This window comes from Acinetobacter sp. YH12128 (assembly GCF_013418655.1).
Classification (GTDB): domain Bacteria; phylum Pseudomonadota; class Gammaproteobacteria; order Pseudomonadales; family Moraxellaceae; genus Acinetobacter; species Acinetobacter amyesii.
On sequence record NZ_VPBO01000006.1, the window covers coordinates 57,672 to 114,690 of the forward strand.

Below are 57,019 nucleotides of genomic sequence, written 5' to 3' on the forward strand. Positions count from 1 at the left end.
TTTTCATTTAAAAAACTCTTAATTTTTATAAAATTTTTTTTAATTTCTAAGGAAATATTAAAGGGGTTGTTATATATAGATTTTTGACATTGTAATTGGCTGCCTTGCTTATGGATTGATATCTTTTTTTGATCATCAACAGTTATACAGAAATTCGCAGCATAAGTTTTATCCATATCTAAAATTACAGAGTATGGCCCAGATTTTCTGATATTTTTTAAGGAAAATGAGAGGCAATTTTCTTCGTATATAGGAGGATGTACGAGATTTTTAATAATAGTCTCTGAAACAGATCCAGCATTAGAATCAGGAATACCTAGAGATATAAGTGTTATATGATCATCACGTAATTTAGAACTAGGGTTGTTTGTATAAATACACAAGGAATTTTGCTTTTTAATTAAATAAAGTGGTTCATGTAATTGATCGGCAAAAATATTTGTTGAAAAAAGTAAAATTAGTAAGCTTAAAATTTTCATGTTTTATCTACCAATTGAGATTACGGTAAATGCTTTTTATCGTACGGATTTAATAGGAAGTTTAGAAAATTTTTTTTACATATCCTAGTGATTTTTATTAATAAATACCTCTCCCAAACCCTCTCCTTTGAGGAGAGGGAATCCCATTCTTTTTAAAGATGAGGAGCATTGCTCCGCAAGGGGAGATTGTTACTTCAACATCGGCTTCAAGAACTTCGCTGTATGCGACACTTTATTCTTAGCCACTTGCTCTGGCGTACCTTCGGCAATAATCATACCGCCGCCAGCACCACCTTCAGGGCCTAAGTCTACAATCCAATCGGCGGTTTTAATCACATCCAAGTTATGCTCAATCACCACGATGGTATTGCCCTTATTACGTAGCTCATGCAGGATGTCGAGTAATTTGGCAATATCATGGAAATGCAGACCTGTCGTCGGTTCATCAAGCACGTACAAGGTTTTGCCTGTATCACGTTTCGCCAACTCACGTGCCAATTTCACACGCTGCGCTTCACCACCTGAAAGTGTGGTTGCAGACTGACCCAAACGGATATAACCCAAGCCCACTTGGTTCAAGGTTTCCAAACGACGGTGAATCACAGGAATGGCGTCGAAGAAATGCATCGCATCTTCAACCGTCATTTCTAAGACATCTGAAATATTACGACCTTTATAACCAACTTCTAACGTTTCACGGTTATAGCGCTTGCCATGGCAGGCATCACAAGGCACATACATATCAGGTAAGAAGTGCATTGCGACCTTAATCATACCGTCGCCTTCGCAGGCTTCACAGCGACCGCCTTTCACGTTAAACGAGAAACGACCTGCAGCATAGCCACGTGCTTTGGCTTCAGGGGTTTGCGCAAACAGTTCACGAATAGGGGTAAACAAACCGGTGTAAGTTGCAGGGTTTGAACGTGGAGTACGACCAATTGGGCTTTGGTCAATATCGACGACTTTATCAAGGAACTGTAAGCCATCAATCGAGTCAAATTTTTCCGCAGTCAGTGTGGTTGCACCGTTCAATTGGGTTGCTGCAAGCGGCAATAATGTCCGGTTAATCAGTGTCGATTTACCTGAACCCGACACCCCCGTTACACAGGTCATTACCCCTAAAGGAATGGTCAGATCAACATTTTTTAAGTTATGACCCGCAGCGCCCATTAACTTGATTTGTTCTTCAGGTTTGGGTGGCTGTACACGTTGTTTTGGAACTTCGATTTTTAACTTGCCTGATAAATACTGACCTGTCAGTGAGTCAGGGTTTGCCAAAATTTCATCATAAGTTCCTTCGGCAATGACATGACCGCCATGCACACCTGCACCTGGACCAATATCAATAATATGGTCAGCCGCTCGAATGGCATCTTCATCATGCTCAACGACGAGCACGGTATTACCAAGGTCACGTAGGCGAACTAAGGTTTCAAGCAAGCGGTCATTATCACGCTGATGTAGACCAATTGAGGGTTCATCGAGGACATACATCACGCCCATGAGGCCCGCGCCAATTTGTGAAGCCAAACGGATACGCTGTGCTTCACCACCCGAAAGTGTTTCTGCCGAGCGCGATAAGCTTAAATAGTTCAAACCTACAGAGACTAGGAAGTGCAAACGTTCACGGATTTCTTTGAAAATCTTGTCGGCAATTTCGCCTTTGGCACCGCTTAAGTTGAGATCTTGATAATAGCTTTCAGCATCGCCAATTGACATTTTGGTGATCTGGGCGATGGTCTTATCTAAAATTTTCACATTACGTGAGATTTCATTCAGACGAGAACCATCACAGGCATCACAAGCGGCATTCGACAAATACTGTGCTAAATCCTCACGCACATAGTTCGACTCCGTTTCACGGTAGCGACGCTCTAGGTGAGGTAGAATCCCTTCAAAGGCTTGCACACGTTTGTGCGAACGACCACGCTCATCAATATAGCTGAGGTCAACTTTTTCCTTGCCTGTACCATAAAGGAATTTCTTTTTGGTGTCGGCATCGAGTTCATTCCACGGCGTATCTAGTGAATAACCAAAATGATCTGCCACTTTTTGGATCATGCTATAGTAATACGGACGTTGACGGTCCCAACCGCGAATCGCCCCTTGGCTAATCGAAACTTCATTATTGGGAATCAATTTGTCAGCACTAAAATGGCTGCGTGTGCCTAAACCATCACAAACAGGGCAGGCACCGTATGGATTATTGAAGGAAAATAGACGCGGTTCCAGTTCACCGACAGCACGTTCACATTCAGGGCAGGAGTGTTTGGCTGAAAATACGCGGTCTTCTTGTTCGCCTTTCATCCACGACAAAATGGCAATGTCGCCGCCCATGCGTAAAGCCGTTTCAAAACTTTCTGCAATCCGGTTACCAAGATCATCACGTACTTTAAAACGGTCGACCACTACTTCAATGGTGTGCTTTTTCTTTTTATCTAATTCGGGTGGTGTGTCGATATCAATGACTTCACCATCGACACGGGCACGGACAAAACCCTGACCTTGTAATTGTTCAAATAAGTTGGTGTATTCACCCTTACGGTCACGGACCACAGGGGCAAGCAACATAAGCGCCGTGCCTTCTTCTAGACCTTTGACGGTATCGACCATTTCAGACACAGTCTGAGCCACCATTGGGAGGTCATGTTCAGGACAATACGGCGTGCCGACACGGGCATAGAGTAGACGTAAATAGTCGTAAATTTCGGTGATTGTTCCCACTGTTGAGCGTGGGTTGTGGCTCGTTGATTTTTGTTCGATGGCAATCGCAGGACTCAAGCCTTCAATCGAGTCAACTTCGGGCTTTTCCATTTGCGAAAGGAATTGACGTGCATAGGCAGATAAGGACTCAACATAGCGACGTTGACCTTCAGCATACAAGGTATCAAAAGCCAAAGAGGACTTCCCTGAACCAGAAAGACCCGTAATGACCACAAACTTGTCGCGTGGAATATCGAGTGACACATTTTTTAAGTTATGGGTACGTGCGCCTCGAATACGGATATGGCTTTGGCTCATGCAAGGGGTCCTAAAATATTCATCGAAAAACCTATATATGATAGCGCATGAAAAATGTTCAAGTGTAATTTAAACCTAGATTTATGCGTGACTTTGTGAGAAAAATGGCCGAATCAAAATATAGCTGTCTGTGCCGATGCCCTAAAACATCTGCAAATCAGCAATCTAGGACTTTTAACATGAAATGGCAACTTCATCTCAATCCAACATTAGGTGTGATGGGTTTATTGATGTGTAGTGTGTTTTTGAGTGCATGTACCCCGAACCACACACCGAAAGCGCAAAAATATGACAGCTTAGAACAAGCAACTTTGGCGCTGAATACCGAAAGTGAAAAAATTGATCTGTATCTTGCGAAATTAGGTCAAGCCAAAACAGAAGCTGAAAAAAAGCAGCTGGCCTGCGAAAAAATTCCTCAACAGTTTGATTTGGTTTTGGCAATTGTTGAAAACAATCAACATTTGATGAGTGCTGAAGATTTAAAAGTTCAAGCGCAGTTTAAGCAAATGGCTGAGCAACAAAAAGCGCGCTTTACATCTAGCCTATGGTGTAAAGGTGCATAAAGATAAAAGCGCTATGACTTTTTTGAGTTCATCGTTTAAATCTCCTGTGTCATGTGCATAACAATCCATTGGAAAATCTCAGGACTATCGCAGAAAAGGCGTAAAATGCAGTTTTCTCGAAACTATAGAATGCCATGTTGTCCTTATTTCTCAAAAGCTTAATGGGTGCCTTTGTTGTGGTATTAATTGCTTTGCTGTCTAAAAGTAAGGCGTTTTATATTGCAGGTTTGGTTCCATTGTTTCCGACTTTTGCGTTGATTGCTCATGTCATTGTGGCAAATGATCAGGGTGCAGCCGCATTACAAAAAACTGCACTGTTTGGACTCTGGTCTCTTATCCCCTATTTCATTTATTTATTGATGGTGTACCTGCTCGCAACACGTGTGAGTTTAACGGCATGTTTGAGTGTAGCAACGTTGAGTTGGGTGCTTGCTGCGGCTGTTTTGATTTATGCATGGCAGAGTTTTCAGTAAGCATCAAAAGCCTATATCGATGCTGATTTAGATCAATTTTTTATGGGTTCTAGATCATTTATAAAACTATAGATTTGGCTAAAATTATGATGAATTTCCAATCGTTAAATGTGTGATTTGGAATGTAAGTATTTGAATAATTAATTATAATTCTGACAGAACAGCAAATAATCATGATAAGAGCAAATAATGTTAAAACAATTTTGGGTGATCATCTGCCTCATGTTTTCAAGCCAAATCCTGTGGGCTGAAGACAGTCAAATCCTCGCGTTTGAACAGTTTATTGACCCTGCAGCCGAGCAGCGTTATAGCGTGAGCGTGCCTGCGGTCGGGCAAAATGAACAGCTATGGTCTGTGGTATATATGGTGCTACAAACCAACCAAGTTCCTGACAATACTGTTCTGGACTTTAAAGTCGTTCCCCAAGGCTTATTATTGAAAAATAATCCTGCACAAAAAATACAAGAGTATGCTTTTGATGGTGTACAGTTGGCACAGAAAAAAGACTATGTACTGTCCCAATTCTCAGATTTGAGTGAACAACTGGAAGATCAAACTGGCAAGAAAGTGCTGGATGCATCACTCTTTGATACCAGTCGTGCCCATGTATATGCCCGCGTAGAAGATTGGGTGCCTGACTATAATGCACAAGCTACTCAACTGAATATTGAACTGGGAAAACTCAATGAAATGCAAGTCAAAGGGCTTTATTTCATTTTAGGCAAAGGTGAAAAGCCCAAAGATTTATTGGCTATTGCTCAACTAGATCCGATGGTCAAATCACAATTTCATTCAGAAGAGATGCAGGAACGCAAAGCAGCACGCAGTGAGTTGCGTGAAGCACGTTTTGCGATTTTTTTGGTGATTATCGCGATGGGGATTTTTCTCGGATGGTATCGTTTTAAACGCTAATGCCTGAAATGATCGTGCATGGTCATTCTAAAAACCGAATCTAACCATATTAAAAAAGGATCTAAAAGCAATTTTAGATCCTTAATTTTTTATACAGTTTAAATCAAAGGTTTATTCTACAGGCCATGTCCGCTGTTGATACGCGCTGTCCCAGAACATCCATTCTAATTTTGCGCCGTTCGTATAAGCCGCATGCATTTTTTCACGTGTATCTGCATCGCAGCGAGCCGCCACTCGATCAATAGTTTGAATCACGTTTTGCACAGCAGTATTGAAGTCTTCACCTGAGTAGGTATCGATCCATGCTTGGTAAGGGTTATTCGGTACAGATTGGCTGACAATGGCTTTGCCGACTTCCGCATAGATCCAAAAGCAAGGCAGGAGTGAGGCAAGGACCACAGGGTAACTTTCTGACCATGCTGTTGCCGTTAGAAACGAAGTGTAATGATGACAGGCAAGGGTCAGTGGAGTATTTTCAAACTGTTCTTTGCTAATGTTGAAACCTTGCATAAAGTCATTGTGCAGACTACGTTCCACCACGATGGCAATTTTTGCCGCTTCAGAAAACTGAATCACATCGTCGGCATCAAACGCCTTGGCTGCACACACTGCAAGCGCACGACCATAGGCCAATAAATAATGGGCATCCTGAATGACATAGTGGCAAAAGGCATCGCGGCTTAAGCTGCCCTGAGCCAATTCCTGATTAAACGGTAGATGGAGAATCTGCTGATATAACGCGGTATTACGTTGCCAAACTTCTTCAGAAAAACGCATTGAACATTCCTGTCGTTAAAAATGAAAGACGGGTCTACACCATGATGCGATGTAATTGAGAGCCTTCATCTTAGAGTGTTTATTCAAAATGTAACGAATAATTTTTGGTTTCAATTCTGAAAAGCGGCATAATTGCGCCATAAACTTAGCTTCAAACTGGGTATTCCCTCATTTTGAAATCTTATTGAATGAATAGGTCGATCTATCATGATGAAACATTTTGGTTTCTCAATCGTCTTTACGATCGTGTGTCTTGCTATTTCTGCATATTGGGGTCTGAATCATGGCCCAAATGCGGGCGTGCAAGCCATGCTGACAGCACTGACCATTACTGCCATTTTAGCTGTGATGGAAGTGTCTTTGTCTTTTGACAATGCCGTCGTCAATGCATCTGTACTCCGTGGTTGGGATCATTTTTGGAAAATGATTTTCTTAACCGTCGGGATCGTGATTGCTGTCTTTGGTATGCGTTTGATTTTCCCAATTGTGATCGTGGCTGTAACTGCAGACATGGGTGCAATGGAAGTGGTTCAAATGGCGTTGAATGATCCAATTCAGTATTCAGCTAAATTGATGGCACATCATGCAGAAATTGCGGCCTTTGGTGGTGCTTTCTTATTATTGGTGTTCCTGAACTTCTTCTTAGATGAAGGGAAAGATACCCATTGGTTCCGTTGGTTAGAGCGCCGTTTGGCCAATCTTGCAAACGTTCCTGCGATGTCCGTGTTTATTGCCCTAATTGCGTTATTGGTAATGGCAGCAAACGTGGCCGAAGTCTCTCGTCTAGCGGTAGTGATGGCGGGTATCTGGGGGATCGTGGTGTATATCGGTGTCCAAGTACTGAGTCATTTATTGGGTGGTGAACCTGAAGTTGATGAAAACGGTAATGCGGTTGGACATGACGCAAATGGCGTACCGACGGGCGTGATCAAAGCAGGTTTTGGTGGTTTCCTTTACCTTGAAGTACTCGATGCCTCATTCAGTTTTGATGGTGTGATTGGTGCATTTGCGATTACCTCTGATGTCGTAATCATTATGCTCGGTCTTGCTATTGGTGCTATGTTCGTGCGTTCAATGACCATTTACTTAGTGGATAAAGGCACCTTAGATGCTTATATCTTCCTTGAACATGGTGCGCATTATGCGATTGGTGCTTTGGCCTTCATTATGTTGGCGAGTGGCACAGGTCTTCATGTCCCTGAAGTGGTAACGGGTCTAATTGGTGTGGCATTTATTGTTTGGGCTGTGATTGCCTCAATTCAATATAAAAAGCGTCAAGAAAATTTAGGCTAATTTAAATTTGCCTAAAATCTCCCAAAAAGCGCAGCGTCAGCTGCGCTTTTTATTTGTCCAATCATCAGGATATTTAAAATCAATAAAAATCCTGCTTCGCTTTAAGCTGAATGTCCTATAATCCCATTCCAAGATTAATGAATTTTTAACCAGCTATGATGAATGCTCTTGAACGACGCTCAACTTTTGCTTTGAGTAGTATTTTCGCCTTACGTATGCTGGGGCTGTTCATGATTATTCCTGTTTTCTCTGTGGCAGGTCAGCAATATGCAGGGGCAACACCGGCACTCATTGGTTTAGCGGTGGGTGTCTATGGGTTGACCCAAGCGATTTTACAGATTCCGTTTAGTTTGATTGCAGACCGTTATAGCCGTAAACCGTTGGTGGTGATCGGGCTGCTGTTGTTTGCTTTAGGCGGTGCAATTGCGGCGATGTCCGATAGCATCTACGGCGTAATTATCGGGCGTGCGATTGCCGGTGGTGGTGCTGTATCTGCCGTAGTGATGGCTTTGTTAGCCGATGTCACACGTGAAGAACAGCGTACTAAAGCCATGGCCATGATGGGGATGAGTATCGGTTTGTCCTTTGTGGTCGCGTTCAGCCTTGGGCCTTGGCTCACAGGTTTAGTCGGCATCTCGGGTTTATTTTGGGTGACCACCATCATGGGACTTGCCGCGATTGCGATGTTGCTATTGGTACCGAAAGTAACGCGTCATCATAAAAATTTTCAACAAGGTTATCTGACGCAGTTAAAGCAAGTACTGAAAATGCCTGATCTAAATCGTTTACATGTTTCAGTCTTTTCATTGCATTTACTGCTCACCGCGATGTTTATTTATGTACCGTCTCAGTTGATTGACTTTGCCAATATTCCATTACATTCACATGGTTTGGTGTATTTGCCGCTTTTGGTCGTGAGCCTGTTTTTTGCCTTTCCAAGTATTATTTTGGCGGAAAAATATCGCAAAATGCGCGGCATTTTCTTGACCGCCATTGGTGGCATTATTTTAGGATTGGGCATCTTAATTTTTGGTTTCGAATCAAAATATATTCTGCTTACTGGCTTAGGATTATTCTTTATCGCATTTAATGTGATGGAGGCATTATTACCGTCATGGTTATCGAAAGCAGCTCCAATTCAATCCAAAGCGACTGCCATGGGGGTGAACGCCAGCAGTCAGTTTCTGGGGGCATTTTTTGGTGGTATGATTGGCGGGCAACTTCTGTTGCTAAATGATACGGCAATGGGATGGGGCATCCTGACAGGGCTAGCCATTTTATGGTTGATCATTAGTTTTGGGTTGGCTCAGCCGCGTTATTTATCGTCTATGGTTTTCAGTTTGCCTGAAGATAAAGAAACGGATGAATGGACTTCTCAGCTTTTAGCAATTCGTGGTATTGAAGAAGTTGTGGTGATGTCTGACCAGCAAGTGGCTTATGTAAAAGTGGATAAGCAGCAGATGGATGAATCTGCGCGACAACATTTAACGCACTTGTTAGGGAAAGAGGTAGCCATTTAAGCATAACTCTTATAAAGTAAATAATAGAAACAAATAGGAAGAATACGTCTGATGCGTGGTGTAAATAAGGTCATTTTAGTTGGTACTTTGGGTCGTGACCCTGAAACAAAAACTTTCCCAAATGGTGGTTCTCTCACTCAGTTTTCAATTGCAACGAGTGATTCATGGACAGATAAAAATACAGGTGAACGTAAAGAGCAAACAGAATGGCACCGTATTGTGTTACATAACCGCTTAGGTGAAATTGCACAGCAATATTTGCGCAAAGGTTCTAAAGTTTATATTGAAGGTTCATTACGTACTCGTCAGTGGACAGATCAAGGCGGTCAAGAGCGTTACACGACTGAAATTCGTGGTGAACAAATGCAAATGCTTGACAATAATCGCCAACAAGGCGAACAAGGTCAAGGCGGTGATTTTGGTCAGCCTCGTTTTAATAATCAACAAGGTGGTTATAACAATAACCAAAACCAAGGTGGCTACGGTAATAGCTCAAACCAAGGCGGTTATGGCAATAACCAACCGGCTCAAGGCAATAGCTATGGCAATAACAACCCAGGTGGTTTTGCGCCAAAACAACAGCCTGCACCGACACCGGCTCCTGCAGCAGCAGATTTAGATGACGACTTACCGTTCTAATGAACCTTAAACACAGCGTTTAAAACGGTAGATCATCATCAAAAAAAGCCCTCAATCTTGAGGGTTTTTTTTCGCAGGTCTCATCTTGAAAGATCAGTTTCATTTTGAAATTGAGTCGATGACTTATTTTTTTGCAGAAACCCACATGGTAATCACGGCTTTAAAAACTGCTTCATTACGTGTGTTGTTCACCACGACATTCACCAAATAATCACTCCCTGCATTCCACGTAAAATTAACATCGACAGGCGTGGCAATGGCTGTTAAATCTGTATCGGCTTTTTTCAAATATTCCACAGTCATGCCTTTGGGAATCCAACGATGGCTGCTCGGAACGGTCACATCGGTCATGGTTCCGCCAGCCAATTCAGCCATATTACACATGGCAATCGCGTGGACAGTGCCAATATGATTCAGCACGCTGCGCTGTTTTTTTATATGTAGTTCACAGTATTGGGGCTTTAATTCATCAAAAACAGGCGAAATACTGCTGAAATACGGTGCTTTCAAACACAGCAATTTTGAAAAAGTCCATTTCCCTGCGGGTTTGTTTTGGAAGGTCTTCCATAATTTTAATGCTTGGCTCATGCTTAATTATCCGTCATTATTCAGAATATAATTCTAATACAGAATATTGTTCTGTTAATGGCGTAAATGACGTCACAGCTATTAAAAAAAGCCAACATTGTTTTAAAATGACCCGATCAAAGGGAAGGTATCGATGTCGTCAAATCAAGCATTATTGCAACGAATTTACAGTGGTCGCCGAGCGGAACTTAAACGGCAGATCTTAGGAGAAGCCCTTGCATGTTTTTTAGAGCAAGGGATTGAAACGACGACGATTGAACATGTGAGAGACCGTGCAGAGACCAGTGTTGGCGCGATTTACCATCATTTTAAAAATAAAGATGGTTTAGTGGCGGCATTGTATTTTGCGGCGTTGCAAGATCAATTTGTGAAAAGGGCAGATGCATTGACACAGGCCCAATCGCTGCAGGAAGGCATTCAAGCCATTTTGTGCTCGTATATAGACTGGGTCGAAGCCTATCCAGATTTTGCAGGATTCTTGTATGCGGCAGGGTTTAGTATGCGTAAGGAAACGCTACAAGCCGAGTTAAAAAAACATAATTTGCAATGCAATAGCGCACTACTGGATTGGTTGACCGCACAACCCGATTGGCATTTGATTGAGCATTTACCCAAAGAATTAATGATGTCATTGGTCTTAGGGGCAACGGAAAATTATTGTCGGGCATGGTTATCACATAAAGTCAAAACGCCACCATCACACTATAAACAACAGTTTACACAGGCTGCTTGGCAGACCCTCTTTATGGATATAAAGGCTTGCACCCATTGAACTTGATTGGTTTGCACGATGGAAAGGCAAAGATTGATTTAAATAACAAATCTAAAAATCCGATAGTTTTTATAAAAAAGTTCGGTTTTACCTATGGTTTGATATTTCGTATTCTAGCTTCAACAGATAAGCAATCCCTGAAATGAGTTAGAGGAATATCAAATGAGTTTAATTAATACTGAAGTAAAACCATTTAACGCTACCGCTTACCAAGACGGTCAATTTATTGAAGTTTCAGAAAAAGACTTCTATGGTAAATGGTCTGTGGTGTTTTTCTATCCTGCTGACTTTACTTTTGTATGTCCAACAGAATTAGGCGATCTTGCTGATCACTATGCTGAATTCAAAAAAATGGGCGTAGAAATTTATTCAGTATCTACTGATACACACTTCACGCATAAAGCTTGGCACGATTCTTCTGAAGAAATTAAGAAAATCGAATACCCAATGGTTGGCGATCCAACTTGGACACTTGCGAAAAACTTTGATGTTTTAATTGAAGCGGATGGTCTTGCTGACCGTGGTACTTTCGTAATTGACCCTGAAGGTAAAATCCAAATCGTTGAAATCAACGCAGGTGGTATTGGTCGTGATGCTTCTGAATTGATGCGTAAAGTAAAAGCTGCTCAATATGTACATGCACACCCAGGTGAAGTATGTCCTGCAAAATGGAAAGAAGGTGAAGCGACGCTTGCACCATCGATCGACCTAGTGGGTAAAATCTAATTTGTTGATCCAACCGTAGATTTAAAAAAGCCAGAACTCAGTTCTGGCTTTTTTGTGGTCTAGAACATTAAACTAAATAGCCATCAAGCTCCGGAGCATAGTCACGAATTCCAGCGACTAAATAGTCAATTAATCTTTCCATGACTAGGCGCTGACCTTTTCGCGAAGCATATACCAATTGTACCGTACCGACATTTGAGCACCATTCGGGGAAGAGGTGAATTAAACGACCTGCCTCAATATCTGCTTGTACCGTTAAATACGGTAAGTCTGCGATGCCTAAACCATCGAGTACCGCATAATAAGCACCGGCTAAGTCATTGCTTTTAATCCGAGGTTGTAAGGCAATTTCAATCTGCTCTTGCTGTCCCGTATGATGCAAATGCCATTGATAGCGGTTTTTCTGTGTACCCAAAACGATACTCGGAAATTCTGTCAATTCGAAAATATGCTTTAACTCGCGTCCTTGTAAAAGTTCAGGACTAATCACTAAGCAATGCACGGTTTTAATCACGTCACGTACAATAATGCTCGAGTCTTCATTTTTACTAAAATTGGTACGAATCGCTAAATCAATGTCGTCATGCAAGACATCTACACGGCGGCTAGACAGCTCAAGTTCGACCTGAACTTTGGGATGATCTTTTAAAAATTGATTTAACAAGGGGCGAATTTGATGTTCCATCATGACCGGTGGACAACTAATTTTAACCAAGCCTTCAAGTTCACTTTTTTGCTTCAGGAGCACCTGATGCGCACATTCAACTTGTTCGATTACTTTTATGCATTCTTCATACAATTCTTGGCCTAATGTCGTGACCTTAAAGTGTCGGGTAGAACGCTGAATAAGGGTGACATTATATTTGGCTTCAAGATCTAAAATGCGTCGGCTTAATTTTGATTTTGTAATATTCGATGCTTCACTTGCAGCGCTAAAACCGCCATGTTTCACCACCAAGTAAAAGTAGTAATAATCATCAAATGAATGCATGGATCACCTTATGCAGTGAAAATTATTTCAATTCAAATCATCATACGTCAATTTATACATCAGGTATAAAAAAAGCGGCTCGAAGCCGCTTTTTACTACTGAAGGATTATTTCTTTTCAGTATTTTGCGTATAGCTGTTGATTAGGTTGCGGTAGTCCGGTATATGGTTGCCGAAAAGCGCACCTAAACCTTCAATATCATTACGCCAGTCGCGGTGTAATTCACACGCGGTACCAAACCACGTCATAAGCTGCGCACCCGCTTGCGTCATACGTTGCCAAGCTGAGTCACGGGTTAAATGGTTGAATGTACCTGAAGCATCGGTCACCACAAAGACGTCAAAGTCTTCTTCTAAAGCAGACAAGGTTGGAAATGCAACACAAACCTCAGTCACTACACCGGCAATAATTAATTGCTTTTTGCCTGTTGCTTTGACGGCTTTCACAAAGTCTTCATTGTCCCAAGCATTAATTTGACCTGGGCGTGCAATATAAGGTGCGTCAGGGAACATCTCTTTGAGTTCTGGAACCAATGGACCGTTTGGACCTTGTTCAAAACTGGTGGTGAGAATCGTTGGAAGATTAAAATATTTTGCGGCTGCAGCCAGTGCGAGCACATTATTTTTAAATTTATCTGGATCAATGTCGCGAACCAATGAAAGTAGACCTGTTTGATGGTCAACTAAAAGTACCGCGGCATTATCTTTGTCTAAACGAACGTAAGGTTTGCCCCATTTTATTGTCCTCTTTCCTGTTTGCAACTACGCAGGATCAGATGAAATCTGCGTGTTAACTAGATTTAGAATAGTTGTAAAAATGAGACAATGAAATGGGTTTAAATGAGAAGCTCAATCATAAAATTGGGATAATTCATCGTTGTATATGTCTTAAACCTTAGAATTTCGAAATTAATGCTTGGTTTTGAGTGAGGTGCAGATTTTATGTCTGAGTATTGTTCTAATTTTGAGATATAGAATGCTATCTGGAAGATGGTCAGTAAGTATTTCAAAGCTTAAAATAAGCGCTATGTTCATCCTATCGTATGAATATAGGAGCTAAGAAATGAAAAAAGTAATTGGTGTTTATCGTAATCAGTAAATGCACTGGGTGGGCGATGGTTTTCCAGTCAAAAGCTTATTTTCCTATGATCGTCTAGGTCAGGCGATTAGCCCATTTTTGCTTTTGGATTATGCGGCACCTTATCAGTTCGATCCCACCACTGCACGGCATGGTGTAGGTTCACATCCACATCGTGGTTTTGAAACGGTGACTATCGCCTACAGCGGTGAAGTGACTCATAAGGACTCAAGTGGTGGTGGCGGCACAATTCAAACAGGCGATGTGCAATGGATGACCGCAGGGTCGGGTCTGGTGCATGAAGAATTTCATTCGCCTGAATTTGCTCAAGCAGGTGGTCTTTTTGAAATGGTTCAATTGTGGGTGAATTTACCGGCAAAAGACAAAATGACCCAGCCTCGTTATCAAGCGATCACACGCCAAGATATTCCTCGCATAGACATGGATGAAGGTGCAGGGCATATTCGGGTGATTGCTGGTGAAATGGGTGGTCACCTTGGGCCTGCACAAACCTTTAGTCCAGTGAATGTCTGGGATGGTGAATTGAAAGCTCAATATGAAACCACCTTACATGTACCTGAAGGGCATAACACCATTTTGGTGGTCTTGAAGGGTGAGGTTGTGGTGAATGAAAGCCATAAAGTTCAAGACAGTTCGATGGTCATGTTTGCCAAAGATGATATCGCCATTCAGCTACAAGCGTTGCAGGACACACAATTTCTGTTACTTAGCGGTGAGCCACTAAATGAGCCGATTCAAGGTTATGGCCCATTTGTGATGAATAGCAAAGCTGAAATTATTCAAGCCTTTGATGATTTCAATAACGGAAAATTTGGTGAAATTGCGCTAGCGCATGAGGCTTAAGTGAAATTCATGCCGTTGAAATAGCCGAAAAAAAAGCCTCTGAACAGTCAGAGGCTTTTTTATTGAGCGCTGTAGTATTTATAGTTGTCATGATTTAAATATCATTTTACTTTTTATAAATTGTGATGAATTTATCACTTTCTTATGTGGCGCATCTTAGCGAGACTTGGCTTTAAAGTAAACCGAAAGTTATAAAAATGGTTAATTTAATTGTTTGGTTTTATAGGGTAATTAAAATTTTAAAGAAAAATATGTTTAAAAAACAAAGCTTAAATTGTGTGCTTTTTGACTGTAAATATTTGTAAATTTAACTTAAAAACGGCTGTACTGAAATCCATACAAAAAGTGCGAATCTGGTATTTTTTAATAGCTATTTTTAACTTCTGATCAGTCATACTTTTAAACTGTGTTTTATAGATGGAAAAGAAAATTGGAAATTGCAGTCATCGGTAGTGGCATGGCTGGGCTGGCTACCGCAAGAATTCTTAAAGACGCAGGGCATAACATTACAATTTTCGAAGCTCTGCCGGGTCGTGGTATGGATAGCCACAGCACTGAGTTTGAAGGCGGCTTGATCGATGCCCCTTTGCGTGTGATGAATCCACACCTCTGGAAAAATACCTTAAGTTTGGCGACCCATTTAGGGATTAAAACCTTCCCAGTCCGTACCTATATGGCATGCAGTTGGCTATTTGAAGATCGTACAGAAACGTGGTTGACCACCAGTCGTAGCCGTATTGGTAATTTCCCAATTATTAATAATCGTAAAGGCTTACAACAATATGGCTGGCGTTTAGTCAAAGGAATGTTGCAACTCAAAGCCGCGATCACTCGATTTTTTAAATCAAAAAATCAGGATATTACGCTTGCTGAATTCATTAATAAAAATGAAATTGAAGAAGTATTTTGGCATGGTGCAGTCATGCCTGTGTTGTATACCATTTGCACTTGTAACCCGAAAACGATTGGCGAATGGCCTGCGAAACCGCTGTTGATTTTCTTGCGTCAATTGACCAATGGTGATGCCTTGTTGCGTATCCAAGGTGGTACACCTGCGTTGGTTGATAAACTGATTGAAGGTTTAAATATTCAAAGTGGTACGGCAATTACCAAAGTGCTCGAGCAAGACGATAAAGTCTTGGTGGAAACTGAGGCCGGTGCACATCATCTATTCGATCGCGTGGTTGTTGCGACACCAACCACCAAAACGGAAGAATTTTTAGATTCTACTCAGTTTGCTGACGATATTGAGCTCTTAAAGAAATTTAAATTTGAGCAAGGTCAGTTGGTGATCCACACTGATCAAACGGTGATGCCGCCGAAGCGCAAAGATTGGTCTGTACTAAGTTATATGATGGATCGTAAATTTACTCGTCAGCAATTTACCGTGTGGCTTAACTCAATCGAGCCGAGCTTGGTGGGTAAAACTCCAGTGTTCCAAACTTGGCAGCCAGTGACACCGATTGATCCTAAAAAAGTGATCTCTTCGGTCAGTTTGACACGCGCAGTGGTGGATTCACATACGGTGGCGCTGAATAAAGAGTTACAGCAACGACATTTATCCCCTGAGCGTAAAGTCTTCTTTTGTGGCTCATGGTCTTGCGATGGTCTGCCGATTTTAGAGTCTGCGGTAACGTCTGCTATGCATATTGCAGAAATTTTTGGTGCGCCATTGCCGTTTGTGGGTTTAAAACCTAAAGTGGAGGTTGCCCCTCAACTCGGTTACTAACATGAAATGGCTTCAAGCAATTCGTCAGTACGTCCCTAGCCATAAATATGCGATTAACAGTCGACTACTCGGAGATGATGCGGAGCTTGCTTGGAGCAATTTGGGCTATTGGAATGATGCAAAATCATCCTATCCTGCAGCCTGTCAAAAACTCGCTTTCCATCTTGCCGAATCCATTCAATTAAAATCTACAGATCGTGTTTTAGACCTTGGTTGTGGGCAGGGCGCGAGCTTGGTTTTTTGGATGGAACATTTTCAAATTCAAAACTTATCCGCAGTCGAATTGCAAACCGAATGTGTGGAAAAAATCCAAAAAAATTTAAATTCAAAAATCAAAATACAACAAGATTCATTTTTGAATTTAAAAAATATTTATCCACAAAACTGTATGGATGCCGTACTGTGTATTGATGCTGCGTATCATAGTGATTTGAATTTATTGCTTTTATCAGTTGTTAATGTTTTGAATTCAAAGGGACGCTTTGCTTTTCACTATTTGATGTTGTCCGATGCGTTTTTGAATTTAAATTCAGTGCAACGATTGAAATATCAAAGTCTGTTGAAAGCAGCAGATGTGAATTTGAAAAATTTAAATTCAAAGCAAAATTTACAACACCAAGTGCAACAGGCAGGTTTCGAAAATATCCAGATTGAAGATATCAGCGAATTCGTATTTCAGGGTTTTGCCGATTATATTCAAGAACAAAAAAGTCAGATGAGCCTGAGTCATGTGGATCAATTCAAAATCAAGATGACGGCAAAATTGTGTGAGAAGTTGTATCGAGACGGGCTGATTCGTTATGTGCAGATTAGCGCGAGGAAGCCATAAAAAAGAGGCTTTAAAAACATCAAAGCCTCACTAAAAAGGGAGGCTAAGAAATGGTGCCGGCACACGGATTCGAACTGTGGACCTACTGATTACAAGTCAGTTGCTCTACCAACTGAGCTATGCCGGCGTTGTGGAATGCATTCTACAGATTTTTTGAAGTGGTGCAAGTTAAAAAAACAGCAAATCGAATGTAATTTATACGTTTGATTTATTCAGCATTCGACCGATGTTTGGCTCTAAAAACCAGAGAAATAAAAATAGGTAATGTTTCGCCCACAAGATGTGGGCGAAAAAATAGGATGGGTGAGCGTTGAGTGCTATTTCATTCTTAAAATTTGGTCTAGATCCTGTGCGCATTCTTCAAGTGTATATGCCATCTCCAGTTGCATTTGGGGGCGGAGTTCATTGGCGAGCTTTCGCCATTCGTCAATCAGACGCTGTGCTTTTTGAATTTTATGTTTATTGATGTCTTTGGCAAGGGTTGGGGTATAGCCACCACGTTTGGCGTTCTTGATCTGCTTAACATAATTCTGGCTGTTATTCATGTTCTCTCCCGAATAGCAGTGATATATGAAATGTGTTTTTTAAGTTTTTCGTTGATCAAGTTAAAAGTACCGCAATCGCGTTTCAGTTCTATGATGTTTAAATTAATGAATAATTTTTTGAATAGTACCTATATTGAGAGGATGATTTATTTTTAGCATAGGCTTAAGTAATTGTCTTTAGAATATAAAATTTGTATTTGTAAATATACGTGTACTTATTGCTGCCAATAAAAAATCCATAAGTCGTGCATTAGGAAAAAAACGTGTGATTGAAATCCGTCAATCAGGACTTAAATACTGTGAAGTTATTGAGCTAAACAAATAGAAGATCAATTAGGGGGATATTTAATATTGAGAACAATAAAATTAAAAAAGGCCTAAATTTTATCAATTTAGACCTTCATTCTGCTTGGCATTGCAGTTTATTCTGGCGGTGAAAGAGGAAGTCTGAATTTAGTTATAAGTTACTGAAAATAATAATTATAAAAATGCATAAAATTAAATATACCGACAAATATACCGACAAGTGAAAAAAGAAAAAATATCAGATCACGTATCGTTAATTTGATTCCTTAATAATCGATATACGAAATCATATATATTGAATAAGGTTGATAGCAGAAAAAGATATAAGCGGCTGAGCACTGAATTTGATCCTTTATCTCTACTGTAAAGCTCATACCTTTTTACAAATCCTAATCGAAATCTAGGCTAATTCGGAGTTAACCAAGCATTCAAAGGTCCTACATGCTTCTTAACACCATGAGCATAAGAAGACTGATGGTAGGGAGCTCCTTGATAAAGAATATAATCACAAGTCTTCTCGAGTTCTTTGTAAACCGCATTGTCCGTAGCACAGCTATATAAAAGTGCTATACCTATATTTTTACTATCTTTTGAAGCTTGTACGGTTATGTATTCGCCTGATTTGATAGGTTGGCCAAAAAAATGACATTGCCACCCATTATCTCTGAGTTTTTTTACTATTTCATCGTTCATCTTAGTTGAGAGAATTGCTGCGCGACCTAACCAGCCATCATCAGAGGCAGTAGGGTTAAAAGGTAGGCAATGATCAATTTGTAATTGCTGCAAGATATGGTTTTTAATGGCCTGGGTATTTAAGCAAGCAAAGACATCATTACGAAAAGACTCTGATCTTCTATCTAAAGTTGGTGGGAAAATTGAAACCTTAGATTGTTTCATTGCAAAACATTCAATAAATGCTAATGCTTGAATTAGCCCCATGGCTCGAAAAAAATTAGAGGGATTTTGCCAAATTTCTGATTTAGCATGTGCAAAAAAGTGCCGGTTAAAACCAGAAGTATTTTGATAGTTATCAGTGTTTTCATAAAAACTATTTTTAAGCCAGTTTCCAATCAACATAATAATTCTAATACGTTCATTCATTACCTTTAGAACATCATCTTGGACATACTCTTCAGGAATCCAATCTACACCTAATATATGATCATGCTTTATATTGTCTATAGCACGTTTTATGCATCGATCAACTTTAGTTTTTAAATCAAGATTCTCAACGGAGTCCTCAATAATAGTATTTAAAATATCTTCAATTATTGGAATTAAAGATGCTATAGAAGTCACTTTCATTCCGCTATAAAAAGCTAAAATTGATTCTTTAATTAATGGTACATGTTTTGATATCGCTATTGAATCAGAGAAAGTTTGTACAGTTATTGGAATAATATTAGAGAAGTTATATACAGTTGGGAAAAACTCCTTAAAGCGGTTTTGGAGCTCTTCTCTAGACAAAATATCTTGATAACCAATTTTCAAATTGGTTATTTTGAACCCTTCATTTATTTGCTCACGAGTCATAAATACAGGTAGAAACCAGTCAACTTGAGTCCAGAAATTCTCTTCTTTTTGGAGTGGTAAAATATTATTTTGATAAATTTTAATTTCAGATAATTTATAACGTGGCATTAAGACGGTGACATTCTCTAAAGTTGTAAGCTTAATTGCAGGAATAGTTTGATTAAAACCAAACTTAGTTTCTTCTATTTCTAATATTTCAATTCCTTGATCCATACAGTCAGAATGGATTTCTTCAAGAGTAATTGTTTGCATCTTATTTTGGTTGTTAAATTTAAACCAAATTCCTTTAATTTTATTTAATGATTCTTTAGGCATGATTTTTACTCTGATCTTAGAATTATGATCTCCAATCCTAAATTGGAGGTTGGACGGGATCTGAATGAACTACACTTTTAGTGCAGTTAAAAGGTGTGCTCTTGAGTGTATATCTGAACAAAATATCTTTAAACAGGAACTCTTATTTATAGAAAGACCATCAGTGCTTAAAAAAAAGCCTACTTCATGAATATGGCGTTTTTTATGCTTTTTGAATCAAAGATAAACTTTTATGCTTTCCGCATAAAAATACACTTTTGAATGAATAATGATCTACTACACCACAACGAAAACTGATTGTCTTTTAAGCTTAATGCAGTGCATTTCTAACGGCAGTGCAAAGTTTTGGTTCTCTGATTCTGTTAGTTTTTCAAAGTTCCATACTGTCATTCCAAAGTTGATCTTGGAGTATGGTCTCAATCTGGATGAATCTTTACGCAAGCGAAAATCAGATTATGGGGAACCAGTGTGGAGTTTAGTTATCAATTATGATCCGGCAAGGAATGATGTATTCCAGTTCTGGTTATTTACCACAGGCTATAGAGAAGCACGAAGAAGTAAGCTGACGCTAAAAGAAATACTCGCTAAAAATTCCAGCATGGTACAAAAGCAAAAGCTCAACAGTATTTTAACTGTCAAAAAAGAGAAGCTGCTACGCTATGGAGATTATGTACTTGGACAATACATAGAGTTCAGTGATCTTAAGCCTCAATTTTCTAAAACTTACTATCACCCAGAACAGTTTGGAGTTATATTTAATACCAAGACGATCCGAACAAAGACAATTGATAGTAATAAGAATTCAATTTACCGAATTTTTAAACCGTTCGACAATTTTGAATTAAATCGTCTGGCCGGCATTAATAAAAATTTTGGTTTCGCTTTTCTCGAAAATAAACATACTCGCTGGAATAAAACCTCCGTAAGTCAGTTTTTATTAAATCAGTTTGGAATTAAGTTTGATGCTAATACCGGTTATAACGACCGATTAAAAGAACTGACTAGGGTATTACGTGGAGTTCGTAAAAAGCACTTGGAGTTTTTCCAGCGTCATTCTCAGAAGAAAGTCCGCTACACCTGGTATTTATCAAAAGATTTTATGCAGTCGGCTGAAAGGGAGTTAGATAAGAAGATTGATTTAATCTCTACAGGTAAGGCAGATCGATTAAAAGAAGCTACATATCGACTAAGTGCACATGGTAATTTCCATGGTACCCGGCACCAAATTGGAAAGTTACAGGCCAAGACCAGATCAAAATTAAATAGTAAGGATCCAAACCATAAGAAACTAAATCAAATGTATTTCCCTCAAAACCTTCACTATGTACGGTTTACTGCTAAAAAGGCTCAGAATATGAAAGAGTTTGAATTGGCATGCCAGAATGCAGACAAGATTTATATAAATAAAAAGAGTCGGTCGAGAACTAAAGCTACTCACTAATCTATTTCAATCTCTAATAATCTTTGGAAATTGAAATCTACCCAATATTGGGATCATTCCGAAAACGGTAATATTCCCAATATTGGGATTTTGAACGATCCCGTTTTTGGGATTTTGAATGTACCCGTTTTTGGGATGCAGAACCTATCAATGAATCAACCATAGAATCTATCACTCTCTGAGAGCTATCTAGATCTATTTCTTGCCAGTGAATTATCTTGATGATAGGTACAGGTAAAACACAATTTATGAATGGATTTGATTTCTAGCCCAAAGATTGATTATGGATATAGTCAAATTTCTTACTGGTTTAAGCACAGTGAGCTTTTCTTTAGAAAAACAACTAAAGGTACATTAAAAATTATTTCACGCTTAGAACGCAAATCTGAGCGATATGTGGAAGCTCAAAATTATGCAAATGATATACAAGCTGCCAGCTAAAAAAAGATTCAGTTTTAGTGAAATTAGTGGAGTAAAAGAGGTGTTTTGCACTCTCCCTCGCGCGCGCGCGCGTTTTGTTGGAAATACACCCATTTTTTAAGTGCTCAAATTGCTTATTAATGGGATCAAACGCATAGGGGGGGATATGGGTATTTTTGTTGAACTTAATAATTTTGAAGCATCAAAAAGATTAATTTTTTTAAAAACAGAAATCTGGTACGGCGCACCAAATTATTTGGAGATGATTAGGGAGTTGAAAGAGCATTATGAAATGACGAATGAAAAAATTGCTTTTTTGCTTCCAGTTTCAGGTCCATCAACGGTAAATGATTGGGAGTTTGGCAGCACGCCAAATTATGAAGCAGGCGAAGCATTTATTGATTTGTGGAAAGCTTTTACTGAAAAAACCGATCAGGACATCCCTCGAATTAATCACTGGAGAATATGATTGATGACTAAGCAGCCAGCGTATAGACCTTTAGATTGTGATGATATGGAGCGATCGATTCAGCTCTGCAATGGAATTGAATATTTAATTGACGAATTCCAAAGAGCAATTAATGGTAAAGAGCCCAACCAGTTATATGAATCTAGCTATCAAATGCAATTACTGAAGATTGCTGATAATTTGGAGGAGTTGATTTATCGGCTAACTTATTTGGCGGATAAAAATAATAAGGAATTCTATTTTCAACATTTGTTTTCAATCCTTAAAAGTTTAACTACTGCACCAAATGTATTAATTATCACGGCGTATTACTTAGATCCTAAGAATGAGTATAAGCGCATAGTCAATCGGAATACCTTCAACTTTGAAATAGAGCAAATTGTTAAAAAAATTCAGTTTATAAAACCTGTTTTGCAATCACTTTCTGTTGGGCGAAAGTCCGGCGTTAGAAGCATTGCACACTATGTTTAGCAATCTTTGATCGTACGGGAAAGGAGTAATTTGTGCTCCTTTTTTCATTCTAAATATACCCATTTTTTGAGGATTAGCTCTGCTCTACATTAAATCTATTCAATAGATTTGCGGAACAACGATAATGCGTATACCTGTATCTCAAGGCCGTGCAACATCACAGCCAACTTTACAGCAACACACCCCAATGACTGGGCTGTCTTCAATTGGTCAAGCTATCGGTAATGTTGTTGATGCGCGTAAAGAAGAACAAGATAAAAAAGAGAAGGCTGATTTTGCATTACAGTCATCTAAGATTGGTGCAGATATTAGTGTTGTAGATAATGATTTACTCACAAAAATGCAGAGCGGGGAGTTGACCTACGATAATGCTGTAAAGCAAAGACAGGATAGCCTTGAGTCAATTAAGACACAGTATAAGACTACTGTACCTAAGCAGTTTGAGCAAAATTTTAATAACTATTTTGAACAGCATTCTTATCAAAGTGCCTCAAAATATTTACCAGTCGCGCAAAAATCAGAACAACAACAAGCGATTGTTCAACTTAAGGACATGAAAGAAAACTATTTAAAAAACCCGAATACATCTGAAAATGAGGTTTGGAATGGCCTGACTTTGTATGCACAGTCCAAAGGCTTACCGGTGGCTCATGTTCAGGATACTTTCAACGAATATAAAAATAATCGCGCTGGTAATGATGTAACGACTTTTTATTTAGGGAATAAGTCCGACAATGAAAAGCTGACTGAACTATCAACTCCTGAAGCTGTAATAAAAAAACATCCTAATTTGACTCAGGAACAAGCTGTCTATTGGAGTGGTCGTGCACTCACTCAGATGGATCAGAATAACCGTGCAAATGCTTTGCAGCAGAAGCAGTTAGAAGATGATGCCAAAGATGCTGTTAATGAGATGAAGGCAGACATTGAAACTGGATTAATTCCAAGTGAGGCAGTGATCAAGTCTCGTTTGGCACGTGTGCGGGGAACTCAAAAAGAGCCTGAATTTGTTCAGCTCAGTGGTGCTTTGGTGGAAGTCCAACAATTCATGCGTCTAGGTTCAGATGAACGCGAAGCATATCTCAGCAAAAAGCGCTCAGAAGCACAAAATACAGCGCAGGATAATGCTAAAGATGTGAGTTGGAAGTTAGGTCTTCTGTCTAAAACGCACGAGAATATGCTCGGCTATGAGAAAAATAATTCAACTTTGGCGTATTCGATTAAAACCGGTCAGGATCTGACAGTTGTACCTACTAATGCAATTTTAAGTGGCAACCCTAATGCTATTTCAGCCATATCTAAAAATATTAAATCTATTCATGCAAACAATGTTCTAAATGGGACAGTGGGTTCATTAATTCCATTTTCTACCCAACAACAAGCTGAATTAAAGCAGTTTTGGGAAAAAGCTAAACCAGGTGACAAACTGAGTTTATTGACCACGCTTTCTAAATCTAGCGCAGGCAATGCTAATGCATCACGTGACATGATTAAAAGTATTGCTGGAGATAGTGGTTCATATCGCTTATCTGCATCATTAGGTCGCCGAGGGTTAAATGATATTGCTGGGCAAATTGTTACTGGCCAAGATTTGCTGGATAAGAACTTAGTCAAAGTTGATGACAATTCGCTAAGAGCTGAAACTGCAAGTTATTTATCCGGCGTAACCACACCAGGTAAACCAGATTTTGAAATCTATTTCGAATCAGTGAAGGCGAATTATGCATATTTGCTTCAGAAGTCAGGGCAAGTAGCTGACTCTAAAGGAAGCATTTTAAATAAGTCTATTGATGAGGATTTATTTAAAAAAGCAGTCATAAATGTGACGGGTGGGAAATTCACAACTGGTGGTTTCTTTGGGTCCAAGTCAGTTGTATTAAGACCTCACACTGTAGGTGAAAAGTCATTTCGTGAACAATTAGAGAGTTTTAACTCCAGAAATTCTAGAGCTTATGGCGGCTCTGATAAAGACTTCTTTTTGGATTTACCTCTGGAGCAGGATCCAAGTAATCCGTACAAATATTATTTTAAGAATGGTACCAAATACGTCATGGACGTAAACGATAAACAGCGCAAAACACGCTTAACTTTTACGGTTCGATGAGGTGATCCATGGATTTTTTAGCAGATGATGAATTAACGTTAAATCAGGATGATCCCCGCTTTAAACCTAAAAGTGAACGCGGTGGATTTAGTGATGGTGCTTTAGGTGTTGTATCTGGCGTTGCTATGGGGACCATTGAGGCCGCTACTGCACCAGATGCTCTAATACGTGGTGACAAAAAAGCAGCATCTTTGAGAGCGCAAAACCTTGAGATCTTTAAGCCTGATGATTTAGGGGGAGCTGGTGAGTTTACTTATGGTCTAACCAAAGATTTCACCCGTATAGGATGGAATGCCCTCACTACTTTAGGTACAGGTGGTGTGCCAGGCCTTGCATTAAATTCTGGGCTATTTGGATTTCAGACTTATGAGGCTGAAAAATCAGACTTAATCAATAAGGGTGCTGATATCCGCACCGCTAAAACGGCTGGTGCAATTAAAGGCGTAACGGATGCATTAGGCTTTGCAATTCCTACGCATGGCGTTGCCAAGTCTGCCGTTGCTGATGCTGTAGCAACAACTGCTATAGCAACTGCTGCCGGTTCAGCTGGTGATTATTTTGAGGGCTCATACCTTGAAGATCATCAAAATAAAAAGGTTGCCCAATATGGCGAAGCATTAAAGGAAAATGCAACCAGTCCAAGCACATTGGCATCAAATGGCGGAATGGCTTTACTTCTTAATCTATGGGCCAATAAGGGGAGATTGCGTCCAGATCAGATCAAAGATCATAGTAATGTAGATACTATGAATGATGCAGCTCATATCCAGGCCAATATAGAGCATGCAGAGGGCACGAATCCATTCAGTCCAACTAATGCAAAAGAAGCTAACTCACATTTTGATGCATTGGATAGTGCCATGGAAAGCGCATTGAATGATGAGCTAGTAAGCTTAAAAGCACCAGTGACCGGAACACCTAAAGTACCTGTACCCACTGCACCTGTTGTACCGATAACAGGTACACCGAAAGCTATTGTAAGACCAAGCGCTATCAATACTGATGAGCATAAAGCGCCAGTAATAGCGGAGCTTTTGACTAACCCTGTATTTGATAAAAAACCTTGGACAAAAACGATTGTTCAGGAAGCCTCTAAACGAGGCATTAATCCAATAGATGCCTTGGTCATTTCTCATATGGAAACTGGTGGCACTTTTAGTACTTCAATTCAACCAAGGGATAGAGATGGTAAGTTACTATCGTCCGCAACAGGCTTATTTCAGACACTAGACAGTACTTTTGCCCGTATGGGGGGTAAGAATAAGTTTGATGGTAATGATCAGATTAAAGCAGGCCTGAATTACTACGAGCATAATGCCAAGGTTTTTCGTAGTCACTTTAATCGGGAGCCGAATGGTTTAGAGCTTTATTACTTGCATTTCTTTGGCGAAGGTGGTGGACCAACATTTTTAAAGGCTAACGATAACGAGCTTTTTGTAGATGTTGCCACACGCTGGAGCAAAGGGAACAGTAAAAAAACTGCACGTCAAATAGCAGAAGAAATTACATCCTCTCATAAGTTTAATGGCATGACTGTTGGACAGGTAAAGGCTAAATACGAAAAGCGCTGGAATGAAATTGCGAGTCTTTATAGTGATGTTCGTGCAGATACCTCAGCAAGATCTACCGAAGTTCGAGGGAGCGAATCAGAGTTCCCACAGTTTGAGTCTGATATAGCAGCACCGCCTACTTACAAGTCCCAGTCTGATGCTGAAATTGAGGCCATGCCTTTTGTACTCAGTGCAGATGAACATAGTGTTAAATCACTTCAAGAGGAGTTTGAAGCTTTATCCTCTCCTTTGACTAAAGAGGATTTGGAATACCTCAAGGCTACAGCGCATTATCAGTATTCGGAAGGTGGAGCCTACCGAACGCCGTATGTTGAGCCTCAAGTCGATTTATCTGGGCCTAGTAATAGTGCCAACCGTAATTTGGATGCATTGGACTCTGATCTTTACCAGTTCGAGCCAGAGCAACAGCGAGTTATTGTTACTGATCCAGAATTGAATACTTTGGATATCAATACCAGAACATCAGGTTCAAATATTCAGCAAAACTCAATTATCGCGGGAGTAGATAATTGGACTCCAACTAGATCGCAAAATTACCTTAAACGAGAGCGGTCAATGGATGATGGAGGGATTATTCAAGAGCTGCACAATAGTACTTCTAATACGACATTCCAGCGCCAAGTTAATCAGGATGGCACCATTAGCCCAGTAAAGGCCATACGTAATGGAGATGATCTATTTGCCCATCCCGCTAATGGTAAGACAGATAACCCTGAATTAACTTCAGTGCAGCATAAAGCAGCCCAGGCATTAGAGCGGGAGTTCTGGAATCCTGGCAAATCAAAAGTTGATGGTGCACCAGATTTAACCAAGTCTGGTAAAGGGGAGTACGGCGCATTCACTGACACGGCAGACGGTCGGGAAGCAGTTTCAATTTTGGAAGCAGATCCTGATATGGAAGTGACCTTTACCCGTTTGGATGAAAATGGGGATGAAGCGATTGTAACGATGTCATCTCGTGATTTATTAGATTATGTCAAAGAGCAAGAAGAAATCGCAAAAGATGAAATTCAGGCAGTGAAGGCCTTAGCCAGCTGTGCATTAAGATATGGGAGTGAAGCAGCATGAGAGCAGAATGTAGAGAACAGGTCGCAAAGGCTTTAGGTAAAAAAAGACTCAATGCAGCAGACAGCAACCGTATTTCATCACTGTATATTCGGGCTCAAAATACATTGGCACGCACAGATCCTGATTGGATGTTTAAAAGTCCTGCTGAACGTGCTGAAGCAATTGCGCAGAAGACTGCTTCAGATCTCGCTGTGCAGATTGCTAAGAATAATCAGAATATTGCTCGAGATGCTGTTATTAAGGCTCAGCTGCAGACGGAAATTTATAACCACCCTAAACTAAATCCTGTTCAGGCATTAATGCGGAAGATTGCTTATTTTTCGGATCAAAGTGGTATTCAGTCTATAGAGAAGCAATCTCAAGCTTTGCATAGCCGTTGGATGTCTTTAGTCGCTGATGTATTTACTAAAACGCAAGAACGTTTTGGTATGTCCGTAAACAAAGCTATGACAGATGACATTATTCGGGTCATGTTTGGCGGTAAATCTGATAATCCAGAAATTACGGCGATGGCCAAGGAAGTAAGTGCAGCCCTAGAGGAAATGCGTTTAGCTTTCAACCGTGCTGGTGGGAATATTAAGAAGTTAGATAACTTTGGCTTTATGACTTCCCATGATCAGAAAAAAGTTGCTTTAACCGACCAGGCCGAATGGGTAAATGATGCATTAGATGGCCTGGATCGAAATCAGTATGTTAAAGATACTGGTGAGCTTATGGGTGAGCTAGAGCTTAAATCTATGCTTGAAGATATCTATAAAACTATTTCAACCAACGGTGCGAATAAAGACTTATTGGTATTGAATAAACAGGCTAAAGCAGTAGCATCGCCTGTAGGTGGTCGCTCCAAGATGGCAAACCGTCATCAAGAAGCGCGTGCTTTACATTTTAAAGACGGTGATGCATGGCTGGCATATCAGAATAAGTACGGGACCTATAACGAGGCGGGCTTTCATGAGATTCTGAAAAACCATACTCAGCGCATGAGTACGGAAGTGGCAATGATGCAGAACCTTGGATCCAATCCTCGTCATACGTTTGAATCTCTATTGGATGAAGCCAAGATCAAGCTTAAGGCAGATCCTTTGAATGGTCTGAAGCATGGTGAAATTGATAAGCAGGCCCATCGTGCCTTATCTATGTATAACACACTAGATGCCAATACCCGGGCGATTGATTCAACCTTAGGTAACGTTATGGGTGGTCTACGCGCCTTAATGGTTGCATCTAAATTAGGTGGTACCACGCTGACGACCTTTGGTGACCATGCCAGTATGAAGAAGGTCGCTAATATGCTGGGCCTGTCTTATACCAAATCCATTCTCCCTGAATATATGAAGCAGCTAAAACAGGGTGCTACACGTGATGAAGCTTTACGGTTTGGCCTGGGAATTAATGAAATGGCAGGCTCTATGACTCGCTTCGGTGATGCTGATATTGTCAGTAGTGCTACAAAGTCAGGGCGTTTTAATGCACGTATGCAAGCATTTGCAGCAATGACAATGAAATTATCAGGATTGAATGCTGTTACTGCAGGAGCGAAACGGGCACTTAATCTAGTGCATATGAATAAGCTTGCTGAAATGACCCGTAAAACGGATTGGAAGGATCTTGGTGCTGATGATCTTAAAATTCTAAAGGGGAACGGTATTACTGAACGTGACTGGCAGTTATGGCAACAGCTAGAGCCTAGTAAGCGTGAAGATGGGACGGCGGTACTTACTCAGAATGATTTCTTTAATGTACCTGATGATGTGATTAAGAAGTTCTTGCCATTGGATAAGCAGGATAATGCTAATGCACTTGCTGACTTCCGCTATAAAGCTGCCATGAAGTATCAGACTCATATCTTTAATGAAGAATCGGTAGCCATTATTGAAGCAGGTGTACGTGAACGTAGCATCATTAACTTGGGCGAAGCTGGTACCATCCAAGGGGAATTAGGCCGAACCTTATTTCAGTTCAAAGGCTTCCCATTGGCTTATATGTTCCGTATTGGTCATCGTGCCTTTGCCCAGGGAGATATTAAGAGTCGGGTGACGTTCCTAGCTTCGCTACTGGCTTATCAAACTTTAGCAGGTGCATTGATCGTTCAGACTCAGAACTTGGCCAATGGTAAGAATCCAGAGCCGGTATTTACGATTGATTTCTTTGGTAAGTCACTTCTTAAAGGTGGCGGGCTTTCCTTCCTGGGGGACATCATGTCTGCACTTTCAGATCCAACCGGTCGAAGTGCATCAGACTTTATCAGTGGCCCATTATTAGGCCAAAGCATGAAGCTGGGTATGCTGCTGACCGGTATGGGCAACAACATAATTGAGGGTAAGGAGTCTACCCGGATGATGGAAGTGGCTAATACCCTTAAGAGCAATATCCCATTGCAGAACCTTTGGTACAGTAAGCTGGTCGTAGATCGAATGCTGTATTCCAAAATGCAGAATATGATTGATCCTGATTATTTACCAAGAACACAGCAGCGGCTTGAGAACTTGGGTAATAGCTATTGGTGGGATTTATCAGAATAAAATTAGGAGCTTCGGCTCCTTTTTTGTATTATCAAAATAGTACTTAAGAAAGCTATATAGTAAGAATGAAAAGAATTATCACGGGTTTCACTTTATTTGTTTTGGGACTAGCTGCGAATGCAGGGCAGACAAATCATGGTATTGAATTACCTGAGGGATACCAAAAGCAATATGTTGATCCAATTAAAAAACAAGCTTATTTCATCGATGAAGATCAAGTAAAAGGCAAGCCCAGCATAATCTTCAGCTTTGTGCCAGATACAACCAAGAAAGAGGACATTTGGTTTACAACTTGTCAGCATACTTTTGACAAAGGGCTTCAGATATTTACTTGCTTTACTCAACAAGGTCAGTTTGGCATAGGTAGTAGTGCTGATGGGCATGATGTTGTTTTTAGATTCGAGAAGCCTAAGGAAATAGCTGTTACCCAAATCAATTATAAGATCGATAATAAAAAAATTATGACTTTGCCTGTAAGTGCAATCCCTCACGGTATGTCTGCAGAGACTTTTATTAGGCAATTAAAGGAAGCCAGCGTATTGAGTTTTTCTTGGAAAGAAGGTTCTCAGTACAAAGCAGAAAAAATTAATCTGAATGGTTTGGAAGAATCATTGTTATTCGCTAAGAAAATGATCGAATTGAATAATTAGGAGCTGATCCAATGAAACGACTACTTTTGGGGATAATAATATCTATATGCAGCTCATTTATTATGGCTACACCTATCACTCTCCAGCATTCAAAAACCAGCTATGTAAACTCAGGAATTTGTTCCGCCGTAGTGGATGTGACGATCCATGATTTTCTTGGGACCTATGACAAACTGTATTTAGACCTGGTGGCAAAAGATAAATCCGGCAGAGTGCAGGGGACTTCTGAGAATGTAATAACCTACGGCGATATACAAAACCTTCAAGGTAAAGCATTTGGGAATGTCTTTATCGAATCAGAGACTATGTGCGGAGCGAGTCGCACTTGGACAGTTCAAGTTAAGCGCGCCGTCCTGGTCGCAGATGGTAAAAGAGAAGATCTACTGAAGGCCAAGAAAGTTCATATTGATGACTTTCAGCCGATGAAATTTAAAGTTAATTAATAGGATTATATTTATATCCCAAGTACTAATAGACCTCTTGCGAGAGTATAGTTTTATCTAATTTTGAATTGGCTAAAACCTCATAAAATATAGCTTTTGGCTGCTTAAAATTTGACTAACGCAAGAAGTCTAATGCTTATCTAAATAGCCTTTTATATATTTGTTGTTTGAATAATAAGATGATCATAAGATGTTCTTTTTAATTAAGAGGGGGTATAAATAATGGCTAAGGTAAAATTGAGGGCTTTTGAAATCATAAATTCAGATGTAAATAAAAGCCAATCTGATTTAGGGGATAAGTTAAGAGTATGCTTAACAAGCTCTATAGCGGTAAATGAAAGAAGAATGCGATTGAATGCTGAAGACCCTCAAGAAGAGGAAGATCTAATTTCAGATTTTGCAAAAAACAGTAAAGATCCAGATCCTATTTTTTGTACGATGCTTCGCGTAGCTTTAGGTAATAATGTACAGCATGTTGATAATACATTATTTTCAAAGCAAAATTTTACTCTTACAGAACTACATAATAGTACAGTAGATGCTGAAGCTATTTATAAAAACCACTATTACTTTGCAGTAAATAATAATTTTTTAGTCACTAATTTACCTGGTAATTTAACAATTACAAGATTACAGACATATCTAAATTGGTTATTGAATGAGTTATACGAAATAAATCCTATGGTTGCTGATGAAGCAATGCCAGAACTATCACAAATTAAAGATATTATTGTCCGTGATCCTGTTTTTCATTCATCTAATGAAGGGGATAAACCTAATAATAAAAAATCAGCATTCGATCTAACCAAAGCTGCTCTAGATTCTGTTATTAATGCTTTGAGTGATACTAAGGATCTATCAACACATGAACTGGAACAAATGATATCTGCAAAACTTATCATTGAATTCAGAAAGCCTAAAAAAGACGATGATGAAAAAATTAAAAGAGCTTTCGGAGCACTTCTAAAGCCAGTAGCAGATTTAGAAAATTTTGAATTTACTACTAGAAACAACAAAAAAATAATTAAAGGCAGAAAAATTTTGAGAACAAAAGAGGTTACTATAGAAACTACCGATAGTGGCCATTTAATTGAGTCTCAGATTTCGCAGCAAATGGCCTTGTTGCTTAGAGAATTGGACAATGAACGTAAGAAAACTACTAATTAGTAGCACCATATTTTTGGTGTTATCAATTATATGCGCTTCATTTTTTGAAAATGATCCTAAAGAATCATTTTTGAATACTGTCTATACTATTTCGGGAATTATGTTTTCGATTGGAATGGGTGTTTTATGTACCTTGAATCCAGATAAGGTTAAAAATGATGTTTATTATCGTGGTATTAAAGAAAATGTAATCTCTGTAAGAAACTCTTATATTGTATATTTTTTCTTAATTTCAATAGTTTATCTTTTCTTTCAATTGAATCCGAATGCGAAGTTGGAATTATTTACTATTAAAGATATAGAAATAATAGTAAAAATTTCTTACGTAGCAATTACGTTGAATATATTAGGAATTCTGTATTTTATTGCTAACTTTATCCAAATACAAAAATTAGGTTTTGAAATTTCTGACAAAACTAGATCTTAATGATTCATTTTAAGGCATAAATTTGACATCATAATTTTATGAAAAAGCACAATTTCGTATTGTGCTTTTTTATTTTCATCGAAGTAAAACTATATAAGGAATTATAAGTTGGGTACAAGTGAAATAATTATATGAGCCCCGGTACTTCGTAAAGTTAAACTTAAAGTAATTTTAATTGCCCAATCTCATATTGGTATGTAGCCCATTCACCTTCACGAGGTTCACGGCTAACACCTGTTTCAGCTCGCCACAGCTCAATAAGTGCTTCACCATTTTCATAGTTAGGTACGCCACCGCGCGCCCATTCAGATACTGTTGAAGCACCTGATACTGGTAAGACAAATGCAATCTTTTCGTGTGTCCAGCCGCATTTGTTTAAGTCCAGAATCATTCGATTGAAGTCTGGACGTTTGTAACCGCGGCGTTTAACCAAAAAATCTTTAACCTTTTTCTTTGTTTTTAAGTTAATAAAACGAGCATCCTTTGGTTTTTTAAAGGCAGTACTATCCAGGCCACAATCATTTGTAAACATTATCACTGAACTCCTTGGATTTGTAATAAGGCTTCTGGGTCTAAGTTCGTAAATTGACAGTATTTTAACTGAGCATGCATATAAGCGGTGCCGGCTTCGCCGTGTCGGTTCTTTCCGATAATGGCCTCGGCAATACCCCTGTATTGAGACTCCTTGTTATAAATTTCATCTCGGTACAAGAAAACAATTTGGTCAGCATCTTGCTCAATTGCACCTGATTCACGTAGATCCGACATCATTGGTCTTTTGTTTGGCCGTTTCTCTAATTCACGATTGAGCTGAGATAAAAGAACAATGACGCACTCAAACTCTTTGGCCATAGCCTTAAGTTCACCTGTGAAATAGGCAATCTTTAAGTCTTCCCGGGCGAACTGCTTTGTTGTTTTCATGATCTGAAGGTAATCGACAAGTACGACACCAATAGAACCATATTGATGTTTTACTTTACGGATAGATTCCCTGATATTTGCAATAGATGGTCGGGAAGTATCATTGATCTGCATTGGCACTTCTTTCAGCATCACCACAGCATCTGTATACGCCGTAAATTCATTTTTAGGTAACAGATGAGGGGAATTGCGTACTACCCCAATATCTGCCGGTGCAATCGCGCAACAGAGACGCATGGCGATCTGCTCTTTAGGCATTTCGCCAGACATGATCAGGGCAGGCTTTTTCTGTATGACTGCTACATTGTTTGCAATGAGCTGGAGCATCGTAGTTTTACCCATCGCGGGCCGTGCAGCCACTACCATTAGACATCCAGGTTCGACATCACCTAACTTTTTGTCTAAGTCATATATACCGGTCTGGATTCCTTTAATCATCGAATTGCCAGCAAGTGCGGCTTCAATCTTGCGGTGCATCTCAAGAAATGTATTGGATGCAGCATCATGAATATGAACCAGTGACTCACCCCCCGACTCTGTGTTTAGATCTGCGAAAGCAGCTTGAGCATTTTGGACTAGCTCACCACGGCTAATTGTTAAATGTTTGGCCTGGTGAATTACCTTCATAGCTTCATCTATGACTTGTCGGCAAGTTGTTAAATCCTTCAATTTTTCTGCATACGATTGCAGATTGTAAAAACTGGAAGGGGCGTCACTCATTAACTGCATAAGATATTTTTCACCGCCCGAAGCCTCGCCATGATTATGCGTTTCAAGCCATTGTTTGACGAGTACTGCGTCATATGGTGAGTTCTTTGCATCAAGGTCTACAATTGCGTTAAAAATCAGTTTATGGCGTGTTGCGTGAAAATCTTGTTCAGTCAGTAGGTTTTCAATTTGAGCATAAGAGCCAGAAACCGTCATCAAAGCTGCAAGGACAGCTTGTTCAATTTGTAGGTTATGAATTGGGGTAGTATTGGTATTCACTGCATGCTCCCTAGTAAACTTTTAGGCTTACTATCGGCCAAATTAATAGCTGGTTGCTCAGCTGCTTCAGTAAAGAGTTCAGCTTGATTCACATAATGTGGATTCACTTTTTTATAACGTTCAAATTTATCTATGATCCATGCCGTGAATTTATGCAATTTCTTGGCATCAGACATGACCTGTCCATCGAAATGAGAATTGAATGCACTCAGTTCAAATTCAAAGCTTGGTAATCCAAAAATCAAAGCAGTATTTTTTTCGTGACCGGCAATTTTGAGTTTGATTTCTAACGAATGAAGATTAGGAATCCAGTCATGTTCACAAGAGAGATTCAATGATCGGTTCATTGATAGGTTCTGCATCCCGTTTTTGGGGTCGTTTAAAGTACCGTTTTCGGGATTATTCAAAACTCCATTTTCGGAATTATTCCCAAAATTGGAACAATCCCGATTTTGGGATTGTTTAATATTCCCATTTTTGGGTTGATTAGCTTTAGATTTAATATCTTTCTTGGAGTTTAAATCATCCCGATTTTGGGTATATTCTTCACGGCCTTTTACACCATTGAGTTTTAGAATTTTTACCCGTTTAGTTGGTCCTGTTCGTTCACCGGTATCGATTATTAATTGAAGTTTAATAAGCTCTATAAGAACTTTTTGGACAGTTTTTTTATCCAGCACGGTGTCTTTGGCAAGCCGTTCAATGCTTGGCCATGCCGTATGATCTTCTCCGGCTCGGTCTGCTAATGAAAGCAGAACGAGACGTTGTGAAGAGTTATTTACTGAAACAGCCCAGGCCCACCGAGTTGCATCAATGCTCACTTGAGCCTCCTTGCCGGTAATTTTTTTTCACGGCTTTAAAGAGGCGTTCAGATGTCATTCGAACTGACTCAGCATATGCTGATGACAAAGAGGGGGGATTAGGCTCTTTATTGAGTTGAATTATACTTTTCTCAGTAGCAATAGGAGGCTTATGCATTTTTAGTAGCCTCCCATTGAGCTTCATATTTTTCAAATTCAATTTTGAAAGTATTTCTATGACTGTCAGATAAATAGTCTGCAATGTTGATAAGATTTTCTAAGCCTGCAAAAACTGCATCACAAAGCGTTGTAGATGATTTTTTTACAGTAATTAGTTCATCTTTCATTTGATAAATTAAAGTTGAAAGCCATGTGGATACTTCGTAAGCCAAACCATATGGCTCTAGCAAATCTCCAGCATCACATTCAGTTTCAGTAACTGAGTTTTTGTATTCTTCGAGTCCAATATCAAATGTATTACTGAAATCGTCAGAAAGGTGACGTGCAATTGAGAGAAGACTTTCTAATTCTGTAAATGCACTCGCGTGGAGTTCATTTACATGTGCAGATTTTAGAAAAACTATACTTTTACCGATTCGGTCGATAAGTGTTTGAACTTGAGATGTTGTTTCAAGAGCTATAACGTAAGCATCTAAGAGTTTTTTAGAGCTATAAAATGGGACTAATTGTTCTGAAATTTTAACTTTAGCGTTCATGATGAATACGCTCCTTGTGTTTGTTTAGGAGCTTTACCAGTCACGACCAAGTGAGGGTGGCAAAGCTGAAAAGGGTTGGTCGACAGGAACACAAGAGACCTGCACATCCGAAGATGTCCCTCTCCAGCTTCACCATAGAGATGCAGAAGCATAGAGATTTTACGCATAAAAAAAGCCCGTAGCGGACTGTATGCGCTTGTGTATTCATAGCCGACCAAAGCTAATTCGATGATTTTGCACCGAACACGATCAATATAGCCGATCATTTTTGATTTGAGAAGCCTTAAACATAAAATATTTTGAAAATTCATGGCCGCTCTCCAAACCTTTTAGCTAGGATCTGCATGCCTTTTGGCAATATGAAGAACTCAGTCTGTGTGTAGCTGTATGATTGACCTGAAGGCTTTACACCTTCTTTGAGTGAATACTTAGTTTCACAGTAGCCGCGATTTTCACTGTAATAAGTTGAAGCCCTGGCATTGTTTAGATACCGATCCCAATTATGTTTCCGAAGCCATTCGGCCAGTTCTTGCTGCTTAACATTCAAAATTTTGCAGGCTTGCTGAAACTTAACGCCGTGCTCTGTATGTGTAATTGTTTCGATGGCTTTTGAGAGTACTTGGTTTTCAGCACTTAACTGGAGATTCTGTTTAGCTTGGACTTCAATGGCCTGCAGGAGATGCTGAGGATTGCTGATATCGAATGCTGGAGTCTGCTGCTCAAGCTCATACCAGCGTTTTACAATTGCTGCGGTAAACTCAGGGCAGAGCTGCGCAACCACAGTAATTGAATCAAGCTTTCCTTGTTCACCAGAAAACACATATTCAGTACTTGTACGGCCATTTGTAGGCTTTTCCACCGTTGGTGGTAAAGTAATAACACGGCGTTCAGCTAAACGTTCGATAGTTCTTTTGACAGAATCTAAGCGGATGTTAGTTAGGCTAGCGATATCTGAACTCAGCATTTGTTGCGATGGAAAAAGTACATTAATAGAAGCATTCATTATTAAGCCTCCAATCCTTTTGAAGCCATCCACGCTTCAATATCTTCTATGCGCCAAGCTGTAATTCGTTCGGTTAGCTTGATTGGTGCAGGGAACTCACCAGCACGCACTTTATCCCAGATGGTTGTTTCACCCATTGGTAGCAGACCTTGACGTTCAGGGCGAGCTTTAATAATTCGAGTTGTTCCATCTTTTGCGGTGTAAGTACGTTCCTTGCGTGGTGCAGTAGTCGCAAGTTGGGACATGCGATAAAAGCCTTTTGGTGCTGTAGTTTGTTGATGAGTAGACATAAAAAACCTCTAACGTTTGTTTCGTACTGCAACGGCGTTAGAGGTAGTATGTTGTCGGTTCTTATGTGTTAATAGATGGAAAGTTCCACTTGATCTATATTAAGTTTCACTTGATATAGGTTTTTCTTTGGTCCTTCCAGGCTCTCTAGCATATTCAGGAGCTACTTCTTTAATCCAATCTTTTATTGATATTGGATGATCTGGTAATTGAGTGTGGTGTTCAGTCTGGTTTAACTCAGCATAGACCATGAAAGTCATTTCTTTAATTTTGATTTTTCTATCCGTATCTTGATTCCATAGATACGTAGCTAAAGTTTTTGCTGCTAATTGAGCACGCTCTTTGGCGGGGCTTTTTCCTCGGGGCTTTAGATCTATTCTCTTGGCCAAAGTTTCACGAGTTTCAACTGGTGTGTCTTTTTGAATTAAAGAGCCTTCAATAATTCTGGATAGTTGATAGTGAGTTATTAGAATATCTGTTCTAGATAGGGCTTGGGATACAGCTAGTCGTCCTTCCTTTTCAATTGCACTCTCGATCACAGGAATGGGCGTGACAGTATTATGGCTGAACAGAGTATTTTCCTCCCAGAGTTCTATCCAAGCAATATTGATGTTTTCTACAGAAGCCATAACATCTGCAGTAAGGGTGCATTTACCGAGCTCTTGTATCAACTCAGGATGAAGAGGTGGTTTAAAGGCTTCTAAAAAAAGGTTCTTGGGATTTCCTGTAAAGGAATCTTGGATATCTAAAATATTGCTGAAAAAGATACCTAAGCTACCATCGGCAACAGTATTTTTTCTTAAAATTAATTCGTTAATTAGTTCTCGCGTTACCTCAAGCAGACACCCTTCACGTAAAGCTATATTAAGTCTTGCCGTAATAATGGCCTCTAATGTGGCATCCATATCGAAATGTAGCTTTGTATATCCGCCATGTTTATTAACATCGGCATACTCCTCCCATTCTTCCGACATTTCTTCGCCGTAGGCTGCGTAACCTTTCCAGCCTCTTACAAAAATGTAGAGTTGTAGGTCATATACCAACGCCATATTTAATAGCTTCTTGGCATCATAGTAATCAACTTCCAAGGCTCGGTTTAACTCTTTTGCTGCATCTTTCAATGTATAGAAAGGAGCTGGATTTTTAATATCTTTAATATTACTCATGACCATTTATCCTTTTAGAAAACGCAGCAGAGTTATGCCATTTTGGTATTAGGTTTAAAGTGAATTAAATTTTCACTGTCATTATTTGGCTTGAATTTCGATACATCACCACCTTGACGAAGTGTGTCGAGGTAATCAGCCCAGAGCTGCATCATTTCGCGTCGACGGCGTAAAAACTTGGTTCGGTTATATGCTGTGCCATTAGGGTCTTTAACCTTATGAGCGAGCTGGTGCTCTACAATATCGGTTCTATATTCGATTTCTTCATCCAGGAGTGTTCGCGCCGTTGCGCGGAATCCATGAGCTGTATGTTTCCCTTTAAAACCCAATCGTTTTAATACCTGGGTAAGGGTGTCTGTGCTCATGCATTCAGATGAAGTTTTGACACTTGGAAAAACGTATTTTGAAGTGGTCCGCAATTCTTCAAGTTCTTTGAGAATGTCATACGCTTGAATTGATAACGGTACGATGTGGTCTTGATTGGTTTTACTTGCTGCAAAGGACAGGCATCTATTTTCAAAGTCTACCGATTCCCAAAGTAGGGTTCTGATTTCCCCAGGGCGCTGGTAGATATATGCTGATAGCTTTATTGCTAACTCAGTTCTAATTCTCGTACGTGGAAAGTCTTTGGTTAAACGCCATGTTTTACGCAACAGATCTGCCAGCTCTTTTTCATCCGTCACAGCGTTATGATTGCCTTTAGTCGGCTGGGGAAGAATGATGTCTGGAGCAGGGTTGTAGGTAATGATTCTTCGCTTCAATGGAAGCTTGAGTACCATGTTTATAATGGACTTAATACGTCTCGCTGATTCAAGTGCACCACGTTCAATAATCGCATCAGTCACATCACGTTCCAGCTGTTCAGTGGTCAGATCTGCAACCGGTAACTTTCCAATAAACGGCAATATATCTTTATTCAGTTTGCGAATTGTTTCGTGGTCTACCTTTCCCTCGTGTCTACGGATCTCTAGCCATTCTGCAGCAAATTTACCGAAAGTATTCTCTAAGGTTTGAAGTTGCTCACGTTTCTTATTATTACGTTGCTCAGCTGGATCGATGCCATCTAACAACATCTTCTTAAATTCATCACGTTTAGATCTTGCTTGCTCAAGGCTAACCATTGGATAGGTGCCGATTGCCAGGGTGTTATATTTTTGAGTTACTGGTCGACGGTAATCCATTCGCCAGTATTTCGCTTCTGTTTCATCAATCAATAAATACAGTCCACCGCCGTCCGGGTGTCTCTGCTTCTTTGCCCCACTCACATCAAAGCTAAGATTTTTAACCTCTTTAGCAGTTAGTTTATTAGACTGTTTTGCCATTCTGATTTCTCCTGGTTGTCGGTATAAAATCAGCGCTTTTGGAGAGTTTTCGGTCAAAACTTAGCTGATTTGGATTTATACCGACAAATATACCGACAAAGTTGTCGGTATACTACCGTTATTCCCCGTAGTGCATCGGGCATAAAAAAAGGCTCAACCCCTTTAAGATCAAGCCTTTTGCACTACGGTGAACTACCGTAAAAGTCGAATTTGGCGGTGAAAGAGGGATTCGAACCCTCGAAACGCTATAAACGTTTACACACTTTCCAGGCGTGCTCCTTCAGCCACTCGGACACTTCACCTTTTGCGCGGTGGATAATAGCGAAAAAAATATATTCTGCCAAGAGAAACAATTGAATTAGACAAAAACATCTTGAGCGGTGCTATGATTCGCAAAAATCCTGTCTAAATTGAAGACAATTATATGCAAAGTACTGCACAAAAAGCCGCATTGCCTGCCATCACCTTGGCAGCTTTGGGCGTAGTATTCGGAGACATTGGGACGAGCCCATTATATGCGCTGCGCCAATGTTTCCTCACAGCACACTTGGCGATTAGCGAAGCGTCTGTGCTGGGTATTCTGTCCCTGATTTTCTGGTGCATCATGCTGACGATTAGTTTTAAATACGTCAGCATCATCATGCGCGCAGATAACAATGGCGAGGGCGGTATTATGTCGCTGTTGGCCTTGAATCTACGAACCACACGAATTGCCGAAAACAAAAAAATCTACCTGATTGCCCTTGGCTTTATTGGGGCATCTTTGTTCTTTGGTGATGGGATCATTACCCCCGCAATCTCTGTGTTATCCGCGATTGAAGGCTTAAGTATTGCGACGCCGATGTTTAACCAATGGCTGCAACCCTTATCGATCGGTATTTTAGCGGGGCTATTTTTAGTGCAACGCCATGGCACAGGCACGATGGGTAAATTCTTTGGGCCTTTAACGCTCATGTGGTTTTTATCCATTGGTGGTTTTGGACTATGGAGTATTTCGCAAACGCCATTTGTATTGACCATGATCAGTCCACATTGGGCCTTCAATTTTGTGGTTCAGCAGCCTTATGTTGCATTTTTGACTATGGGTGCGGTTATCTTGACGATGACGGGTGGTGAGGCAATCTATGCCGATATGGGACATTTTGGCCGACTCCCAATCCGCTTGGCATGGTTTATTGTGGTGATGCCGTGCTTGCTGTTGAACTATGCGGGTCAAGGTGCTTTGCTACTGCGTAATCCTGAAGCTTTAGCCAATCCATTCTATATGCTGATTCCTGAATGGGCATTGTATCCAATGATTGCTTTGGCAACTGCGGCCGCGGTGATTGCCTCTCAAGCGGTGATCACAGGGGTATTCTCCATGGTCAATCAGGCGATTCAATTGCGTTACTTGCCGCGTTTGACAGTGAAACATACCTCTGAAGTTGAACGTGGTCAGATTTATTTACCATTTATTAACTGGGCATTGTTTATCTCGGTGCTGATCTTGATCTTGCTGTTTGAAAACAGTGCGAATTTGGCCAGTGCGTACGGCGTAGCTGTGACCATGACCATGCTCTGCGGTACGATTTTGATCTCAGTTTTAGCTTATGGTTTATGGCGTTGGCCGGTTTGGAAAGTGGCGATTTTTGCAGTTCCATTTTTATTGATTGATTTGATTTTTGTTGCATCGACATCATTAAAAATCGCAGCGGGCGGTTGGGTTCCAATCCTGATTGGTGCGGTATTGTTTACGATTTTAATGACGTGGAAAGATGGACGGGCATTGGTGCTCAATCGGCTCGGTAAAGATGCTTTGCCTATTGACCTGTTTATTCGCAGTGTCAGCATGGGTAGTGAAACCAAGTTTGTTCCAGGTGATGCCGTATTCTTGACAGGAACGCCTGAGATCGTGCCTCATGCCATGTTGCATAATATTAAGCACAACAAAGTTCTGCATGAACGCAATATTATGGTTACGGTCAACACCCGAGATGTGCCATTTGTACCCGAAAATGAGCGGGTGATCACGGAAAAACTAGATGATCGATTCTATCGAATCACGATGTTTTATGGGTTTAAAGATCAGCCGAATATTCCTGCCGCTTTGGAGCATGCGTATCGTGAATTGGGATTTGAATTTGATCTAATGCAAATCAGTTTCTTTATTTCCAGAGACCGTATTATTCATACCTTGGGTGAAGGCATGGCACCTTGGCGAGAAAAGCTGTTTATCTCTATGCAGCGAAATACCAGTCCAGTCAGCGATTTTTATCAAATTCCAACCAACCGTGTGGTTGAGTTGGGCAGTCAGATTGAAATTTAAGACGTAGATTGAACTTTTAGGCATAGATTTAAAAGTTAGACACGAAAAAGCCAGATCAATTCTGGCTTTTTTTTATCTGTAATAATTAAACTTTTTAGTCCAAAGACATAGAGATCATTCTGTTGCTTTTTCCTGGGAGAAGTATGCGAGCAAAACAACAGAATGAAGATGTTGCGTTATTTGATCCTTGAAAATACGCTGATTAGTTGATTGTCGCGTCTACATCTGCAGAGGCTTCAGGCGCAGCTTGGATGGCTTCGTCAGCAACAGGTGCTTCTGGGTTGGCTTGAATTGATGCATCTGCAGGATTTACACTTTGAGTCTCAGGTGCTGCCATAAAAGCATCTTGTTGTGCTTGAGGAGCTTCAGGCAATGAAGCCGATGCGCTATCGGCATTCACTGGCGCTTCTGCAGAAGAGGCAATGACGGGTGCAGCGTTGTTATCCGCTGATACGGCTTCAGGTGCTTGCTGTGCTGTTTCCACAGGTGCTTCAGTTACCGCGGCTTCAGGTGTATTGGCCACTGCTGTTTGTTCAGTTGGAACGGACTGCTCTGTAGGTGCAGCAGCTACACTTTGTTGTTCATTTGCGAGTGCATTTTCCGCTTCAGTCACGGCTTGTTCAGCATTTGCAGGGACTGCAGGGGCATTCGGATCGATTTGGTTTGCCTGAGCCTGTTCAGGGTTTAAGGGCTGTTCTGTTGCAGCGGCATTGACTTGTCCGGCAGGAGCTTCAACCAATTGAACTTGGCCACTTGAAACTAAGTCCTGAATGGAACCAGGTTGACCATTCACGGTGGTCACAATTTTGACTTTAGATAAGCTTTCTAATGTATCACCGGGTTGAATCGGCGGCTCTGCAAATGCTGCTGCGCTCATTAAACCTGAAATTAAACCTAAACCTAAAATTTTAGAATGCATAATCACTCCGTATATTTTTATCGCAATTTTTCGTATTTTTACCTTGTCATAATTCTTGAGGCGAATTCAATGAAACATACGCAACTGCTTCATGACTTCCTATAAAGACCTGCACAACTGCGACATAAAGTTACATCAACTGCTGCTTTGTTAAACAATATTTGTGTGATTGTTAAGCAAATTAAAAAAGAAAAGTGTACTAAAATATGCACCCTTGCTAAGCTGCGGAAAAATAGTCCTTTTAGAAGTCATTGTTGTAAGTCATGGTCAAAAAGAAACGCAATTCAGCAAATCCACTTTCACAGTTATTTGGGCAAAATGGCATAAAAGTGCTGTTGGGTCTGGTGGCAACAGGAAGCTTTGCTATTGCTTTCGGGCAAGAAAAAATTCAACAACTTGTTTCTATGAGCAGCACTTCAAATAGCGCCTGTTTGGACCAATTTTATCGTGAAGTGCCACCTTATTTGGTCCGTGAAAGCCTACATAAAAACAGTTTTCCACTGTGTTTTAATGGCTTTAATGTCATGTATTCAGGGATATCCAAGACACCGCTTTGGGTTGCAGAAGCATTAACCCCCGCACGCCTGAGTCAAAAAATTCCGCGTGAAGATAACTTTCATGAAGAGACTCGCGTGCCGTCTGAATATCGGGCTTTGCTGTCAGACTATAAATCTTCAGGCTATGACCGTGGACACATGGCGCCAAATGCCGATATGCCCAATAAAGCTGCGCAGTTAGATAGTTTTTCTTTGGCCAATATGGTGCCGCAAGCTCCAAAAAATAATCAGCAAGTGTGGCGTGAGTTAGAAGAAGCCACACGGGCGATAGTGACCAAACAAAAGCAAGATGTCTATGTGGTAACGGGGCCGGTATATAGTGCGAAAAAATTAAAAACCATCGGGCAAGGGGTCATCGTGCCGACCGCTACTTATAAGGCGATCTATTTGCCGAAAAAAGGTGTTGCAGGCGTGTACTATGCGGACAATACCTTGCGTGATACGGCACCGACAGTCAAAGTCATGAGTATTTGTGCGCTAGAAGAACTGACTGGAATTAATTTCTTTCCAGAATTAACTGAAGACCAAAAGCGTAATACCTACCGTTTGCCACTCAAAGCCACCCAAGTAAAAGCAAATCAAGATATCGCTTATTTGCATTGGGATGCTGAAAGCCAGTGTGCTGCAGATGTCGCAGAAGACAAGATTTTAAGTTTGCAAAAAGAGTTTAAATCGAGTGGTGGTTCTGTGGGAGAGACATCCATGGCAAGCAGTGAAAATGACAACAATCAAGATGCCTTGGTCAAACAATTGATTGAAGAAATTCTGCAATATCTGCTACAGATTTTGAAATAATTGAGTAGATAATAGCGCTGAACTGCGAGCGATGAAGAGGATCATTGCTTGCAGTTGAAATCTTTTTCACGTATTTCTATTGCTGCATCACTACAACAAAAAAGAAGGATATCCATCATGTTCAAAGCATTTGAAAATGACACTGCGTCGCATGCAATTCATGACTTAACACTAGAAAATGGCCAAGATCGAATTAATATTTATGGCAATTTACAGGTGACGAAAGACCAAGCAGGTTTAGCTGCAGCGAAAGCTTTACAGGCATTTTTCAATGATGTGGTGACCACGCTTGAGGCAGAAACCAACTTAGCTGAAAAAATAGCGCAGGGCGGTGAAGAAAACGAAGTAGAAAATCCATTTCTTTAAAGCTGTGTCATCGACCGTCGAAGGAAGCAAAGCTCAATTCGGGATGAATGAAAAAAAGCTCACAGATTGTGAGCTTTTTTATGGTGTCTTCTTCTATTTATGCGTCTTTTGCCATCAGTTTATAGATGACCGCACCAATCACCGCACCAATCACCGCACCAATGATTGGGGCTACCCAAAATAGCCAAACTTGTGATAGCGCAGCAGTTTCAGCAAAGAATGCCACACCCATACTACGCGCTGGGTTGACCGAAGTATTAGTGACGGGAATGCTGATCAGATGGATCAATGTAAGCGCAAGACCGATCGCAATTGGGGCAAATCCAGCAGGGGCACGTTTATCCGTTGCTCCCATGATCACAATCAGGAAGCCAGCCGTCAGCACAATTTCAATGACTAACGCTGAGAGCATAGAGTATTTACCTGGAGATAATTCACCATAGCCATTGGTGGCAAAACCGCCGACTCCTGTAAATCCGGCCTGACCTTGTACAATGATGAATAGAATAAATGCGGCGAGGGTTGCACCCAGCAATTGAGAAATAATATAGGGTGCTAGTTCTTTCGCTTCAAAACGACCACCGGCCCACAAGCCGATACTCACGGCAGGGTTAAAATGTCCCCCTGAGATATGACCCAGCGCATAAGCAGCCGTTAACACCGTTAAACCGAAGGCCAGTGCCACGCCTGCGAAGCCAATGCCAAGTTCAGGAAAGGCCGCAGCCAAGACCGCACTACCACAACCACCAAAGACCAGCCAAAACGTACCGATCAGTTCTGCTAAATATTTATTCATTTAAAATTCCATTTGTTTTTGTCATTTGGAATAGATTTTCAATCTTTCACTCAGCATGAGTGCAATATAGTTGTGAAGTGTTGTTTTATTCATTTATTGAATATGCATAGCTTTAATGGATTTTGCTGAAAATCACAATATATAAAATGATAACTGCGTCACATTTTAACTTGCTGCTTCAATTTGCGATAAGCGCCATTGCTGTGGGGTTAAATTTCGCCATTGTTTAAAAGCACGTTGAAATGCACTCTGTTCTGAATAACCCAGCAGTAGCGCAATTTCTTGCAAACTTAAATGTGGGTCTCTTAAAAATTCTTCAGCCATCATACAGCGGACCTCCTGCATGCGTTGCTGATAGGTGCTGCCTTGTTGTTGTAAATGGCGTTGTAATTGTCGGACGGACAGATTCAGTTGAGTAGCGACATGTTCAATTTGGAACTGATTTTTTTGTAAACCCATTAAGATGGCTTGCTGTAAGCGTTGGTCGATTTGCGTGGTATTCGGCAGCTTTTCCAATAAAGACTGTGCCTGTTGCATTAACAGTTTTTGTAAGGTCTGATCGCCTTGGGAAAAGGGGCGAGACAGTTCTTGAATGGGAATAATAACCTTCGACTTTTCTTGGGAAAATCGAACTTTACAGCGAAAATATTGTTCATACTGAGCGACATTTTTCGGTGCAGGATTATGAAAATGCACTTCGTGTAAATTAATATCTTCAAAACGCATGAATAATTTTAGAAACTGCAGCATTAAGGCAATCGCAATTTCATCGGTCAATTGATTGGCCATATTCATGGGTAAATCATTCCAACCGATCGAGAAAAAATCATTTTGAATATCAATCAGCAATGGACTACCATCGAAGATTAAGCGATGAAAATCATGGTAGCGGAGCAGCGCTTCGCCTAAGTTTTCACAGGACAGGGCAATATACGCAATGATGCCAATATGTTTGGGTTGCACATGTTCTGCAATTTCTAAACCCAGCGCTGGCTTTTGGATCTTTTGGTCCAAATCCATCAATAAATCACGCCAAACGGCATAATCAAAACGCTCTAAGTTTTGAACTTTATTCAGTTTTTCAGGAATAGCAATGCCTTGAGCTTGGTGATAAGCATAGAGCAAATGGCCCAGTCCTCCATAGACTGATCCTGTATAGTCCTTGAGTTGTTGCATATTTTTTTAATTCTAAATTTTGTCGTGTTTTGTCAATGATATTAAAAAAAACGGTCAATATCTAGCCCTTTTCATTACCTATAGTGGAGCTAAGAAAAGGAGATATTAGTCATGTTAAAAGGTTTTATTGCAGGGTTGGTCGTTGCCAATGCCTTTGAATGGGTCGCGCATAAATATGTTTTGCATGGGACACATCGGTCAGGCAAGCCACGTTTTAGTCCAGTACCGAAAAGCATGAAATCACATTGGGAACATCATCGTGAAGTTCGAAAAACAGATTTTCATGATCATGGCTATGTTGAAGGTGTACAGAACTGGCGCACGAAAAATGAAATATTGTCACTGGTGGCAGTTTCAGCGGTATTTGTCCCGCTGTTTTATCCCATTTCCAAAGGAATGAGTTTGTCTGTGCTGTATTGCGCAGGGAATTATTATTATATCCATCGTCGCGCACATCTTGAGCCAGAGTGGGCGATGAAAAAGATTCCATGGCACTATGACCACCATATGAACTCAAATCAGGATGCCAATTGGTGTGTGACTAAGCCGTGGTTTGATTATATTTTAGGGACTCGAGTGATCTCCTCGGCAAAATTACAGGAACAGAACCCATTGGGTGTGTTACTACCGACAGCGATTGCGAAACCATTGTCACACTGGGTCAATCGGGTATTTCCTGCAAAGTGGGTCGCTGAGCGTGAAAAGCCAGTTGCACTTCTTGAAACGGTCTAATATGAATGCACTGTGCGTTTTGACAACGAGCGTTGCTACCCATTTGAGCTGTCGCAATTTGTCAATAAATTATGAATCTACTGTCAATCAAATACAGTGTAAATGCCCTATATTTAAATCATCAAAAGGCTTGTACACGACGAGTTGATTGATGAAGTTGCTATGTATATTTTTTCATTTGTTTTAAGTATCAGACCAAGTGCTGTAGTTTTTCTTGGTTTATAGGAGCCGACAAGGCTCCTTTTTTTATGTCTATAGTGGATGAATTAAATTGACGATTCGCTGCTACAACTCCATGGCGTTGCATCAAAAACACCAAAGCAAAAAAAGAGCGAATCATCGCTCTTTTTCAATCCTCATTGAAAACGAATCAATTAAAGACGCATTTCAATGCCTTGTTCTGCAAGATATTTTTTCGCTTCAGGAATGGTGTGTTGACCAAAGTGGAAAATAGAGGCTGCAAGCACCGCATCTGCGCCACCTTTTAAAATGCCATCGGCCAAATGTTGGAGATTACCGACACCACCAGAAGCAATGGTTGGAATGGTCACACGGTCATTGATGTTACGCATCAGTTCAAGGTCATAACCGGCTTTGGTTCCGTCAGCATCCATCGAGGTGATGAGTAATTCACCTGCACCGAAGTCCGCCATTTTTACTGCCCATTCGATGGCATCGATACCGGTTTCTTTACGACCACCGTGGGTGAAAATTTCCCATTTATTATCGCCGGTTTTTTTCGCATCAATAGCAACCACAATACACTGTGCGCCAAAACGCTGAGAGGCTTCTTGTACAAATTCAGGGTTATAAATAGCCGCAGAGTTAATCGAAACTTTGTCCGCACCCGCATTTAATAACAGGCGGATATCTTCTACTTTACGCACGCCACCACCGACTGTTAATGGCACAAATACAGACTCAGCCATACGCTCTACCGTACGGTAAGTGGTATCACGACCATTTGAGGTTGCGGTAATGTCTAAGAAGGTAATTTCGTCCGCACCTTGTTCGTTATAACGGCGTGCAACTTCAACTGGATCGCCTGCATCACGAATATCAAGAAATTGAACACCTTTCACTACACGACCGTTGTCCACGTCGAGGCAAGGAATAATACGTTTAGCAAGCATAATTTTTTCCAAAAATAACAGCCGATTATGAAACTTCGCGACTTAGATGCTACACCTTAGTAGTCGGAGCGGTTATTCTATCAAAAATATGTAAGTTTTTTCGCAGGTTTTCTATGTCGGTTTATACCACTTTGACTTTAAAGGAAGTTCAGGATTTTGCAGCACCTTATGGACTGGAGGTGATTGACCTGATTCCGATTCAAGGCGGTATTCAAAATACCAACTATTTTATTGTTTGCGAAAATGGCACGCAGTATGTATTAACTGTTTTTGAAGAGATGGACGAGCAAGGTGCAGGGGAACTGGTCCCTGTACTTGAACATTTGGGGCAGGCTGGTCTAGCTGTGCCTGTACCGCTGAATCATTCGGGTAAAGCGATTCATAGCTTAAAGGATAAACCTGCACAGATTGCGCCACGCATGCAAGGTCAACATCCCATGCCTGCGAGCTTAGCGCAAGCAGAAGCGATTGCTGTAGCCCAAGCGAAAATGCATGTGGCTCTACAAGACTTCCCTTTGGAACGTGCAGAATATCGTGATCATGCTTATTGGTTACAAGTTTCACGTGATATTCGTCCAACATTAAATGAAGCAGATACCACGTTACTTAACAATCTGTTGGGCTTATATGACATCTTAACGGCGATGTATCCAGACCGTCCTACCGGTTTTATTCATTCTGATCTGTTCCGTGACAATACTCTATTTGAAGGCGATCAACTCAACGGCATTTTAGACTTTTATGAGTTAAATAAAGACGAACTCTTGTTTGATATTGCTATTACTTTAAATGACTTTTGTACTGAATATCCGGATGTACATTTGAATGAAGACAAAGCCATTGCCTTTTTAAATGCCTATGAAAGCGTGCGTCCATTAACCGCAGATGAAAAATCATGCCTAGAGTTATATTTGGCGATGGCGGCAGGTCGTTTCTGGATGATGCGTTTACAGGTGGCACAGAAAAATGCGGCAGAAGGCCGTACAGGGGATGATATTTTGCAGAAAAACCCTGCTGAAATGCGTAATATGCTGATTGAACGATTAAAATTCGTCACTGCATAAATTTTAAAAACAACGAGGGGGAAAAGCATGCGTGATCAAGGACGCTTAGTAGAATGGTTTGATGACAAGGGCTACGGCTTCATTCAACCGAACGATAGCACCAAAGATCGCGTATTTTTGCACATTAAAGATTTTTCCCGTCCCGGCCCACGACCAATCGTGGGCTGCGCGTTGGATTATGCTGTGATCTTAGACGAACGCGGACGCTTTCGTGCACAGCAAGTGCATTATTTAAAAGCCTCACAAACCAAAGCTACACAACGCCCTAATAAAAAAAATGTGGTGCAGATGCCGCGTCAGGCAGAGCCGATGCAAATCTTGTGCATCATTTATATCCTCGCCTTGGCGGGTTTGTCTGTGGCGGGTTTACTCAGTGGCATGGTGCTGCTTTTTGTGAGTATTATCAATGTCCTGACCTATTGGTTCTACGCTCAAGATAAAGAAGCTGCGCAAATGGGGAACCGACGCGTGCCAGAAAATACACTGCATCTTTTGTCTTTTTTAGGTGGGTGGCCGGCGGCATGGCTGGCTCAGCAACGTTTGCGGCATAAAACACAAAAACAACCATTTCGAAAAATATATTTCTGTACTATAGCCTTTAACATATTACTGATTTTATGGCTGATTTCACCATTTAATATCCTGCATATCTAGGGTGGAATGATCCGCAAAATCATCATGACGGAGAGCGAAATGAATTATTCCATTGATAAAGATCCAAACCGCCTGCTCACGATTATTTTGTATATTCTTTATATTGTGGCGATTTTTTCTGCCGGCTTGCTTGCGGTCCTCGCGTTGATTATCAATTACGTCAAACGCAGTGATGTGCGCGGCACGATTTTTGAAAGCCATTTCACTTGGCAGATTCGCACGTTTTGGTGGTATCTCATTTGGAACATCATTGCTTTCGTGCCTTTTATTTTTCTGTTCTTTACCGGCAATAATGCCAATGCTTTTGCAGGTGTAGCACTGGGAGCGAGTACCTTCTGCGTCACGGTAATCGGACTGTCTTGGTTATGGATTGTGTACCGCGCGATTAAAGGTTTAATCCGTGTCAATGACAACCGACCGATGTATGAGTAATGCGAGTTTAAAGATTTTTAGCATAAAAAATCTTGGCATCAAAAAAGCGACCTTATGGGTCGCTTTTTGTTATGGGAAAGGATGCTGAAATTAGCGTTTCTTTAACCGTTTCGGCCGCCATTCACTCACAATCACACCCAGAACAACACACAGTCCGCCAATGAGAGCGAGCGGTGTTAAGCGTTCACCTGCAAGCCGCCCAATGATCGCGGCCCAAACCGGTTCACCTGCATAGATGATTGCTGCCTGTGCAGGGTCAACCATGCGCTGCGCCCAGTTCATCACCAGTTGAATGACGGCGCTAGCTAGCCCCAATCCGCAGAGTACAGCGATTAATGGCCATTCAAATTTTGGCAAAGTGGTTTCACCCACTAGTGGGGCAAAGCAAAAACAGAACAGAGAGGCAAATGCCAACTGTAGAACCGTCACTCTGCGCAGATTGACGCGGGGTGCAAAATAACTGATCAAGATAATTTCAAAGGCAATGGCAATCGACCCGAACAGCGTAATGATTTGTCCAAAATTGAGCTGAATAGCGCCAAAACCATTACCAGTTAAAAAGACCAAACCGACAAAAGCCAAACTTACTCCCAGCCATGTCATCAGATGTGGTTTATGCCGAAAACAGAGCCACATAAAAATCGGAACCAGCGGGACATACAGCGCGGTTAAAAAAGCCGATTCGCTGCTGCTGATACTTTGTAAGCCGACCGTTTGTGTCGCATAGCCAATCGCAATCACAGCGCCAATACTTGCGCCCGCAATGACATCGTATTGAGAAAAATGTCTAAGATATTTGAGCGATAACAGACTCACAGCCAGTGCAGCTGCGGCAAAACGTAGACCGACAAACAGCACGGGACTGCTGAAATTTAAACCGTATTGCACGGTGATAAAACTGGCACCCCAAATCATGGTAATCAGGATGAGTGCGAGCTGCGGGAACTTGGCTTTCCAAGCAGATTGGACGGTTGACATGTGTATTTGATTGTTCGAAGAGGGGAAATAAAAAAAAGAGGCCCGAAGACCTCTTTTCTGCTCGGGTAAATTACAAGCTTTGTTGATCAAGCAGTAATTGAGCTTCACGAAGGTTCAATGTGCCTTCATAAATTGCACGACCGGTAATCGCACCTAAAATGCCCGGTTGGCCTTTTAAGTTACGCACGTCGTCAAGGTTGGTCACGCCACCCGATGCAATAACAGGTAAGCCTGAATACGTTGCAAGGTTAACGGTTTGTTCAACGTTCACACCTTGCATCATGCCATCACGTGCGATGTCGGTGTAGACAATGCTTGATACGCCAGCATCTGCAAAGCGTTTTGCCAAATCAGTAGCTTTCACGTCTGTGACATTTGCCCAACCATCTGTTGCCACCATGCCGTTCATGGCATCGATACCGACAATGATATGGCCTGCAAATTTTTTGCACGCTTCTTCAACAAATTCAGGCTCTTTCACTGCTTTTGTACCAATGATGACAAACGATACGCCTGCATCAAGGTAATGTTCAATGGTTTCAAGTGAGCGGATACCACCACCAATTTGAATTGGCAATTCAGGCTGTGCTTTAGCAATCGCTTCAACCACAGGCTTATGAATCGGTGTACCAGCGAAAGCACCGTTTAAATCTACCAAATGTAAGCGACGCGCGCCTTCATTTACCCAATGCTGTGCAGTTGCCACTGGATCGTCAGAAAATACGGTATCGTCTTCCATACGACCTTGTTTTAAACGGACACATTTGCCATCTTTCAGGTCAATTGCAGGGATGATCAGCATGCTTTCGCTCCTTGCCTAATCTCGTTAAATTCGTTGTGTGCCATCTTAGCAAAGTATTGCTAAATCTCTAAGCCTCAGTTTCAGCTTTTATTTTATTCGGGCGAATGCGTAATTTTAATGAAGTGTTGGGGATGTGTTTAGGGAGTAAGCCTAAACGAAGTAATTCCTCAAAGACCAGTACAGGTGCATAAGCATCGGCAGCCGCATATTGAATTTGGGGTGGAGTCAGTATTTTGCGTGCCCAGTTGGAAGTACTGATTTTTTTACTTTTAGGAAAATTCAGCTGAAATAAAAGTGCCATGGCATTTTTTAGCCCCATGGGATTAGGAAAACCAAAGGCGGAGAAGCATTTAGACAGTTCAATCACACTATTCAGTTCAATGCCTTTTTTACGAAAAAGATGCGCATCATTCTTTAAACCAAAGCCCACTTTAACTTGATCTCGATTTTCAAAAACAGGTTTTAAAAATTCTAATATTTGAGGGTTAATTTGAAATAAATAGGCTGTGTCATGACTGGCCAATTGAATCAGATGTGGGCCCGTTGAGACTTCACCGACTTTAAAAGTGGGTTTGGATTCGGTATCAAAACCGAATAATGCACAGCTTTTCAACTCTTTTTCAAGTGCAAGACATTGTTCAATGCTGTTAATGATATGAATGTGTTGCAGTGGAAGATTCTGAAATACAGGCAATTGCTGAATTTGTTCTTTGCTGGGCAGGGTTTGAAGCAGTGGCTCTTCCATAACAATTGATAGCGTGGTTTATTGTCATTCAGCTTAATGGTTTTTCAGGCTTTAGGCAAAAATAAAGCCTGCATTAAGCAGACTTTGATGACAGTGTATAGATGAGAAGCTGTTATTGGTTTTGCTCGGCTTGTTGCTGGATTTCTATTGAGGTTTGCTGTGCGCGCTGTACATAGTCTTGATAAGCAGGAATTGAAATTGCTGCAACAATACCCAAAACAAAGCTAAGAGGAATAAAGATGATATAGATCCAACCTAAGATTTTTCCCCAGCCCTTTGTTTCTCTTGCAGTACCAAAATTATTACTGCCTTCCATTCCTTTAGCACAGTATAAATAGATCATGAAAATCAGATTGGCAAACGGAACAAGTATAAGTAAGGATAACCAACCTGCTTGATTGCGGTCATGTAAACGACGTATTGTAAATACAATGGAAAAATACAGAAATACAATATAAATGATTGGAATAAAAATTCCATTTAATTCGATTGGTGAGCTTGGAAAAAAATACTTTATAAGATAAGTGGATAAAAGTAGAACAGCGATAAGAGAGCTCAGGCCCATCCATGCAGCATATGAAAGTCGACCAAAGCGACCACTTGCGCTAAAACCTGAATCATTTGTTTGAACATTAGATGACATTTTATTCCCCCTTATAGTTTTAAAAAAAATTATTTTAAATATTTGTATGAATAATAAGTATTTTTTATAAAAAATTAAAGAAAAATTCGCAAAAATAAAAAAGCCCAACCAGAGTTGAGCTTTTAAAATATTTAAAAATGGATATTTAGATTTTCCATTCCACAAAGTTTTTCAGCAATTGCAAACCAGCAGTATGGCTTTTTTCAGGATGGAACTGCGTAGCAAACAGGTTTTCTTTATACAGCGCCGTACAGAACTCTAAACCGTAATCACAAGTCGCAGCGACTAGGGCAGTATCTTTCGGTTCCACATAGAAACTATGGACGAAGTAGAAACGTGCATCCTGTTCAATGTCTTTCCACATCGGATGGCTTGGGTCTGCCTGATGCACCTGATTCCAGCCCATATGCGGAACTTTTAAACCTGCCATCTCTGGAAAATGCTTCACTTCACCTTCAAAAATACCCAGCGCATCTGTACCGCCATTTTCTTCAGAGTGCTGCATCAATGCTTGCATGCCGACACAAATTGCAAGAACAGGCTTGTTGAATACGGCATTGCGTACCACTTCATCAATACCTGCTTCATGCATGCCTTGCATACAGTCACGCATTGCGCCTACACCAGGAAATACGATTTTATCGGCTTGAGCAATCAGCTTGGGATCATTGGTTACATCTACAGTTGCACCCACATGTTCCAGGGCTTTGGCTGCAGAGTGTAAATTTCCCATGCCATAGTCAAGAAGGGCAATACGGGTCATTACAAAGTACCTTTGGTTGAAGCAACAGTATTTTCTGCACGTGGATCGATTTCACATGCCATACGCAAAGCGCGTGCAAATGCCTTAAACACGCTTTCGATTTGGTGATGGCTGTTTTTACCTTTCAGGTTATCAATGTGCAGCGTCATTAAGGCGTGATTTACAAAACCTTGGAAAAATTCAGAGAATAAATCCACATCAAAACGACCAATCATCGAACGTGTAAAGGGAATATCCATAAACAAACCCGGACGACCTGATAAATCGACCACGACACGACTTAAAGACTCATCCAGTGGTGCATAAAAATGACCATAGCGTTTTAAGCCTTTTTTGTCGCCAAGTGCTTGCGCAAATGCTTGTCCGAGTGTGATCCCGCAGTCTTCTACGGTATGATGATCGTCAATTTCAAGATCGCCATCACAATGAATATCAATATCAAACAGACCATGTCGCTTGATTTGATCAATCATATGATCTAAAAATGGAACACCAGTGTTTAAAGTGCCTTGACCAGTACCATCAAGATTCACACGAACTCGAATTTTGGTTTCGTTGGTGTTTCTTACCACTTCACTGATACGATCTGTCATAGACACGTTCCTCAAATACGTCAAAATGATTGATGTAAAAATATTTTCGCTGTGACGAAAAGTCACCGCATATTAGATTGCTCAGGAGGGTTTATCAATGCCTATTACCGTACATGCCTATACTTCTTTAGAAAATGATGAAGTGCGCAGCCAGCTTGAGCGACTGTATGACACCAGCCCTGAGTTTAGCGACGGTTCCGATGCGATTGAACAACTTGAGCAGAACTTAGCTCAGTATACCTTAGTTTATACTGCAGAATTTAATACAAAATTGATTGGTGCGATTTGGTGTACAGGCCAAGGTGAAAGCAAAACCCTTGAATATATTGTGGTACACCCTGCAAATCGTGGGCGTGGTGTTGCAGAGCGCTTGGTCAGTGAGGCCACCCGTATGGAAGAAGAAAAAGGGGTGAAGACTTTTGAGCCGGGTTGTGGCGCGATCCACCGCTGTTTGGCACACATTGGAAAAATTACTGCGGCTGAATAACCTGCCCTCCAATAATAAAGCAGCCATTGAGCTGCTTTATTATTGGATAAATACAGTTTCGTCACTGTAATTTCAGCTGTGGAAATTTGAAATCACTCAAAAAATAAGCAAATAGTGTGAAATATTGATTTAAAAATAAACATTTGCACAAAAAAGCGCAACGGATGCTTGACGCCATGAGACTGAAATTGTTTAATACGCCCCATCGGCGTGATAGCTCAGTAGGTAGAGCAACGGATTGAAAATCCGTGTGTCCCCAGTTCGATCCTGGGTCTCGCCACCATATTCAAAACTGATTTTTCAGTTTATCAATCCCTGATCCCATCAGGGATTTTTTTTGCCTAAAAAATATGCATACGAAAAATATTTTTATAAATATGATTGACTAATTAACTGAGATGCGGCTTAATACACCGCATCGGCGTGATAGCTCAGTAGGTAGAGCAACGGATTGAAAATCCGTGTGTCCCCAGTTCGATCCTGGGTCTCGCCACCATATTCGAAAAACCTCAAACGATTGTTTGAGGTTTTTTTTCGTCTGCTGTTTTTCAGGTGTTGATATTTCGCACAGTTTAACTGCTACAATCGATGCCAGATGATGAGCCCAATGGCTATTAGAAAATTATTAAAAAATAAGGGTTAAGGTTATGAAAAAAATATTATTTCCTGTTTTGGTCGGCATGAGTGTCTTGCTGAGCGCATGTGGTGGCGGGGGCGGCAGTAATGTCGATTCTTCCTATTCTAAAACCATTATCCAAAATGGTGTGACCTATGAATGTAAAAGTGAAAATGCAGCAGCGCTTTGTGATAATGGCAATTGCTCTTCCTGTGAATCATCGCTCGATAAAATAATTACAGCATCGTGTAGCACCAGTATTTCCGCAGGGCAAACAATTTATGCCGTGACCAAAACGGGCTGTGTATCCAATATGAAATCGGGCAGCAGAATAACTGCAGCATGTGATAATGGTCTGCTTAAATTAAAAGTTGGATCTAACTTTAGCTTAAATCAGGTGATTAATACGGGTACGACGATGAGCTCTGGTGAGTATATTGTCGGCACAGAAGTGCTCCGCTGTGGCTTTTAATCAAATGAACATAGGTTCGTGGAGTGACAGTTGAAGCGACTTCAATATGCGGCGCTTGGACTGCTCTGTTTTGCACTGGGCTAT

Annotated in this window: 58 protein-coding genes, 4 tRNA genes and 1 pseudogene (2 of these 63 only partly in view); 34 read left to right on the forward strand and 29 right to left on the reverse strand. The window is 40.7% G+C overall.

Annotated elements, in window-relative coordinates:
• Window positions 1-479, reverse strand: the 5' portion of a protein-coding gene (locus tag FTU64_RS05135) for an NF045616 family extracytoplasmic (lipo)protein (RefSeq protein WP_180054201.1). The gene continues 22 nt to the left of window position 1, outside the view; the window shows 479 of its 501 coding nt (coding positions 1-479); the start codon lies at window positions 477-479; its stop codon lies beyond the left edge, outside the window.
• A 189-nt stretch (window positions 480-668) separates the two neighbouring features.
• Window positions 669-3,500 (reverse strand): excinuclease ABC subunit UvrA, encoded by a 2,832-nt coding sequence (uvrA, locus tag FTU64_RS05140; protein WP_180059335.1) that lies wholly within the window; start codon window positions 3,498-3,500, stop codon window positions 669-671.
• A gap of 179 nt (window positions 3,501-3,679) precedes the next feature.
• Here uvrA and FTU64_RS05145 point away from each other — a divergent pair, with 179 nt between their 5' ends.
• The 3 genes from FTU64_RS05145 to FTU64_RS05155 all read left to right on the forward strand — a co-directional run bounded on the left by FTU64_RS05145 (window position 3,680) and on the right by FTU64_RS05155 (window position 5,448).
• Window positions 3,680-4,063 carry a hypothetical protein gene (locus FTU64_RS05145; protein ID WP_180022381.1) on the forward strand — a complete coding sequence of 128 codons (384 nt, stop codon included), beginning with the start codon at window positions 3,680-3,682 and terminating at the stop codon, window positions 4,061-4,063.
• Between the two features lie 134 nt (window positions 4,064-4,197).
• Window positions 4,198-4,536, forward strand: coding sequence for a GlpM family protein (locus FTU64_RS05150; RefSeq protein ID WP_111884495.1), 339 nt, complete (start codon window positions 4,198-4,200; stop codon window positions 4,534-4,536).
• A gap of 189 nt (window positions 4,537-4,725) precedes the next feature.
• Window positions 4,726-5,448 (forward strand): hypothetical protein, encoded by a 723-nt coding sequence (locus FTU64_RS05155; RefSeq protein WP_180059336.1) that lies wholly within the window; start codon window positions 4,726-4,728, stop codon window positions 5,446-5,448.
• 111 nt (window positions 5,449-5,559) lie between these two features.
• On the opposite strand, the gene tenA is transcribed toward FTU64_RS05155, so the two are convergent.
• Window positions 5,560-6,225: a thiaminase II gene (gene tenA / locus FTU64_RS05160; protein WP_078193179.1), complete on the reverse strand. Its 666-nt coding sequence runs from the start codon at window positions 6,223-6,225 to the stop codon at window positions 5,560-5,562.
• A gap of 207 nt (window positions 6,226-6,432) precedes the next feature.
• On the opposite strand from tenA, the gene FTU64_RS05165 reads away from it, so the two are divergent.
• From FTU64_RS05165 to ssb, 3 genes are all read left to right on the forward strand, one after another.
• Window positions 6,433-7,518: a DUF475 domain-containing protein gene (locus FTU64_RS05165; protein WP_180059337.1), complete on the forward strand. Its 1,086-nt coding sequence runs from the start codon at window positions 6,433-6,435 to the stop codon at window positions 7,516-7,518.
• Window positions 7,519-7,673: 155 nt separating this feature from the next.
• Window positions 7,674-9,038 (forward strand): MFS transporter, encoded by a 1,365-nt coding sequence (locus tag FTU64_RS05170; RefSeq protein ID WP_111884498.1) that lies wholly within the window; start codon window positions 7,674-7,676, stop codon window positions 9,036-9,038.
• A 51-nt stretch (window positions 9,039-9,089) separates the two neighbouring features.
• Window positions 9,090-9,677, forward strand: a complete 588-nt coding sequence (gene ssb / locus FTU64_RS05175) for a single-stranded DNA-binding protein (RefSeq protein ID WP_078193176.1) — start codon at window positions 9,090-9,092, stop codon at window positions 9,675-9,677.
• Window positions 9,678-9,800: 123 nt separating this feature from the next.
• Here the strand turns inward: ssb and FTU64_RS05180 are convergent, their stop codons facing one another.
• Entirely contained in the window at window positions 9,801-10,265 is a 465-nt protein-coding gene (locus FTU64_RS05180; protein WP_180050626.1) for a hotdog fold domain-containing protein, read from the reverse strand.
• A gap of 133 nt (window positions 10,266-10,398) precedes the next feature.
• Here FTU64_RS05180 and FTU64_RS05185 point away from each other — a divergent pair, with 133 nt between their 5' ends.
• Window positions 10,399-11,037, forward strand: coding sequence for a TetR/AcrR family transcriptional regulator (locus FTU64_RS05185; RefSeq protein ID WP_180059338.1), 639 nt, complete (start codon window positions 10,399-10,401; stop codon window positions 11,035-11,037).
• Between the two features lie 162 nt (window positions 11,038-11,199).
• On the forward strand, window positions 11,200-11,763 hold the full coding sequence (gene ahpC / locus FTU64_RS05190) for an alkyl hydroperoxide reductase subunit C (RefSeq protein WP_078190520.1): 564 nt from the start codon (window positions 11,200-11,202) through the stop codon (window positions 11,761-11,763).
• 67 nt (window positions 11,764-11,830) lie between these two features.
• Here ahpC and FTU64_RS05195 read toward each other — a convergent pair whose 3' ends face one another.
• Both FTU64_RS05195 and ycaC read right to left on the reverse strand, forming a co-directional pair.
• Window positions 11,831-12,754, reverse strand: a complete 924-nt coding sequence (locus tag FTU64_RS05195; protein WP_180025914.1) for a LysR substrate-binding domain-containing protein — start codon at window positions 12,752-12,754, stop codon at window positions 11,831-11,833.
• Window positions 12,755-12,860: 106 nt separating this feature from the next.
• Entirely contained in the window at window positions 12,861-13,493 is a 633-nt protein-coding gene (ycaC, locus tag FTU64_RS05200; RefSeq protein WP_180025950.1) for an isochorismate family cysteine hydrolase YcaC, read from the reverse strand.
• Window positions 13,494-13,851: 358 nt separating this feature from the next.
• On the opposite strand from ycaC, the gene FTU64_RS05205 reads away from it, so the two are divergent.
• From FTU64_RS05205 to FTU64_RS05215, 3 genes are all read left to right on the forward strand, one after another.
• The gene (locus FTU64_RS05205) at window positions 13,852-14,694 is read left to right on the forward strand and encodes a pirin family protein (RefSeq protein WP_257222197.1); all 843 of its coding nucleotides are present in this window, start codon (window positions 13,852-13,854) and stop codon (window positions 14,692-14,694) included.
• 430 nt (window positions 14,695-15,124) lie between these two features.
• Window positions 15,125-16,423 (forward strand): FAD-dependent oxidoreductase, encoded by a 1,299-nt coding sequence (locus tag FTU64_RS05210; protein ID WP_180002759.1) that lies wholly within the window; start codon window positions 15,125-15,127, stop codon window positions 16,421-16,423.
• A 1-nt stretch (window position 16,424) separates the two neighbouring features.
• Entirely contained in the window at window positions 16,425-17,252 is an 828-nt protein-coding gene (locus FTU64_RS05215) for a cyclopropane-fatty-acyl-phospholipid synthase family protein (RefSeq protein WP_180002761.1), read from the forward strand.
• Window positions 17,253-17,303: 51 nt separating this feature from the next.
• On the opposite strand, the gene FTU64_RS05220 is transcribed toward FTU64_RS05215, so the two are convergent.
• The 3 genes from FTU64_RS05220 to FTU64_RS05230 form a co-directional block, all read right to left on the reverse strand.
• A tRNA-Thr gene (locus FTU64_RS05220) sits at window positions 17,304-17,379 on the reverse strand.
• A gap of 190 nt (window positions 17,380-17,569) precedes the next feature.
• Window positions 17,570-17,797, reverse strand: coding sequence for a hypothetical protein (locus FTU64_RS05225; protein ID WP_078190515.1), 228 nt, complete (start codon window positions 17,795-17,797; stop codon window positions 17,570-17,572).
• Window positions 17,798-18,508: 711 nt separating this feature from the next.
• Window positions 18,509-19,951, reverse strand: coding sequence for a hypothetical protein (locus FTU64_RS05230; RefSeq protein ID WP_180059339.1), 1,443 nt, complete (start codon window positions 19,949-19,951; stop codon window positions 18,509-18,511).
• 313 nt (window positions 19,952-20,264) lie between these two features.
• Between FTU64_RS05230 and FTU64_RS05235 the strand changes: the two genes are divergently transcribed.
• From FTU64_RS05235 to FTU64_RS05285, 11 genes are all read left to right on the forward strand, one after another.
• Window positions 20,265-21,392: a hypothetical protein gene (locus FTU64_RS05235; protein ID WP_180059367.1), complete on the forward strand. Its 1,128-nt coding sequence runs from the start codon at window positions 20,265-20,267 to the stop codon at window positions 21,390-21,392.
• Between the two features lie 252 nt (window positions 21,393-21,644).
• Entirely contained in the window at window positions 21,645-21,833 is a 189-nt protein-coding gene (locus FTU64_RS05240) for a hypothetical protein (protein WP_000364294.1), read from the forward strand.
• A gap of 145 nt (window positions 21,834-21,978) precedes the next feature.
• Complete coding sequence (locus tag FTU64_RS05245) at window positions 21,979-22,281, forward strand: hypothetical protein (protein ID WP_180059340.1); 303 nt, start codon at window positions 21,979-21,981, stop codon at window positions 22,279-22,281.
• Window positions 22,282-22,284: 3 nt separating this feature from the next.
• Window positions 22,285-22,752 (forward strand): hypothetical protein, encoded by a 468-nt coding sequence (locus FTU64_RS05250; protein ID WP_180059341.1) that lies wholly within the window; start codon window positions 22,285-22,287, stop codon window positions 22,750-22,752.
• A 124-nt stretch (window positions 22,753-22,876) separates the two neighbouring features.
• Complete coding sequence (locus FTU64_RS05255) at window positions 22,877-24,856, forward strand: hypothetical protein (protein WP_180059342.1); 1,980 nt, start codon at window positions 22,877-22,879, stop codon at window positions 24,854-24,856.
• An 8-nt stretch (window positions 24,857-24,864) separates the two neighbouring features.
• The gene (locus tag FTU64_RS05260; RefSeq protein WP_180059343.1) at window positions 24,865-27,495 is read left to right on the forward strand and encodes a hypothetical protein; all 2,631 of its coding nucleotides are present in this window, start codon (window positions 24,865-24,867) and stop codon (window positions 27,493-27,495) included.
• Complete coding sequence (locus FTU64_RS05265; RefSeq protein ID WP_180059344.1) at window positions 27,492-30,017, forward strand: hypothetical protein; 2,526 nt, start codon at window positions 27,492-27,494, stop codon at window positions 30,015-30,017. Before FTU64_RS05260 ends, FTU64_RS05265 begins: the two co-directional genes overlap by 4 nt.
• A gap of 65 nt (window positions 30,018-30,082) precedes the next feature.
• Window positions 30,083-30,667 carry a hypothetical protein gene (locus tag FTU64_RS05270; protein WP_180059345.1) on the forward strand — a complete coding sequence of 195 codons (585 nt, stop codon included), beginning with the start codon at window positions 30,083-30,085 and terminating at the stop codon, window positions 30,665-30,667.
• Window positions 30,668-30,678: 11 nt separating this feature from the next.
• Complete coding sequence (locus tag FTU64_RS05275; protein WP_180059346.1) at window positions 30,679-31,110, forward strand: hypothetical protein; 432 nt, start codon at window positions 30,679-30,681, stop codon at window positions 31,108-31,110.
• A gap of 222 nt (window positions 31,111-31,332) precedes the next feature.
• The gene (locus tag FTU64_RS05280) at window positions 31,333-32,277 is read left to right on the forward strand and encodes a hypothetical protein (protein WP_057089962.1); all 945 of its coding nucleotides are present in this window, start codon (window positions 31,333-31,335) and stop codon (window positions 32,275-32,277) included.
• Window positions 32,252-32,704, forward strand: coding sequence for a hypothetical protein (locus FTU64_RS05285; RefSeq protein ID WP_180059347.1), 453 nt, complete (start codon window positions 32,252-32,254; stop codon window positions 32,702-32,704). The genes FTU64_RS05280 and FTU64_RS05285 overlap by 26 nt, the downstream gene beginning before the upstream one ends.
• A 160-nt stretch (window positions 32,705-32,864) precedes the next feature.
• On the opposite strand, the gene FTU64_RS05290 is transcribed toward FTU64_RS05285, so the two are convergent.
• From FTU64_RS05290 to FTU64_RS05330, 10 genes and pseudogenes are all read right to left on the reverse strand, one after another.
• The gene (locus FTU64_RS05290) at window positions 32,865-33,236 is read right to left on the reverse strand and encodes a hypothetical protein (protein WP_218950839.1); all 372 of its coding nucleotides are present in this window, start codon (window positions 33,234-33,236) and stop codon (window positions 32,865-32,867) included.
• A gap of 2 nt (window positions 33,237-33,238) precedes the next feature.
• Window positions 33,239-34,612 carry a replicative DNA helicase gene (gene dnaB / locus FTU64_RS05295; protein ID WP_180059348.1) on the reverse strand — a complete coding sequence of 458 codons (1,374 nt, stop codon included), beginning with the start codon at window positions 34,610-34,612 and terminating at the stop codon, window positions 33,239-33,241.
• Window positions 34,609-35,433, reverse strand: a complete 825-nt coding sequence (locus FTU64_RS05300; protein ID WP_180059349.1) for a helix-turn-helix domain-containing protein — start codon at window positions 35,431-35,433, stop codon at window positions 34,609-34,611. Before FTU64_RS05300 ends, dnaB begins: the two co-directional genes overlap by 4 nt.
• A gap of 149 nt (window positions 35,434-35,582) precedes the next feature.
• Window positions 35,583-36,128: a hypothetical protein gene (locus FTU64_RS05305; RefSeq protein WP_180059350.1), complete on the reverse strand. Its 546-nt coding sequence runs from the start codon at window positions 36,126-36,128 to the stop codon at window positions 35,583-35,585.
• Window positions 36,125-36,439 (reverse strand): annotated as a pseudogene (locus tag FTU64_RS16485) (hypothetical protein). Before FTU64_RS16485 ends, FTU64_RS05305 begins: the two are co-directional and overlap by 4 nt.
• Window positions 36,436-37,131 (reverse strand): phage antirepressor KilAC domain-containing protein, encoded by a 696-nt coding sequence (locus tag FTU64_RS05310; protein WP_180059351.1) that lies wholly within the window; start codon window positions 37,129-37,131, stop codon window positions 36,436-36,438. The pseudogene FTU64_RS16485 and the gene FTU64_RS05310 overlap by 4 nt, the downstream one beginning before the upstream one ends.
• A 2-nt stretch (window positions 37,132-37,133) precedes the next feature.
• Window positions 37,134-37,421: an AlpA family transcriptional regulator gene (locus tag FTU64_RS05315; RefSeq protein ID WP_068535178.1), complete on the reverse strand. Its 288-nt coding sequence runs from the start codon at window positions 37,419-37,421 to the stop codon at window positions 37,134-37,136.
• Window positions 37,422-37,520: 99 nt separating this feature from the next.
• Window positions 37,521-38,585, reverse strand: coding sequence for a hypothetical protein (locus FTU64_RS05320; protein ID WP_180059352.1), 1,065 nt, complete (start codon window positions 38,583-38,585; stop codon window positions 37,521-37,523).
• Window positions 38,586-38,617: 32 nt separating this feature from the next.
• Entirely contained in the window at window positions 38,618-39,907 is a 1,290-nt protein-coding gene (locus FTU64_RS05325) for an integrase arm-type DNA-binding domain-containing protein (protein WP_068535170.1), read from the reverse strand.
• A 211-nt stretch (window positions 39,908-40,118) separates the two neighbouring features.
• Window positions 40,119-40,209, reverse strand: a tRNA-Ser gene (locus FTU64_RS05330).
• Between the two features lie 122 nt (window positions 40,210-40,331).
• Here FTU64_RS05330 and FTU64_RS05335 point away from each other — a divergent pair.
• Window positions 40,332-42,212, forward strand: coding sequence for a potassium transporter Kup (locus tag FTU64_RS05335; RefSeq protein WP_078193161.1), 1,881 nt, complete (start codon window positions 40,332-40,334; stop codon window positions 42,210-42,212).
• A 202-nt stretch (window positions 42,213-42,414) separates the two neighbouring features.
• On the opposite strand, the gene FTU64_RS05340 is transcribed toward FTU64_RS05335, so the two are convergent.
• On the reverse strand, window positions 42,415-43,131 hold the full coding sequence (locus tag FTU64_RS05340) for a hypothetical protein (RefSeq protein ID WP_180059353.1): 717 nt from the start codon (window positions 43,129-43,131) through the stop codon (window positions 42,415-42,417).
• 263 nt (window positions 43,132-43,394) lie between these two features.
• On the opposite strand from FTU64_RS05340, the gene FTU64_RS05345 reads away from it, so the two are divergent.
• Together FTU64_RS05345 and FTU64_RS05350 are read left to right on the forward strand one after the other, a co-directional pair.
• A complete protein-coding gene (locus FTU64_RS05345; RefSeq protein ID WP_078193159.1) occupies window positions 43,395-44,483 on the forward strand; it encodes a DNA/RNA non-specific endonuclease in 1,089 nt (362 codons plus the stop codon).
• A gap of 117 nt (window positions 44,484-44,600) precedes the next feature.
• Complete coding sequence (locus FTU64_RS05350) at window positions 44,601-44,849, forward strand: hypothetical protein (protein ID WP_180002780.1); 249 nt, start codon at window positions 44,601-44,603, stop codon at window positions 44,847-44,849.
• Between the two features lie 97 nt (window positions 44,850-44,946).
• Here the strand turns inward: FTU64_RS05350 and aqpZ are convergent, their stop codons facing one another.
• Both aqpZ and FTU64_RS05360 read right to left on the reverse strand, forming a co-directional pair.
• Window positions 44,947-45,645, reverse strand: a complete 699-nt coding sequence (gene aqpZ, locus FTU64_RS05355) for an aquaporin Z (RefSeq protein ID WP_180059354.1) — start codon at window positions 45,643-45,645, stop codon at window positions 44,947-44,949.
• Window positions 45,646-45,810: 165 nt separating this feature from the next.
• The gene (locus FTU64_RS05360; protein WP_180059355.1) at window positions 45,811-46,821 is read right to left on the reverse strand and encodes an AraC family transcriptional regulator; all 1,011 of its coding nucleotides are present in this window, start codon (window positions 46,819-46,821) and stop codon (window positions 45,811-45,813) included.
• A gap of 111 nt (window positions 46,822-46,932) precedes the next feature.
• Here FTU64_RS05360 and FTU64_RS05365 point away from each other — a divergent pair, with 111 nt between their 5' ends.
• A complete protein-coding gene (locus FTU64_RS05365; protein WP_180025920.1) occupies window positions 46,933-47,553 on the forward strand; it encodes a hypothetical protein in 621 nt (206 codons plus the stop codon).
• A gap of 374 nt (window positions 47,554-47,927) precedes the next feature.
• Here FTU64_RS05365 and hisF read toward each other — a convergent pair whose 3' ends face one another.
• Window positions 47,928-48,689, reverse strand: a complete 762-nt coding sequence (gene hisF, locus FTU64_RS05370; protein WP_306674445.1) for an imidazole glycerol phosphate synthase subunit HisF — start codon at window positions 48,687-48,689, stop codon at window positions 47,928-47,930.
• Window positions 48,690-48,799: 110 nt separating this feature from the next.
• Here hisF and FTU64_RS05375 point away from each other — a divergent pair, with 110 nt between their 5' ends.
• From FTU64_RS05375 to FTU64_RS05385, 3 genes are read left to right on the forward strand one after another with little or no spacing between them, the layout of a single operon-like run.
• Window positions 48,800-49,750, forward strand: coding sequence for a homoserine kinase (locus FTU64_RS05375; protein WP_111884520.1), 951 nt, complete (start codon window positions 48,800-48,802; stop codon window positions 49,748-49,750).
• A gap of 27 nt (window positions 49,751-49,777) precedes the next feature.
• The gene (locus tag FTU64_RS05380) at window positions 49,778-50,404 is read left to right on the forward strand and encodes a DUF1294 domain-containing protein (RefSeq protein WP_180022370.1); all 627 of its coding nucleotides are present in this window, start codon (window positions 49,778-49,780) and stop codon (window positions 50,402-50,404) included.
• A gap of 39 nt (window positions 50,405-50,443) precedes the next feature.
• The gene (locus FTU64_RS05385) at window positions 50,444-50,836 is read left to right on the forward strand and encodes a hypothetical protein (protein ID WP_168378990.1); all 393 of its coding nucleotides are present in this window, start codon (window positions 50,444-50,446) and stop codon (window positions 50,834-50,836) included.
• Between the two features lie 90 nt (window positions 50,837-50,926).
• Here the strand turns inward: FTU64_RS05385 and FTU64_RS05390 are convergent, their stop codons facing one another.
• From FTU64_RS05390 to hisB, 6 genes are all read right to left on the reverse strand, one after another.
• On the reverse strand, window positions 50,927-51,814 hold the full coding sequence (locus FTU64_RS05390; RefSeq protein WP_180054215.1) for a DMT family transporter: 888 nt from the start codon (window positions 51,812-51,814) through the stop codon (window positions 50,927-50,929).
• Window positions 51,815-51,884: 70 nt separating this feature from the next.
• Window positions 51,885-52,616 (reverse strand): 1-(5-phosphoribosyl)-5-[(5-phosphoribosylamino)methylideneamino]imidazole-4-carboxamide isomerase, encoded by a 732-nt coding sequence (gene hisA, locus FTU64_RS05395; RefSeq protein WP_078190493.1) that lies wholly within the window; start codon window positions 52,614-52,616, stop codon window positions 51,885-51,887.
• A 67-nt stretch (window positions 52,617-52,683) separates the two neighbouring features.
• On the reverse strand, window positions 52,684-53,361 hold the full coding sequence (locus tag FTU64_RS05400; RefSeq protein WP_180054216.1) for a 3'-5' exonuclease: 678 nt from the start codon (window positions 53,359-53,361) through the stop codon (window positions 52,684-52,686).
• A gap of 112 nt (window positions 53,362-53,473) precedes the next feature.
• Entirely contained in the window at window positions 53,474-54,004 is a 531-nt protein-coding gene (locus tag FTU64_RS05405) for a DUF805 domain-containing protein (RefSeq protein WP_180054345.1), read from the reverse strand.
• A gap of 145 nt (window positions 54,005-54,149) precedes the next feature.
• The gene (gene hisH / locus FTU64_RS05410; RefSeq protein WP_180054217.1) at window positions 54,150-54,767 is read right to left on the reverse strand and encodes an imidazole glycerol phosphate synthase subunit HisH; all 618 of its coding nucleotides are present in this window, start codon (window positions 54,765-54,767) and stop codon (window positions 54,150-54,152) included.
• The gene (gene hisB / locus FTU64_RS05415; protein WP_180059356.1) at window positions 54,767-55,360 is read right to left on the reverse strand and encodes an imidazoleglycerol-phosphate dehydratase HisB; all 594 of its coding nucleotides are present in this window, start codon (window positions 55,358-55,360) and stop codon (window positions 54,767-54,769) included. Before hisB ends, hisH begins: the two co-directional genes overlap by 1 nt.
• A 97-nt stretch (window positions 55,361-55,457) precedes the next feature.
• On the opposite strand from hisB, the gene FTU64_RS05420 reads away from it, so the two are divergent.
• From FTU64_RS05420 to FTU64_RS05440, 5 genes are all read left to right on the forward strand, one after another.
• Window positions 55,458-55,847 (forward strand): GNAT family N-acetyltransferase, encoded by a 390-nt coding sequence (locus FTU64_RS05420; RefSeq protein WP_078190486.1) that lies wholly within the window; start codon window positions 55,458-55,460, stop codon window positions 55,845-55,847.
• Window positions 55,848-56,054: 207 nt separating this feature from the next.
• Window positions 56,055-56,130: transfer RNA gene (locus FTU64_RS05425), tRNA-Phe, on the forward strand.
• Between the two features lie 137 nt (window positions 56,131-56,267).
• Window positions 56,268-56,343: transfer RNA gene (locus tag FTU64_RS05430), tRNA-Phe, on the forward strand.
• Window positions 56,344-56,494: 151 nt separating this feature from the next.
• Window positions 56,495-56,935, forward strand: a complete 441-nt coding sequence (locus FTU64_RS05435; RefSeq protein WP_180024926.1) for a hypothetical protein — start codon at window positions 56,495-56,497, stop codon at window positions 56,933-56,935.
• Window positions 56,936-56,965: 30 nt separating this feature from the next.
• On the forward strand, window positions 56,966-57,019 hold the start of the coding sequence (locus tag FTU64_RS05440; RefSeq protein WP_180059357.1) for a hypothetical protein. The gene runs 672 nt beyond the window's last position; the window shows 54 of its 726 coding nt (coding positions 1-54); its start codon is at window positions 56,966-56,968; its stop codon lies off the right edge, out of view.

Excerpts from the sequence above, each read along its gene's own strand:
- uvrA (WP_180059335.1), bottom strand. The coding sequence starts at position 3,500 with ATGAGCCAAAGCCATATCCGTATTCGAGGCGCACGTACCCATAACTTA.
- FTU64_RS05145 (WP_180022381.1), top strand. The coding sequence starts at position 3,680 with ATGAAATGGCAACTTCATCTCAATCCAACATTAGGTGTGATGGGTTTA.
- FTU64_RS05150 (WP_111884495.1), top strand. The coding sequence starts at position 4,198 with ATGTTGTCCTTATTTCTCAAAAGCTTAATGGGTGCCTTTGTTGTGGTA.
- FTU64_RS05155 (WP_180059336.1), top strand. The coding sequence starts at position 4,726 with ATGTTAAAACAATTTTGGGTGATCATCTGCCTCATGTTTTCAAGCCAA.
- tenA (WP_078193179.1), bottom strand. The coding sequence starts at position 6,225 with ATGCGTTTTTCTGAAGAAGTTTGGCAACGTAATACCGCGTTATATCAG.
- FTU64_RS05165 (WP_180059337.1), top strand. The coding sequence starts at position 6,433 with ATGATGAAACATTTTGGTTTCTCAATCGTCTTTACGATCGTGTGTCTT.
- FTU64_RS05170 (WP_111884498.1), top strand. The coding sequence starts at position 7,674 with ATGATGAATGCTCTTGAACGACGCTCAACTTTTGCTTTGAGTAGTATT.
- ssb (WP_078193176.1), top strand. The coding sequence starts at position 9,090 with ATGCGTGGTGTAAATAAGGTCATTTTAGTTGGTACTTTGGGTCGTGAC.
- FTU64_RS05180 (WP_180050626.1), bottom strand. The coding sequence starts at position 10,265 with ATGAGCCAAGCATTAAAATTATGGAAGACCTTCCAAAACAAACCCGCA.
- FTU64_RS05185 (WP_180059338.1), top strand. The coding sequence starts at position 10,399 with ATGTCGTCAAATCAAGCATTATTGCAACGAATTTACAGTGGTCGCCGA.
- ahpC (WP_078190520.1), top strand. The coding sequence starts at position 11,200 with ATGAGTTTAATTAATACTGAAGTAAAACCATTTAACGCTACCGCTTAC.
- FTU64_RS05195 (WP_180025914.1), bottom strand. The coding sequence starts at position 12,754 with ATGCATTCATTTGATGATTATTACTACTTTTACTTGGTGGTGAAACAT.
- FTU64_RS05205 (WP_257222197.1), top strand. The coding sequence starts at position 13,852 with ATGCACTGGGTGGGCGATGGTTTTCCAGTCAAAAGCTTATTTTCCTAT.
- FTU64_RS05215 (WP_180002761.1), top strand. The coding sequence starts at position 16,425 with ATGAAATGGCTTCAAGCAATTCGTCAGTACGTCCCTAGCCATAAATAT.
- FTU64_RS05225 (WP_078190515.1), bottom strand. The coding sequence starts at position 17,797 with ATGAATAACAGCCAGAATTATGTTAAGCAGATCAAGAACGCCAAACGT.
- FTU64_RS05230 (WP_180059339.1), bottom strand. The coding sequence starts at position 19,951 with ATGCCTAAAGAATCATTAAATAAAATTAAAGGAATTTGGTTTAAATTT.
- FTU64_RS05235 (WP_180059367.1), top strand. The coding sequence starts at position 20,265 with ATGCAGTGCATTTCTAACGGCAGTGCAAAGTTTTGGTTCTCTGATTCT.
- FTU64_RS05240 (WP_000364294.1), top strand. The coding sequence starts at position 21,645 with ATGGATTTGATTTCTAGCCCAAAGATTGATTATGGATATAGTCAAATT.
- FTU64_RS05245 (WP_180059340.1), top strand. The coding sequence starts at position 21,979 with ATGGGTATTTTTGTTGAACTTAATAATTTTGAAGCATCAAAAAGATTA.
- FTU64_RS05250 (WP_180059341.1), top strand. The coding sequence starts at position 22,285 with ATGACTAAGCAGCCAGCGTATAGACCTTTAGATTGTGATGATATGGAG.
- FTU64_RS05255 (WP_180059342.1), top strand. The coding sequence starts at position 22,877 with ATGCGTATACCTGTATCTCAAGGCCGTGCAACATCACAGCCAACTTTA.
- FTU64_RS05260 (WP_180059343.1), top strand. The coding sequence starts at position 24,865 with ATGGATTTTTTAGCAGATGATGAATTAACGTTAAATCAGGATGATCCC.
- FTU64_RS05265 (WP_180059344.1), top strand. The coding sequence starts at position 27,492 with ATGAGAGCAGAATGTAGAGAACAGGTCGCAAAGGCTTTAGGTAAAAAA.
- FTU64_RS05270 (WP_180059345.1), top strand. The coding sequence starts at position 30,083 with ATGAAAAGAATTATCACGGGTTTCACTTTATTTGTTTTGGGACTAGCT.
- FTU64_RS05275 (WP_180059346.1), top strand. The coding sequence starts at position 30,679 with ATGAAACGACTACTTTTGGGGATAATAATATCTATATGCAGCTCATTT.
- FTU64_RS05280 (WP_057089962.1), top strand. The coding sequence starts at position 31,333 with ATGGCTAAGGTAAAATTGAGGGCTTTTGAAATCATAAATTCAGATGTA.
- FTU64_RS05285 (WP_180059347.1), top strand. The coding sequence starts at position 32,252 with ATGAACGTAAGAAAACTACTAATTAGTAGCACCATATTTTTGGTGTTA.
- FTU64_RS05290 (WP_218950839.1), bottom strand. The coding sequence starts at position 33,236 with ATGTTTACAAATGATTGTGGCCTGGATAGTACTGCCTTTAAAAAACCA.
- FTU64_RS05305 (WP_180059350.1), bottom strand. The coding sequence starts at position 36,128 with ATGAACGCTAAAGTTAAAATTTCAGAACAATTAGTCCCATTTTATAGC.
- FTU64_RS05310 (WP_180059351.1), bottom strand. The coding sequence starts at position 37,131 with ATGAATGCTTCTATTAATGTACTTTTTCCATCGCAACAAATGCTGAGT.
- FTU64_RS05315 (WP_068535178.1), bottom strand. The coding sequence starts at position 37,421 with ATGTCTACTCATCAACAAACTACAGCACCAAAAGGCTTTTATCGCATG.
- FTU64_RS05320 (WP_180059352.1), bottom strand. The coding sequence starts at position 38,585 with ATGAGTAATATTAAAGATATTAAAAATCCAGCTCCTTTCTATACATTG.
- FTU64_RS05325 (WP_068535170.1), bottom strand. The coding sequence starts at position 39,907 with ATGGCAAAACAGTCTAATAAACTAACTGCTAAAGAGGTTAAAAATCTT.
- FTU64_RS05335 (WP_078193161.1), top strand. The coding sequence starts at position 40,332 with ATGCAAAGTACTGCACAAAAAGCCGCATTGCCTGCCATCACCTTGGCA.
- FTU64_RS05340 (WP_180059353.1), bottom strand. The coding sequence starts at position 43,131 with ATGCATTCTAAAATTTTAGGTTTAGGTTTAATTTCAGGTTTAATGAGC.
- FTU64_RS05345 (WP_078193159.1), top strand. The coding sequence starts at position 43,395 with ATGGTCAAAAAGAAACGCAATTCAGCAAATCCACTTTCACAGTTATTT.
- FTU64_RS05350 (WP_180002780.1), top strand. The coding sequence starts at position 44,601 with ATGTTCAAAGCATTTGAAAATGACACTGCGTCGCATGCAATTCATGAC.
- aqpZ (WP_180059354.1), bottom strand. The coding sequence starts at position 45,645 with ATGAATAAATATTTAGCAGAACTGATCGGTACGTTTTGGCTGGTCTTT.
- FTU64_RS05360 (WP_180059355.1), bottom strand. The coding sequence starts at position 46,821 with ATGCAACAACTCAAGGACTATACAGGATCAGTCTATGGAGGACTGGGC.
- FTU64_RS05365 (WP_180025920.1), top strand. The coding sequence starts at position 46,933 with ATGTTAAAAGGTTTTATTGCAGGGTTGGTCGTTGCCAATGCCTTTGAA.
- FTU64_RS05375 (WP_111884520.1), top strand. The coding sequence starts at position 48,800 with ATGTCGGTTTATACCACTTTGACTTTAAAGGAAGTTCAGGATTTTGCA.
- FTU64_RS05380 (WP_180022370.1), top strand. The coding sequence starts at position 49,778 with ATGCGTGATCAAGGACGCTTAGTAGAATGGTTTGATGACAAGGGCTAC.
- FTU64_RS05385 (WP_168378990.1), top strand. The coding sequence starts at position 50,444 with ATGAATTATTCCATTGATAAAGATCCAAACCGCCTGCTCACGATTATT.
- FTU64_RS05390 (WP_180054215.1), bottom strand. The coding sequence starts at position 51,814 with ATGTCAACCGTCCAATCTGCTTGGAAAGCCAAGTTCCCGCAGCTCGCA.
- hisA (WP_078190493.1), bottom strand. The coding sequence starts at position 52,616 with ATGCTGATCATCCCTGCAATTGACCTGAAAGATGGCAAATGTGTCCGT.
- FTU64_RS05400 (WP_180054216.1), bottom strand. The coding sequence starts at position 53,361 with ATGGAAGAGCCACTGCTTCAAACCCTGCCCAGCAAAGAACAAATTCAG.
- FTU64_RS05405 (WP_180054345.1), bottom strand. The coding sequence starts at position 54,004 with ATGTCATCTAATGTTCAAACAAATGATTCAGGTTTTAGCGCAAGTGGT.
- hisH (WP_180054217.1), bottom strand. The coding sequence starts at position 54,767 with ATGACCCGTATTGCCCTTCTTGACTATGGCATGGGAAATTTACACTCT.
- hisB (WP_180059356.1), bottom strand. The coding sequence starts at position 55,360 with ATGACAGATCGTATCAGTGAAGTGGTAAGAAACACCAACGAAACCAAA.
- FTU64_RS05420 (WP_078190486.1), top strand. The coding sequence starts at position 55,458 with ATGCCTATTACCGTACATGCCTATACTTCTTTAGAAAATGATGAAGTG.
- FTU64_RS05435 (WP_180024926.1), top strand. The coding sequence starts at position 56,495 with ATGAAAAAAATATTATTTCCTGTTTTGGTCGGCATGAGTGTCTTGCTG.